Origin of the sequence: Halocatena pleomorpha (assembly GCF_003862495.1) — an archaeon.
GTDB lineage: Archaea > Halobacteriota > Halobacteria > Halobacteriales > Haloarculaceae > Halocatena > Halocatena pleomorpha.
On record NZ_RRCH01000012.1, the window covers coordinates 1 to 57,671 of the forward strand.

Below are 57,671 nucleotides of genomic sequence, written 5' to 3' on the forward strand. Positions count from 1 at the left end.
GCGTGAGTGCCCCGTTGGCCGACGTGACGAGCGATTCCATCGCCGCAAGCGTGGGCGACGTAGCGGTCGACCTTCAAGCCGCGGGCGTCGATCGCTCCTCGTCCTCGCTGTCGCTCCGGCTCAACTTCTGGGGCGGTGGCAGTTCCACACTCCAGATCGAGGAGGTCCGTCTCCAGTAGAGCGGCCGGTCTAGCCACTGCGTGATCGCAACCAACCCAACAACGAACCCATGACCCACGATAGACGAACAACTGAGACGGGATCGAATCATGACCGAGTCGTCGACACGCTGTCCCGACGCGATGTCCTGAGATCCACGGTAGCAGCCGGTGCGCTCGCTGCCGGCATCGGAACCAGTGCCGTCGGCACAGCGGGAGCCGAGGTGATCCCGACGCCGCCGCTGCACGTCGACGGCAATCTGATCAAGGATCCGGACGGCGCGACGGTCAAAATTCGCGGTATCAACATCGCTGACCCAAAGCGAATCAACGTGACGGCCGAGGCACGCGGGAAGACGGCCGAGCAGGTTGTCACAATGCTGACCGATACGAGCCGGGATTGGCACTCCCGTGCGATCCGGATTCCGGTCCAGCCTGTCGATATCGGTGAGCATTCCCCCGGTCAGGGACCGCCGCCAGTGGCGTTCACCCAGAGTCAGTTAGAGAGTTATCTCACGAATCACCTCGATCCACTGATCGAGCACTGTTTATCGCGGGGCGTGTACGCCATCATCGACTATCACCGTCACCGTGATGTTCAGTGGACCGATACGTCGCTTCACGACGAGATCGAACTGTTCTGGGAGACGGTTGCCCCAAGGTACGCTGACCAGCCCCACGTCATGTACGAGTTGTACAACGAGCCACAAGAACCCGGTATGTGGGGCGATCCTACACAAAGTTCGAACTGGGCCGACGTGTGGCGCAACTGGAAATCGACCGCCCAGCCGTGGGTTGATCTGATCCGATCGCACGCGCCGGACACCCTCGTCCTGATCGGCTCGCCAAGCTGGGCCCAGAGTCCGGAAGGGGCGCTCGTCGAACCGTTCGATGGTAGCAATCTGGCGTACACCTATCACGTCTATCCAGGTCATCAGGTGAGCCAGCCAAGTTGCCACTGTTGGGATGACGCCACGGTGAACGGGGAGGGCGTCGCCAGCGTGTACGAGGAGTATCCGCTGTTTGTCACTGAGTTCGGCTGGCAAGAGGGTGGCGGGCAGTGGATCGGCGGCACGGACACCTTCGGCACGGCGTTTCTCGATTGGCTGGAACAAAGCGACGGCATCCACTGGACGGCATGGTGTGGTGATCCAGTGTGGTTGCCTGCGACGTTCGATACGCCGTTCACTGACAGCAGCTGGGAGGACAACATCGGAAACCCCTATGAGGAGACGGTTCCGACGGAGTGCTCGAACCTCCCGTGTGAGTGGTCGCTACTCACCGGAGACGGATACATGGGTGACAACGTTAAGAACATCCTGTATGATCTCCGAAACGACAGTCCGCCGACCGTTCCCTACGACCAGCAGACACCGCCGACGCCGTCGGGACTCACTGTTGGGGGTGTGACTGAAACCACCGTCGACGTATCGTGGTCGGCCGTGACCGACGCCGGCGACGCCGGCTTGAGTCACTACAACGTGTATTTCGACGGCGAAAAACACACGGACGTTCCGGCGGGCACGACGAGCGCGACGATCTCGGGTCTCGTCTCAGACACGACGTACACGATCGGTGTGAGTGCGGTCGACCGCGCTCGTAACGAGTCATCGACAGTGACGGCGCAAGCGACGACCGACATCTTCGAGGACTCGACGGCCCCGTCGGTGCCGGGGAGCGTCTCCTCACCATCGACCACCTATCGGTCGGTCACGCTCTCTTGGGACGCGTCGACTGACGCGGGCGACGCCGAGACGGCTGGTCTGTCCCATTACAACGTTTATGTTGACGGTAGCAAAGAAACCGAAATCGCGGCCGGGACGACCGAGACCACCCTGACCGGGCTGGATTCCGACACCACTTACGAGATCGGTGTGAGTGCGGTCGACCGAGCTGGTAACGAGTCCGCACGAGCGACACTGTCGGTGACGACCGAGTTGGCCGCCGCCGGTCCGGACGACCTGCTGATCAACGATTATGACGGCTCGCCAGCGTGGCCTGACTCGAATGATCTCGGCAACTGGACCGGAGCGGGCGGCTTCGAGAGCATCGGCGTCACCGACGGCACACTGCGAGTCGACTACGACGGGAGCGGCTGGTACGGCACGCAACTCTCCCAAGATATCACCGAGTATCCGATCCTTCGGATGAAAGTCGTCGGTGACAACGGTGGGGAACACCGGGACATCCAGCTCGATTTCGGCGGTGTTCTGGGAATGTTGAACCAGCTGACCGACGACACGATCGAAACGACGCCAACGATCGTGTCGGTGGATCTCGCGGCCGCTGGTGTGGACCTCGCCTCACCGGGACAGCTCAACCTCAAGTTCTACAACGGGGGCAACAGCGCTATCGAGATTGAGGAACTGTGGCTCGAACACGACGGAAGTAGCGACTGAGGCAGAGTGACCTCCTACGCTACGCTACTGCACGTACGCGATCAACAGGACATCTGGCAAGACGGCAACTCGACACTCGATATCGAGGAGGTCAAGCTCGACTAACACACGACCATTCCAACCCACTGATCGACCTGTCCGATCGACGGACGGTGAAACGGTGGGTTCTGTGAACACGAAAAACATGACACAAGACAATCACAATACTGACACGACGGACGACCGATCGACCGACGGCACTCGGTCCTCGTGGCACCGCCTATCGGGCGTGTTCGAGGACAGTTCTCGACGAGAGTTCCTGAGAGCCGGTGCCGCTATTGGCGCTGGTGGTCTCGCACTCGGGCTTGGAAACACCGCGACGGCTGCGAAGGTTGAGGAGATATGCAACTCGGATTACGGCACGATTGACGTTGCCGACGGCTTTACACTGATGGACAACCGATGGGGGAATCAGAACGCTCACCAGTGTATCTGGTACAATGACGACGGGAGCTATGGATACGATTTTGACGCCTCGAACACGGGTGGCGGAATCAACTACCCCGAGGTGTTCATCGGGACGCGTCCGTGGGGTGCCAGCACAGGCGTTGTCGAGTTCCCCATTCAGCGCCACGACGTTGATGAGTTCGTGATGGAGGTGGATGCCGACCTCGATATCTCCGGCGGTGAGTGGGACTGGGCCGAGGAGTGGTGGCTAATGGAGCAACCCCCCACCCAACAGCCCGAGACTCACCAGTACGAAGTCATGTTGCTTCTCGACTGGGGTGGCGGCCACGACCACGGTGCGGTACAAGATCCCAGCGCGTGGACCGATCGATTCGGCAACACGATCGACCTTTGGACCACCTACGACTCCGGCGGTACGGACGCCTATTTCTACATCTTCCGGATTCAGGGTGGTCACGACGGCGGGAAGATCGATATGGCGGAGATCGTTGAATATCTCAGTAGCAACGAGGGCGTTAGAGGCGATCTGTGGCTTTCTGGCATCGAACTCGGGAACGAGTACTGGGCAGGTGCTGTCGGAGAAACCACGTACAACACGTTCAACGTCACAATCAATGGCTCAACGTACACCAGTGGGACCGGTGACGGTGGCTCCCCGCCGACCGATACGCCGACGGACACGCCGACTGATACACCGGGCGACGGATTGGTGATCAACGATTACGACGGCGATCCGTCGTGGTCGAGCAACACGAACGACCTGGGTCAGTGGTGCGGCGCTGGGTCGTTCGCCAACGGGAGCGGCACCGTCAGCAACGGGGCGCTCGTCCTGGAATACGACAACGGCGGGTGGTACCAAGAGCAGCTCAACCAGTCGGTCACCGACTACTCGACGCTGGTCTTGCGCGTGAGCGGTGCCAGCGGTGGCGAAGAGAGCGACATCACCGTCGAGATGGGTGGCGTGAGTGCTCCGTTGGCCGACGTGACGAGCGATTCCATCGCCACGAATATGAGCGACGTGGCGATCGATCTTCAAGCCGCGGGCGTCGATCGCTCCTCGTCCTCGCTGTCGCTCCGACTCAACTTCTGGGGCGGTGGCAGTTCCACACTCCAGATCGAGGAAATCGCCCTAGTGTAACTGCAACTCCAACGATAATTACTATAAATGACACAAAACGAACGAGTGCACGGCAGCGATACGACAATTCAGGGTAACGTTGTTTCCCGGCGTGACGTTTTAGGTGCGGCGGCTGCTGGTGCTGTGGCGTTCACCGCGCCCGGCGTCGTCGGCAGCGCGGCTGCAGGGATTCCGACGCCGTGGCTCCATCGAGACGGCAATCTGATCAAGGATCCCAGCGGCAACACAGTGATCCTTCGTGGGGTCAACGTTCCTGATCCAAAGCGGATGGACACCAAAGCGTTCCGTCCGGATGCAGATGAAACGATCCAGCGGGTGACGAACGACAGTGATGACTGGTACGCCCGCGTCGTCCGGCTCCCGGTGCAGCCCGTCGACATCGGTGACCACAGTCCTGGCGGGATCCCGCCGGTGCCTGGCTTTACGAAGCGCCAACTGGAGCGCTACGTCAGCGAGCATCTCCGTCCAGCGGTCGATGTCTGTGCCGAACAAGGGGTATACTGCATCGTCGATTATCACCGCCACCGTGGTCAAGACGATTCACACGCGTACACTAGTCAGGGAATCCACGACGAACTCACGATGTTCTGGGAGACGGTTGCTCCGGAGTTCGCTGCGGACTCACACGTCTTATTCGAGGTGTACAACGAACCGATCCATCCGTTCCAAGGGCACTACGACCCGAACGTCGATGTCGATCCGACCGACGACGAAGCGATCGAAACGTGGAATACGTGGAAGGACGCGGCCCAGCCGTGGGTCGACACGATCCGTGCGAACGCACCGCAGAACGTGATCCTGATCGGCTCGCCACGCTGGTCTCAGTGGACCTATCAGGCACCCAGAAACGAATTCGACGGCGACAACCTCGCGTACACGGGCCACGTGTACGCCCATCCGTCTCTCCGACCGCTCTCGACGTACTTCGGTGAACCCTCACAACACGTCCCGGTCTTCATGACCGAATTCGGATGGGGCCCCTACGGCGCGGAGTGGCTGAAGGGGACCGCCGAAGTGGAAGGCGAGGAGTTCAAAGCGTTCTTCGAGAACTACGACGTTCACTGGCAGGTCTGGTGTTTCGACAGCAAGTGGTCGCCCGCAATGCTCGATCACGACTGGTCGGTCAACAGCTACGGCACCTTCTGGCAGGACGTTCTCGCACAGCGGCGTGGTTCTGATCTCCCTGCAACCGGAGCTACTGGATTCGAATAGCGCGACAACAACCCTTCACTCCGAAACCAATGGCACGGAACGATACACCCGAACTGGAATCGAACACCGATCACCGATCCGACGGGACGACCCCTCGACGCAATACCGTCTCACCGACGCTCCGACGCCGAAGCGTCCTGCAAGCGCTGGGCACTGGCGTGGCGTTCGGATTGTTCGGCGTTGGGTCGACGAGCGGCGCACCGGCCAGCTTCGGTGATGGTGTGAATCTCCAACCCTCCTACTTCTGTGATGGTGATCAGAACTTAGGCTGGGGTCTAATGAACCAGTATCCGGACATCCAGACGGTGCGGATCGAGATCGAGCCGTTCTCGTTTAACGAGATCGCAACGACGCGAGATGATGCGAAACGCTGGATCGACGAGGCTGCCAGTCACGGATACGACGTGATCGCGAGCTACCACCACTATCCGGACAACGGGTCGGCTGACTCACAGGCGCTACAGTCTGCAGCCGATTGGTGGGTGGAACAGTACGACTACCTCACACAAGACTCGTCGATCACTATCAACATGATGAACGAGTGGGGTGACCACACCGTCACCGCTGGTCAGTACGCATCGGCGTACAACGACGCGATCAGTACGGTGCGCGATGGCACTGACTACACCGGTCCGATCGTCTGTGACGCACCCGGCTGGGGACAGGAAACCCACCGGCTCGCTGACGCCGTCTCACAGATCGACGACGACGATCTCATTCTTTCGGTGCACGTCTATCCGAGCGGGTGGAACCAGGAGGCAAACGAGGCGCTCCAGCCCGCACACCTGGATATCGTGGACGAAACTGGCTATCCCTGTATGATCGGTGAATTCGGGAACTGGGCGGCAAACCCCAGCGGGGCCGACTGGTCAGCGATCGTCGATCACGCCAAATCGCTGGGCTGGCCGGTCATCGGCTGGGCATGGAATGGCGACGGATCGGACGACCCGATGAACATGTCCTCTCCGTATTGGGGCAATGACTGTGGTGCCACTTCCTACTCGGCGTCGTCGTATTTCAACGTCGTGTACGACAAGCTCGGAAGCGGTGGCAGCGGTGATGACACGACAGCACCGAGTTCGCCGTCAAACCTGTCTGTCACGGGGACGACGAACTCCTCGGTGTCGCTCGGCTGGGATGGCGCTACCGATACTGGTGGTTCGGGGCTGAGCCAGTACGTCATCACCGTGGACGGCAGCCGTGATCACACCGTCTCGGCTGGCACGACGCGCACGACAGTATCCGGACTGTCCGCAGGAACGAGCTACGAGATCGGTGTGCGTGCGGTCGACGGCGCAGGCAACGAATCGACGGCGGCCACCGTCACAGCGACGACCGCCGAGAACGGTGACTCGGCGGAGCTACTGGCGGAGATCGCTTCAAGCACGACGACGGCGGCGGTGGACGAACGGATCACGTTCCAAGTTGAGGACACGTCGGGCAGCGGGCAGTGGATCACCGCGTTGGATTGGGCGTTCGGTGACGGCACCACCGCCACGGGATGGTGGAACGAACACGCGTACGACGCGGCTGGCACCTACACCGTTGCGTTGACCGCGACCGACAACGAAGACGATACGACCACGCACGAAGTCACCATCACTGTCTCATGATCGAGAATAGACGCAGAGAATACGACTACCGAAAAAAGACAACAATGATGGATACGAGACAATCAGCTGACGACGGCGAATTGAGCGACAATGACGGGTATCGTACCGAAATGACGCCGTTTTCTCGGCGCACGTTCCTGCAAGCTACTGGTGCTAGTATCGCGGGACTCGCCATCGGAAACGGAGTCGGAACGGGGGCTGCGGCTTCCGGCCGGCTCCATACTGAGGGCCGGTGGATTCGAGACGCCGACGGCAACGACGTACGCCTCCAAGGGATGGCTCCCGCAGATCCGGGATTTTACCGGCGGTTCCACGCCAAGACGTTCGAGGAGGTGCTCGAATGGGCGACCGACGAGAGTCGGGGGTGGTATCCGAACGTCGTCCGTCTTCCGTTCACGAAAGACTCAGTCGACCATTTCGGTTTGGAGACCTACGTGACTGAGATCATGCGCCCGGCGGTCGATCTCCTCGCAACACGGGGGGTCTACGCGCTGGTCGACTACCATCTCATTCGGCCGTACACACAGGCAGCGACCGACGAGTATAACAACGAAAACGATGAGAATCTTGATCCGATCAACGACGTGATGGAGTCGTTTTGGGACCGAGTCGCCTCCGAGTTCGCTGCTGACGAACACGTCATTTTCGAACTGTTCAACGAGCCGACGCAGCCGGCACTGTACGGCGACGATCCCGGTGCGTGGCAGACGTGGCGCGAGGCAGCCCAGCCGTGGGTTGATCTGATCCGTTCACACGCGGCGGAGACACCGATCATCATCGGCTCACCGCGGTGGACATCCGTCACTCACATGGCTCCAGAGTACCCCTTCGATGGGGAGAACCTGATCTATGCTGGCCACATTTATCCATCGAACGCGCGCCGTCGGAGTTCGACCAGTACTACGGCCAGCCAGCGAATGATGTCCCCGTCGTTATCACGGAATTCGGCTGGGATCCAGCAGGCGGCAGCGTCGACCAAGGCACTACCTCCGGTTGGGGCGAACCGTTCCGTAACTGGGTCGAAGGCTACGGGAACATGGGTTGGATCTCGTGGTGTTTCGATGATTCGTGGGCACCGACGTTCTTCGACTCCCCTGATGCGGGTGCCAACGAGCCATGGACGCTGAAGGACGACCCTGAACAGATGGGTGGCTACATCAAGACGTGGCTCGGAGGAACGGGGAGTGATGACACGACGGCCCCGACGGCTCCCTCGAACTTGTCGGTCACTGGGATGACGAACTCCTCGGTGTCGCTCGGCTGGGAGAGCGCTTCAGACGCTGGTGGCTCAGGACTGAGCCAGTACGTCATCACCGTGGACGGCAGCCGTGATCACACTGTTTTGGCGGGTACGACGAGCACGACAGTGTCGGGGCTGTCGGCTGGAACGAGCTACGAGATCGGTGTGCGTGCGGTCGACGGCGCAGGCAACGAATCGGCGGCGGCCACCGTCACAGCGACGACCGCCGAGAACGGTGGCTCGGCGGAGTTACTGGCGGAGATCGCTCCAAGCACGACGACGGCGGCGGTGGGCGAACGGATCACGTTCCAAGTTGAGGACACGTCGGGCAGCGGGCAGTGGATCACCGCGTTGGATTGGTCGTTCGGTGACGGTACTACTGCCACGGGATGGTGGAACGAACACGCGTACGACGCGGCTGGCACCTACACCGTTGCGTTGACTGCCACCGACAACGAGAGCGACACCACCACCCACGAGATTACTGTTACCGTCTCCTAAACCGGACCGCCCTGAACCCTTCGACGGTGTTCCCCCACGCCCCTGTCGAATCGTGATTGACTATATAAGTATAAAACAATAAATTATTAATCTAGATACTATTTTTAATAGTTAAATTTAAGTTTTAGAAATATAATATATAATATGGTCAGACGACGGACCATACTGAAAAGTAGCATCGCCTTCGGAACATTCGGCCTTGCGAGTGTGGTGACCGGACAGTCCGCACCAACATTCGAGGCGACGGCAGACGATCAGCTTCCTTCGACGATAACGGCTGACACGACGATTGAGGAGTTGTGTCCTCAGTACAACGATCCGTACTACGTTCCACGGGACTTCCTTGATTACCTTCCTACGCAGTATTCGTCGGATTCTGCGAAGGCCACGCAGTTCGGTTACGACGCTGAGGCAGTTCAGAATTCAGTCGGGGACGGAACGTTGACTCTCGGTGATCTCGGAACGCAAGCCCTCCCGATCGTTCAGACCCTTGCGGCGGCGGATTTTCCGGCGCACGCGACTGCCAAGCTCCTTCCTCGGTTGGCTCTCTTGCCCGACGAAACGGAGTCGTTGTCACTGCACAATCAGCCCCAGAGCGTTTGGGCGGAGACTGCTGGACCGACCGTTGCGAGCAACAGTCCATCTCAGTTCACACAAAGCCAGTGGCCGACAGATGCTCGAACGTACATCCCCGAGGAAGTTGCTGAGCGCGATCGTGTCCATGATCAACCCCAAAACGAGGAATGGGGGAGCGCCGCACCGCTTCCGGACGATGTCCTGCACAACGACGCGAACCCAGTTCTCGACGCGGCGAGCGAAAAGATCCACCCTGTGAGCGGTGAGTCGCTCGGTGGCGATGGCTTCACCGCCACCGCACCGATGACAGCCGAGATCAGAATGCACGTCCTCAACGACGGCTACTGGTACCAGTATTTGGAGTTCGAGAACGTCAGCTCAGTCCCCTACCACCTAGACGGGGCGGTTCTCTGGTGGCTCGGACCGTCGGGAATGGGTTCGAACCTGGCCGACGGCCACTACAATAATGTCCAGCGCCCAAATTCCTCGCTCGGTCACCCCCAACGCGACGTTATTGAAGTTGTTCACGGGGACCATGAGGGACTTTCGGTGTATGCGACCCGGTTGGCGTTCCACGACCAACCCTACCACATGCGCACCGCTTACCCCAATCAGCGCTGGTCACTTGAGATCGGCACGCCAGTGTATGCCACTGATGTCTCCTTCCCCACTTCGGAGGAGCGTCAACAGCTTCTTGATACGATGTTGGACTCGCTCCACGTCGAACTGGAGACGAACATGGACCGAAACGACGACCTCGTGGAGGCAGTTGATCTGAAACACCGCGTTCCGAACTAAATCCGATCGAATATCTCCGATCGGAACTCGAAGAGATCGTATCACTACAGAGCTGAGGATTCATATAATAATCGATCTTTGATAGCACGAGTATAGGTAAATATGTTTTCATATATTATTGCTGTCTAATTATGAGGGCGTCACCCGATCCAGTACAAGAATACGACTTATAGTCGATAAGTAACGGATATTATCTACTCGAAAGGACACACAACGATCAATAAACATAACTAACATTCGTTATGATATCTGTCTATCTTTCATTTCTATCAAACAAAATCTGAGTTCAGCGAGCATTTTAGTCGTTGAGATACGTTCGATATGTATGTCACATTTCTTTTCTGATCAGTCACTTTTGATTCGGTACTATCTGTACCGAGCCACGATGTCGGTCGGATTCATCACGCCGATTTTCACGTTGTTCCTGTTGCGGTCGTTGACGTACACACAGTTTGCGGTGCTATCGTCGTTGTACTCGGTGTTGGCGGTCGTCAGCGAGGTGCCGACAGGGTATGTGAGTGATCGGTTGGGTCGGCGGGCGAGTTTGCTACTCAGTGTAGCGTTCACCGTCAGTTCAGTTGCTGGATTCGTGATCACGAACGGATTCGTGCCATACGCCTGCTTGTACGCGCTGTGGGCGCTCGCGTTGACGTTCCGCTCAGGAAGTATCGACGCGTGGTTGTACGACATTCTCGGTGAGCGATCTGACGCCGATCAGTTCAGTCGTGTTCGCGGACGAGGAGATGCGATACAGAATTGGACCGCAGCGATATCGATGGTCGGCGGTGGCCTACTATACGGAATCGAGCCGACGTATCCGTTTATCGCTGCTGCCGTGTTCAACAGCGTCGGCTTCGTTGCGCTGCTTTCTCTCCCAAAAAACAGCCAGTACGCTGAGGGTGGGACCGCGGATCGGCCTGGTCCATTGGCGGCGTTCAGCGTCATTCGTGATCACCTAGTCCGCCCCTCGTTGTGGTCGCTGGTCGTGTACATCGGGTTGTTTTACGCCGTTGTCGGTGTGGCGCAAGGCTACATCCAACCGATGGTGATCGAGACTGTGGCCCCTGCTGTTACGGCGTTCGGTGTTGATCTCCCGCAGGGTCCGACGGCTGCGCGTACTGGACAGGCGGGACCGACGCTGGCGTTCGGTGTCGGGGTGTTGTCTGCCGCTCTTACCGCGGTGGCCGCTCTGGGTGGTTACTATGCAGGACGGATCGAAAATCGATTCGGGGTTCGTCGGGCTGTGGTGGGCGTGTCAATGATCACAGCCGCCATGCTCGTGGTCCCTCTCTGGGTCGGCGTGGTAGCGTTGCCGACGTTCGCAGCGATGCGAACCTCGATGCCGATCCTCAAACCCATTGCCAACGGCTACATCAATGATCACACTCAGACAGTCGGGCGGGCGACGACGCTCTCGGTAGTGTCGATGGGATACATGGCACTGCGAACTCCACTGTCGCTCGGAACCGGAGTGGTGGCTGATGCAACCACGGCGACCACTGCGGTCGCCGCACTCGGTGTTCTTTTTCTTGCAGGCGGCAGCACTGTGTGGCTGTTCGGCTCCGTCGCGCCGAAATCGAATCGATACCGTAACTGATCCGGTTCCGTAGTTCGCCTTTCTTACTGTTCGTGCTTCGATGGCTGTTCGTACAGTGCCAACAGTTTGTACGGTATCAACGGTTCGTCGTGGTGGTATCAGTCACCCCCGAATCGCGCGGTCCTTTATCCACAATCTCGATGCCCGAGACGATGGGATTTTCCTCTCCCCGGTGGAACTGGATCGTCAGCGTACCATCTTCTGAGGTCGTCTGGAAAGCGTTGACGCCGCCCACGTCGTGACCGTGTTCGAGGAACGGGTTGTATCCTCTGAGGACAGTTTCGTTCTCGATGCTCACGTCGAACGACCGCGGGCCGGCTTCGGTGTAGGCCGCTTCGTCTGACTGTTGTGGTTCTCCGTCGGTGAGGTACTCTTCCATGACGTAGATACGGACTTCATACTCGCGGTCGGGATCGACAGGGAACGTCCAGGTCATCTCCTCGGATGGGTTGAAGAGCCCGCTTCCCTGTTCGAAGCGGTTCGTTTTAAACATCTTCTGGGGCACTGACTCGGACACGTTGTCTTCGACGGTGATCGGATCGGTAGTGTTGCTGACGGTTGTCTCCGACGCCTCGTGGTTCAGATACGTCGCTGGAGAGTTCGCGCTGTCAGCGATCCAATCCGGACCGTCGGGCGCGTCGAGTCGTTGCCCACCGACGTTGACACGGTATTCGACGCGTTCGGTTGGTGTTGGCGTCGTTGTCGGTGTCGCTGTCGGCGTCGTTGTCGGTGTCGGTGTCGGTGTTGCTGTCGGGGTGGGTGTCACTGTTGTCTGTGGTGTTTCAGTGCTCGGTGTCGAGGTGCTGTTCAAGACACCACCGAGCGGAATCCCTGATCCCATGATGACGACGATCGTTCCGATCAGGAAGATTCCTCCGACGCCGAACAGTAACCACTGCTGCCAGTTGCTTGAATTCTGATTCCGGCTTCGATCTCGATTTCGATTCCGACCTCGCTTTCGGGATCGGGAAGCACGGTTTGGGGGCAAAGAGCGAGACACGAATATCGGCTCGATTTAACCAGCACGCCCAATTATATCTCACGTTTTTGTATTCCAAGCGACAGCGATCCGTCAAGTACAGTGAGTGATGGAATGGCTAGAGGGACCGCGCCATCATCAGCTCGGCAGTGAATTCCCCGTCGATCATATACTGTTCCTTACGGATGGCTTCGGTCTCGAAGCCGTGATCCTCAAGGAATCGAGCGGCTTCTTGGTTCGTTGCTGGGATCGAGTTGTACACCCGCTGGTACCCATGGCTTGTCGCCCATTCCAGACTCCGGTGAAGGAGATGTCCACCGATTCCGTGTCGACGGTACTCATCAAGGACTCCAACAGTCAGTTTCGCGGCGTGGCTGAGCTTTTCGAGTTCGGGCGCTTCGATGTGTGCCCACCCGACGACGTCGTCTGCCACGGTAGCGACAAAGAACATCCGCGTCTCCACATCGTTGTGGCGGATGAGAACGCCTTCGAAATCAACCTGTTGGGCGACGCTCTCGGCCACGAGATACGTCTTTTCACTGGTGATCGTTCGCATCACGCCGACGATTCCAGAAAGGTCCTCCTGACGCGCGGGCCGAATCGTGTATCCGACGCCATCACTGCTGTACTCTTCCGCAGCACCGGCTTCGAGTGCAACACGCAGCGTGTCGTCGTGCTCTTCGAGATACCCATCGCGCTTGAGCACCGCCAGCTCGTGATGGAACTGCTCGGGATCCATTCCGAGTGCTTCGGCCGTCTCACGAGGCGTGGCTGTTCCCTGCTGTTCGACGTACTCGTAAATTCGTCGGTGATCCGGCGTTTCGAACGCAGGTGTTTGACGGGCTTGCATGGTCGTGATGACTAATCGCTCCGTGAGTATTTATCTTTGGTGCATGGTGCCTATTATCATGATCGTGTGGAGTGATTGGTTGGTTGGTTCCGGCTGTATGCAGGTCTAAGCGTTCCCCTTTTACTCGAAACAGAAAACCGTGAACCACAAACATCAATTCGGTATGTATCTGCACTGAAACACAGGTCGGTCTTTTGCCGTGATCGTTTTCGTTACCCTGTTCTCGGTGTTCGGTGGTACCACCCACCACTCGATTCTACAACGATCGAGAGCGGCTTTGGGACCAACGGCGCACCGTCGGCTGTAGTCGTCGTCTTGCTGCTTGTAGGCGTGTTGTTCGCTCTCGGACTCCGAACCTGAACCGATCTCACTCGAACCGGTCTGGGTGGAACCGTTCGTACCGGACGATGGCGTCGAACGCCGCGTTGGATGGCCGACTGTCGCTTGCAATTTCGCGGTCGGTACGGAGGTACGACCCGATGAACTGGCGGGCGACGAGTGCTTTGCGGGCGTCGTCGTCTTCTGTGAGTTGCCACTGCGCTTGTTCGAGCAAGATCGCGGCGGTCGTCACGTCGAAGACGTAGTCAGTGAGTTCCTTGGCCCGGTGTTGGGCAGACTCGATGCTGGTGGACCCGACGCTGGCGATTGCGGTTTCGAGTTTCTCGCGTTCGGAGCGGACGACAGCGGCCAGTGCATCGAGTGCCGGGTTGGCGACCGTGTCGAGTCGCTCGTCAATCAGCGATAGCAACGGTTCGTGTGCTGCTTCGCGAGCCATCGCTCGGAGCACGTCGAGCGCCATTACGTTCGACGGTCCTTCCCAGATCGGTAGAACCTGAGCGTTACGTAACAACCGGGGATGGACAAATTCCTCGACGTAGCCATCACCACCTTTGATCTCCATGGCATACGATGCGGTGTCGACAGCCAGTCTCGCCGTGCGGTACTTCGCAATCGGGATGAGAATACGCGCAAGCCGGCGGGCCGTCTCCGCGTCGGTACGCTCTCGACGGTGGAACGCTTCGACGGCTTCGAAGGTGAACGCCAGTGCTGCCTCGTGGTCGACTGCCATTTCGAGAAGGTCCCGACGCAACAGGGGGTGTTCATCGAGTCGCTTGCCGAACGCCTCACGGTTGGCGGCGTGGACCTTTGACTCCAACACCGACCGTCCCATTCCACCGCAGGCGGAAACGGCGTTATACAGCCGCTCGACATTCAACATCTCTGACATCTGTTTGAACCCGTTTTCCGGCTCTCCGATCAGGTACGCCTCGCTGCCCTCGAACACGACTTCACCGGTCGGTACGGTTTGGGTGCCGAGTTTGTCTTTCAGACGACGGAATCGGTAGTCGGTCGGCTCTCCGTCTCGGTCGTGGGTCGAGACGAGAAAGAGCGACAGTCCGTCGGTCCCGTCCGGAGCGTCGGGTCGGCGGGCCAACACGAGTGCGGCCTCTGAATCGAGATTCGAGCAGAACCACTTTTCTCCGTACAGCTTGTACGTGCCGTCGTTCTGTTGCTCGGCGGTCACCTCGTTTGCGCCAACATCACTTCCGCCTTGCTTTTCGGTGAGAAACATCGCCCCGGTCATCAACTCCTCGTACTTCCGTGCTGTCAGTCCATCGTAAAACTCCTGTAGTGTGCCGTCATCGAACGCGTCCAGAACTAGGGCCGCACCTCCCGTCATCGCTGCCGGACAGCCAAGTCCGACACTTGACGCGTACTCCATCAGGTAGAACTGCCCGAAATGATAGGGAACGGAAACGGGTGTCTCTCGACCCGGTGGTGCCTCAAAGACATCGGCAATGATTCCGGCTTCGTACACCAACCGTTCGTTTTCGAGATGGGCTGGATGGTACTTGATCTCGTTCGTGCGTTCGCCATGCTTGTTGTGGGTTTGGAGGGTCGGCGGATTGTTGTCAGCGATGTCTGCGTTGTCGACCACGGTGTGCCCGATTGTCTCACCGAACTCGCGCAAGCGGGGTGTGCCCCAGTCGAGTTCCTCGCTCTCACACCGGCGTCGAAGTTCGAACTGGAGCGCTCGGTCGTAGGTGTAGTAGTTGCAGTGTCGTCCCTCTTCCAATGCGGCGTAATTTATGGGCGTTGTCATACGCGGTTATGATTGCACCGTGATTTTATTCTTTTGCCCTCTATACCGTGTGCTTCACTGTTACTCGATTACTGTGCATCTGTATTTGTCACTCACGACCATAGAACCACCCGACGCTGCTGAACCGTTCTTGCTCATCGCGACTCGAACGCTCTATTGGTTCAAGTCAGGATATCGGTTCGAACGGGGCGCTTGGAACCAGTTCACTGTTGCCGCGTGTGCCGTCACCGAGCGGTCGTTTTGCGGAACAACCGTAGAGACAGTGATTGGATGGAGGGTGTCACCGAGTGATGTAAGTACAATCCGCATACAGTACGTGCATGGACGACACATCGCTTAAGGAATCGTTGCGCGGACTCGGGTTTTCGGCCAAGGAAGTGGACACGTATCTCTCGATTCTGGAACTCGGCGGGGGGAAGGCGAGCACGATCGCTGAGGAGGCGGGTGTCTCTAAACGATACGTTTACAGCATCGCTGAGCGGTTGTCTGATCGAGGATTCGTGGAAGTAAACGACCACGTCGTTCCGACGACGATCCGACCACACTCCCCTGAGCACGTCATAACTGGACTGACTGACGATCTCGAAGCGATGCAACCGGCGCTCGAATCGCGGCTTTCACGATCGCCATCCAGGTCTGAGCGATTTGAGGTCATCAAATCCCGCGTAACTGTTCTCAAGCGTATTGCAGACCGGATCGATCGCGCTGAGCGGGAAATTACGCTCTCAATCCCGTACCGACTGCTTGATGAGGTTGCTGATGATCTCCGTGCAGCAGTCGACCGCGACGTATTGGTGCTCTTGCTCGTCACCGGTGTTGATCCGGACGCCAATCTCGCATTCGATGGCGTGGCGTCTGTCGTCCGAGCGTGGAAACAACCGATGCCGACGATGCTAACGGTTGATCAGGAGACGGGTCTCGTTGTGCCTGATAAGATGTTTACACAGTCTAACAGCCCTGCTCAGGCCATCGCCTTCGAACAACAACAGCTTAGTCCGGTCATCGTCGGCTCGTTTCTGGGCAACTATTTCCCCATGGCAACCCCCGTGTACACTGCCGATCCCGTCGATCTCCCAGCCACGTACCGGAACTTCCGACACGCGGTGCTTCAGACGAGACTTCATCGGTCTGCTGGCCGTTCAGTTCGCGCTCGGATCACGGGTCACACTGTTTCTGAGGAAAGCGCACAGACAGAACTCGAAGGCGTCGTCGTCGATGTCTGCCAATCGCTTCTCGACCCGCAGACGAGCTCGTTCCCGGTTGAGAATACACTGATCGTCGAATCCGACGACAAGACGTACAGTGTCGGTGGAACGGGAGCGTTTGTCGAGGATATCGAGGCAACAGTGGTTGAACTCCGTCCGGCCGATGCGGTGTGAGTCCCGGCGCACGGCTGCGAACGCTACCTCGGGTGCTTCGTCTCTACCGAATATGAACACTCAAAGTCGTCGCCTCGGTACTGAAGACTATGCCTGTTTTCGAGCGTTTGATGGCTCTTCTTGGGTTGTTGATGGTCGGAACCGGACTGCGAGTGACCGGTGTTCTCGATGACAACCGAGCCGCTCAACTCAACACCCTCACGTATTACGTCGCCCTTCCGGCGCTCATCTTTATCTCGACGTACCAGCGATCGATCTCTGCGCTCCTTTCACCAGCTCTTCTGGAGGGACTCGTTCTCGTGGTGGTCGTGACAGTGGGGCTTGCGTGGCTCATCCACCGAAACGCCGCAACCCAGTACCGGAGCGTTGCACTCGTCCAATCGTATCACTCCAACCTCGGTTATCTCGGATTACCGCTCGTAGCAGCGACGTTCGAGCCCCGAGTGACGGCGATTGCGAGCGTGATTCTTGGCGTTGTCTCGTTGATCCAAGTGCCGTTGACGGTTCTCATTCTTACCACGATGAGTGGTACCGACACCCGGTTTCTCAACGAACTGCAACGACTCATCACAAACCCGGTGTTAGTCTCGCTGCTCGTTGGCCTCGCTGTCGGCTCCACCGGGCTTGCAGTTCCGTCTGTGGTCGCTTCCGGACTCGACGCCATCGGTACACTCGCATTACCGTTGGCGTTGCTCTGTGTCGGTTCTTCTCTCAAGGTCGACCTCTCAGCGGTCGATCTGAGTGCGACCGGCTGGGTCGTTGCACTCAAAAATGGCTGTATGCCAGCACTCGCTTGGGGAGTTTTCTCCCTTCTCACCGTCAATCCTGCGACGTTTACTGCGAGTGTGGTCATGTTCGGCACACCGACCGCTGTGTCGACGTTCGTGTACGCGAACGAACTCGGTGGTGACGAACAGTTTGCGTCATTGAACGTTTTTATAACCACACTTATCTCTACTGGAACCCTGTTCGTTCTTATCCGCTTGGTTAGTTAATTGCATTTTATTGTGTATGGAGATACGAAAACAAATGTTCGATTGTGTAAATAGTTGGACAATATATACTTAATACGGTGGAAGAAGTCGAGTCTGGAGATAGTTATTGGTCAATTTTATTATGAGCATAGCCTTCTAATGCTTGGCAGATAATAATATATACTGGCAGGTATTCTATCAGAATAATTTGATTAGGTATACCTAAGTGTGTTGGTGACGGATAGCACTAGTAAAATAGATTACCTGTCGTCTATATCGAATCCGCAATACAAACCATAATACACAAAATACATAATTCAATAAATATGTAGTGGTAACAGTTGTTATCGGGTTAGATCATTGATCTCAGCAGGAATGGTTACAACTGTACGTTTGTAATCGACGCGTCTCTTCGTACGATCTTCGAATACGCCCCGCGTACAGAGTTGTTCGGCCTTACCGAAGCAAAGTATGCCGAACGAAGATTATTGGAGGCTCATATTGATTTCTATTTCTTGGGCCGCTCGGAGGAGTAATTCGGGGAGCTCTGTCCGAAAGTATTCTCCTTTGATCCGGTTTGCTGGACCGGTGATCGACAGGGCGCCGAACAGTCTTCCGCTTTCCTCACCACAGAGGGCACTCCGATGCCGCGCATTCCTTCGATCCGTTCGCTGTCATTGAGCGCATACCCCTGCTCGTGTACCGTCGCCAACTCCTTGTGGAGAACGTCACGATCGGTGATCGTGTTCACCGTTCGCTCCGGGAGTCCGTGCGTATCGATGATATGATCGACTCGTTCGTCTGGCATGGCGGCCAACATCGCTTTTTCTGGTTCCGGTACAGTGCATCGGGAGTTCCGAGGTAGAGATCGGTCGTGACGAGCGCCAATTCTTAGGTTTGTTTTGCTACTGTATCCACCGTCTGTTTCGCCGTTCGATACAGGTGTCGCCGGTCACGAGCGTGACCGCCGAAGCGCAGCCACTGCAACCCAACGTGGTACGTGTCCCCCTGTTTCACCCCGTAACCGTTGTGTTGTAACGCCGCAAGATGATTGTAGATAGTACTTTTTGTCAGGTCGAGACGTGTATCGAGCTCCGACACTCGTGCCCCATTTGACTGCTCAACTGCTTCAACAATCGCTAATGCGTGTTCAACCGTCTGGATCGGGTTCGTTGGATTGTTTTCTATACCCTTTGTATTACTATCCATACTACAAATCTCGTTTGATGTAGCCGCATTCCCTGTATCGGTTGTCTTCCGAATCCGCCCATTGAATGGCCCTGGTTAGGTAACCGCTCCAGTCTCCCGCAACCGTTCGATCGCCGCCGCGTCGTAGTTCGCCGCTCGGAGCAGTTCCTCTGTGTGTTCTCCATGGTCAGGAATAGATTCGTCGCTAGCGGGAAGATCACACACGGCAGGGAACCCGATCCGCGGCGGGGCGTCGCCGTCTTGGATGAGTCCGCGAGCGCGGCACTGCGTCGATTCGACCGCCTCGCTAGGGGTATAAACACCGTCGACAGTCGCGTCCACGTCGTCGAACGCTTTGACCCACTCCTCACGGGTCCGTTCACAGAAGACGGCCTCCAACTCCTCACGAAGGACCTGTCGCTCGGCTGGACCTGATATCATGTGCTTGTCACACAAGTCTTTTCGGTCGATCGCTCTACAGAACGCTCCCCAGAACTGTGGTTCGAGTGCTGCGAGTGTGACGTACTTCCCATCGGCGGTTTCATAGATGTCGTACCACGGAAGCTCACCGGTGAGCGGTGTTTCGCTGGGACGAGGTGATTCCTCGGAAAATACGCCAGCCGTGAGCGACTGGGCAAACGAGAGCACAACGTCGGTCATCCCTACATCGATGTATTCGCCTGTGCCGTCGCTGAGTTCGCGCGAGCAGAGCGCGCCGACGATGGCGAACGCCGCGAACAAGCCACCACCCATGTCTGCTACCTGATAGCCCGGAACGACCGGCGTGGAATTCTCGTCTCCCCGCGTCATATCGAGTAGCCCTGCCCGTCCGACGTAGTTGAGATCGTGTCCTGCTTGCTCGGCAAGCGGTCCTGTTTGTCCGTAGCCCGAGAGTGAACAGTAGACGATCGAAGGATTTTGTTCGTAGACGGTCTCGTATTCAATCCCGAGCCGCTCGGTTACACCAGGACGGAAGCTTTCGATCACCACGTCAGCGTCATTAAGCAACCGATAAAACGCTTCACGACCCCCATCAGTTTTGAGATCGAGTCCGACACTTTTCTTTCCGCGGTTAACCGCATCGAACAGTGATCCGACACCACGAGTGGTCATCGGCGGCATGGATCGGGCGTAGTCTCCGCTGTCCGTGTCTTCGATTTTGATGACGTCTGCACCCGCGTCACAGAGCAGTTGGGTAGCGTACGGTCCCGGAAGAAGTCGCGTGAGATCAAGCACACGAATGCTATCGAGTTGCACACTATCAAGTCAGCTGTCACCACCGTAAAACTACGTGATATCTCTGAGAAACAGGCTCTTGCAGGTGCTATAAAGACTGCATCAAACTTTATATCTCTTGTAAACATACAAAATAAACAAAAATTCTCGTAATATTTTTCAGAGTAAGTCCCTAAACAAAAATCGATGATTCGTGGGTCTACTCGTCGAGGATTTCTCGTGACCGTGGGTGCAGGGACAGCGTCTTTGGCCGGTTGTTTTACGCAGCAGGGAGATAACGATCGAGACGGTTCGGAACCGACCAGAACTAGCGACCGGCGCAAAACCGATCAAAACGGTGTGCCAGTCGAGAAAGGGGCTGTCGAGTCCGTCGTTCCCCCGGAGAATGGAGCTGTGGTTTTCGTGTACGACGATGGGCCGATGACGGACTACACAGAGGCGTTCCCTGCGCATCAATCATACGACGCACCAGCCACGGTTGGGATTGTCAGCGAGTGGGTCGGTCGCACAAACTTCATGGAGCGGGAGTGGATGGATGTTGATCATCTCACGAAACTCGTGGACGCCGGCTGGGAAATTGCGTCTCATACGGCCGAGCACACGACTGTGGGGACGTACGAACTGGTCGAAGACGTTGCTCCAACTGACGAACGCGTCTATCCGACGGCCGTTCGACACGGATTTTGGACCCCAAAAGACGTAGAGATCACTACTGGAGACCGAACGGTGCGCACGAGTGCTGTCGGTAGGGGGAGCGACGATATTGGTCGATACGTCGAACTCGGAGATCCCGTCGGTGCCTCGTTTGCCGCCGAGGAAGCGGTCATACGGTATCCACCGAGTGTGATGGAACACGCACTCGCTAGGTCGAAACGGGATCTAGAGGGATTCGGGTTCGATGTCAAGACGTTCCTTGCGCCGTACGACGATTTCGACGCGTGGTCGCAGCGCTTCGTCGATGATTTTTACATTGGGGTTGCCAACGGCGATCACGGGAACCGAATCAATGATCCTGATGCGTTTTCCCCTTACCAGACTCGGAGAGCGTATTTCGTTGAATTTACCGAACCGAAGTTCGTCAAACGCGATCTCGACGCGATCGCCAACCGTGGCGCACTGGGTGTTTTTGGTGCGCACACGCATAAGGATTCTGTCACAAAGGATCGAATCCGAACGACCCTCGAATGGGTCGAAAAACGAAATATCGAGGTGATGACACTCCGTGACGCGATCGAAATCTACGCCTGAGCAGTGACAACACTCCTTCTCTATTTCGACGGTTTCGTCACCGACCTTACGGGTGACGACCCCACACCGAGTTGACTGTTCAGCCGTTTTCATGATTCAACGAGTCGATTGACGCGTTTATGCCCTCATTGATTATCTGTGGGTGGCCCGAAACGGAACTGTATGCCCACCTTTTCGAACCGAACTGTTTTTGGGATACTCTCCGTACTGATCTCGTATCTGCTGCTCGATGCCGTTTTGGGTGGTGTATTACCAGGGAGTCCCCTGCTACGGTCTCTTTTCGGGTTTGTTCTCCTCACAGTAGCACCGGGATATTTGTTCGTCATGTTGCTGGGGATCCGGGGTCGACCACCGGGCCGAATCCTTCTCTACTCGGTCGGCCTCAGTCTGTTCGTCGTGGTTGTCCTTTCAGCCTTACTCAACAGTCTGTTATCACTGTTCTCGTTCGCTCGCCCGCTCTCTTCAGTGAGTCTGACAGTCGCCGTGTTGGTGCTCGTACTCAGTATGGCTGCGGTGTGCTACGTCGCTGGTTCGACTCTTCGATCACCGTTGCGGTCGTTGTCACTGTCACATTGTGATCAAATCGCTGTCGTGGTCGTGAGCCTTCTGCCGATGGTTTCGATCCTTCTTACCGTGTTCTCTACGATTCCACGGTTCGATCAGTTGCAGCTTGTATTGTTATGTCTCCTCTCGACCGTACCACTGGTGCTTCAGCAGTGGGACAGATCGCCTGCTCTCTCCCCGTACGCGATCTGGGCGGTTTCAGCGGCTGTGCTGTTCCAGATGACGCTCGTTTCAGGCCACCTCTGGGGCTTCGATATCCACTTCGAGTATGCTACAGCTGCGAACATCCTCCACGATGGCTACTGGGATCCGGGAGCGAGCAACCCGAGCAACTCGTTGGCGACGGTCACACTGCTGGCGGCCGTCTACTCGATGGTGACCGGCTTGGATCTCGTCTGGGTGTACAAGTTCGTCTATCCAGTACTCGTTTCGCTCCTCCCGCTTGGCGTCTGGTACGTCGTACGGAGCACCTTTGAGGATCGATCGATCGCTACGCTTGCCCCGTTCGCCCTCGTGTTCTACTACGGATTTTTCAAAGACATGCCTGATAAACAACTGGTCGCTGGACTGTTCGCCGTCTTCCTACTCATCGTGTTTCTCGATACGGAACTATCCCCCACCCAGCGGTGGACTGTCGGTCTCGCGTTCGCCGTCGCGCTCACGCTCTCCCACTACGGTGTCAGTCTGTTGTTCACCGCGTTTCTCGGGAGTGCCCTTCTGGCTCGCTACGCAGTGCAAATGCTGCCGACGGCTGATGTCGACGCTCGCCTTACTCGCCCCGCGCTCGTTGGATTTCTCGGCGTATTCTGGGTCGTGTGGTATCTGTTTACCGCTTCCGGCGTGAACTTCTACCGCGTCGTTGGGGTCGGCTACGAACTCCTCTCGACGCTTCCGTTCCCGATGGCAGAACGGAGTGGGGCGGCTTATGCGACTGCGGGGTTCACGTCGGTGTACTGGATTATTTATAAATTCCTGCACATCGTTCTGGCCGGGCTCATCGGGATCGGAATGTTTGACGCCTTGTCTGCTGTCGTTACCGATCGTGACGGCCCTTCTTCCGTCGAGTACTCCCTGTTTTCGGCAGGCGTACTCGCTTTCCTCGGCGCGTCGGTGGTTTTCACATTCGGAATGGGCTTCGACAGAACGTTCCAAATCGCCCTGTTCGTGGTGGCTCCGTTTGCGATCACCGGCGCGCGAACCGTCATCTCGGTCGTCTCACGAGGTGCTGTTCATCTGCCACTAACTGGTCTCCGCGCGCACATTGCTGCCGTTCCAGTCGACAGTCTCTTTGCAGTGTTTCTTGCCGTGTTGTTCCTGTTCAGTTCGGGCACCGTTTTCGCGGTTGCGGGCGAGCAGCTCCCACCGTACAACATCAACGTTGACGAGGACGCTGGCTGGCCAGTGTACTCTCAAAGCGAAGTCGACGCCACGCGATGGTTGGCGACACACACCGATACCAACGATACGATCGCGGTTTACAACGAGTGGGACCAGATCAAAAGCCGAGACGGTTTGCTTGTGAGTGAAGTCGTTCCCGCGGACAAACTAGAACCGATCTGGCTGAACCGTACGACGCTGAATCGGAGCGGATACGTTTACGTGAGTCACAAACCCATGTTGCAGTTGGGCAGCGATACGGAGTATATCGACGCCCGTAATACACCGTTCTATCGGGATACGCTCTCGACTGCTGAGACGGTGTACACCGACCGGAACGTGACGATCTACTACGTTGAAGCGTGAGCGTGCTGTTCGATGTGCTCAGGCAGCATTGAGATTTCCCTCGCTAGTCCACCCGTTGGAGAGGTCGAGTTTCGAATCGGTCAGCACCCCGGTGAATACGTTGTTCGTGAACGCACAGTCGATAAACGAACCGTTCTCTGCGTGTGCGACGATCCCATTGCTTGCGTTTCCACCGCTTTGAATCGTGTTCCCGCGAACTTGCAGCGCGGTAATGTCGTTCGACTCGGCAACACACCGGATCGCTGATCGATAGTTTCCTCGGAAGTCGTTGTTTTTGATCTGATTGCCGACACTGGTAGCTCCCTCGGCCGCTCGCACGATGACGTGATCCCGGTCAGAGTGCTCCATGTAGCTGTCACAGCCGCTGACGGTCGAATAACTGCAACGATCGAGTTCGATCGACGCGCCTTGTGCGGCAGCGTTGCGATAGAGTTTGGCGTTTGTGATTCGCCACGCGTTCCCTCGGGCGACGATCGCAGGCCCGCTGTTGTTCCCAAACCAGTTGGTGTCTACGCGCACGACACCGACGGCCGGATGTGACTCCTTGTTGGCACCGCCCCGGAGTCCCGTCCCCCTGTTCGTGATGAACCGACACCCGGCGAAGTAGTTGTCATCGGTGCTCGCTGTGGAGCCAGCCAGCCAAAAACCAGTTTCAGGGGCGGAGTGAAATCCACAGTTGATGAATCGACTGTTCCAGAACGCTCCATACACGACGTTGCCGGCGCTGTTGTTCCCCTTGTTGCCGTCGAAGGTGATGTTTCGGAGTGTACACTGCATCACGTTGTTCCGGGGCGGATCGGGTGTCGTTATCAGATCGGCGTTCGCGTCGTCTTTGAGTTTGATCGTGGTTGCGTTACAGCCCGAACCGTGGAGTGTGACACCGTGGGCGAGTGTGAGTTCGCTTCCGACGTACGTTCCGGGTGCGAGACGCACGACGACGTTCCCTCCTGTTCGATCGATCACGTCCTGAATCCCTTCGACGCCGTCCTCCGGTGTGAGATAATACTCTCCCGGTCGCTTCGATTCGGATTCGATGTTCAACGTGATCCACCGGTCGCCGTCCGAGAGCGTCCGCCGAGTCGTATCGGTCTGTTTCCCGTCGGTTACCTCCCAGATCGTGCCTTTAGCCTCGTTCGCTGGGGGACGGTCCCGCTTCGGTCCAACGTAGTACTGTCGTGTGATTTGATAAACTCGATCGATATCCATTGGTGATACAGGCGTAGTGTGGTGTCGATCGGTGGCGAGTTGACTCGTTACCGAGCCGGCGACGACGGCGCTTCCTGCGCTTACGATCGCTAAGAACGTCCGTCGTCGAATCGACACCGACTCCCGGGCCATTCACGAACTGTTTTTTCCGGAACGGATTGACTATTGTGTCGTTGAGTATTCGAAACAATTGGCTAGTGAGTCATTGAGTACGACTGAACTACTGGCACTCGTCAGTAGGCGATTATCTCGTATGCTTTCTGTACGATGTCCATCAATTTCCCCGATTTGATGAGGTAATGTGGAACCGGTTCCGCGTCGTACTTGCTTTTGTAGTGAGCGAGCGGTTCGAGATTCGCGTTGCCAAGGTCGTACCGATCGATCGACCCCAGTTCCGGGTCGGTGAGTATGTCCTCAATGATTCGCCAGTGCAACAGTTCGTTGGCGTTCCCGTTTCGTTCGGTGCGTGTTCCGCCCTGAAAGAAATATCCTTTATCGTTTGAGTACACAACCGTGATACCACTGAGGAACGCTCCGGCGGCCGTTTCTGCGACGTAGACGCGAATGCGATCCCCGAGCGTCTCTACGAGATCACGGGTGTACTCCCACGACACGGGATAGTTGTCTCCCTGTTCATTCCGACGAGTTCTATGAGCGTCGTAAACGGCGCGTGCGTCCTCGATACCGCCTTGTGAAACGGTGATCCCCGCCTCCTCAGCGTTGTGGACTCCACGCCGGGCTTCCCGACTGAACGACTGTAGAACCCGCTTTGGGGTCGTCGATCGTAAAGCGAGTTGGTAGGTAAAGCGTGACTCGACATCGAAACCGGCCCAGAGATAGGGTCGTGGGTCGGTGTACGTAGTGCTACAGGACACCCCGAACAGCGTACACGGGTCGTGGGCTGCCACGGTTTCGAGTATCGCCTGCGTGAACTCTTTGTTTACTATCTCTCGTTTGCGTTGTTTCGGACTCGTCGGCATCAGTATCGGTCCCATCTGTGGAATGCCGAATCCGGGTGGTGGAGAGATGATTGCCGTCGCGAACAACTCTGTTCGAACGACAGCAGGCAACAATCCGACCAACTGTTGGCCCTTGTATCCGCCGTACAGACACACATCTTTCGCGTGCCTATCGAGGACTCGAAGTGTTTCGGGGGTGTGAGACCACTCGAAACCGGTGGCAGGAAGCGCCTTCCCCCAGTCGGAGAACGTGAGTGTTTCGATGTGCATGCTATGTAGTACCTGTACGAATGTCGAGAACTACTGTTGGTCGCCAATATTTTAAACGGAACTGATGGTTTAGCTCCGTTCGACGCGATGAACCATATAACACTCCAATAAATAACTCTATCGATTCAATAAACTTGCTGTTAACTATGTTCATTCATTTTAGTAACTGTTCAGTCTTACCCTTCGAATGTTGTTCTATCGTACTCGCATCTCCTCTAACAGTGAATAACCACGTGTTACTTGATATTTGATAATATAATAGGCGATTTCATTGATCTAATTAGATGATATTTACTACTCGCGGTAACTAGTTCACAGCCATGAGGAACGATGACAGAAGGAACGGATAATACAGCGTGCGGTACTTCTTCTGATAAGCGGACAGGAGTGATCGAAACCACTATCGAGGATGGCGTCGCTGGACCACCAGGCAATATCACTACAAACAGGAACGCGGGTCACGAACACATCCCGAGGCAGCAGTTCGAATTAGAGATTTCGGAGTCGATCTGTTCCGTTCTCGTAGCAATTCCTGCGTACAATGAAGCAGCGACCATCGGTGACGTCGTCCAGACTGCTAGTGAGTACGCTGATTATGTGCTCGTTATCGACGACGGAAGTGAGGACGATACGGCCGTTCGGGCGACAGCAGTTGGTGGTGCTGTCATCAAACACCGGCAGAACCGAGGCTACGGAGCCGCCCTGAAGACGGCGTTTGAGGTCGCCTCCCGGTACAACGCTCACCACCTCGTTGTCCTCGACGGCGATGGACAGCACGACGCCGCGGACGTTCCTCGGTTGGTGGCCGCCCAAGAGCGTACCGGCGCACACCTCGTCATCGGTAGCCGGTTCATCGAGGGGGCCACGTCGAACGCCCCGTTGTACCGCTGGATCGGTCTCAAAACAATCAACGGACTGACCAACTTGAGTCTTGGTGTCGTACGAGCTGCCTCACGGGTGAGTGACACGCAGAGTGGGTTTCGCGCGTACGACCAGACAGCGATTGAGACGCTCGCTGCAGACAGAAGCATTGGGAACTGGATGGACGCAAGCACGGATATCCTCTATCACGCCCATCATCACAGCTACTCCATTGAAGAGGTCCCTATCACAGTGACGTACGATGTGGCGAACGCGAGCACCCGAGCACCTTTGTCTCATGGCGTCGTCCTCATGCGGAACATCCTGAAAACGATTGAGCGCGAGCGCCCCCTGACAGCGTTGGCTGTGCCGGGCTTTGGACTCACGTTCGGCGGAATGGGCGTCGGATATATGTCTCTAGATAATTATATACAATCAGGGACGTTTCCAGTTGGTCTCGCGCTTACCGCTGCCGTTCTCATGCTCATCGGAACATTCGCTTGTTTCACCGCGATTGTGCTCCACGCGCTCAGTACTTACTTTGCGAACACGGGTATGGGGGACAGACGGATTCGATGAGCGTATCGAACGTCCTCTCGTTCGATCTTGAGCATTGGTATTCAGCCACCCTGCTCCGTGATTCTGTGTGTGATAAAGACACACACATCGAAGAATCGGTAGACATCGTCCTTGATATCCTCGCTGACTATGATGTGACAGCGACGTTCTTCGTTGTCGGTGATGTCGCACGCCGATATCCGGAACTCGTTGCCAGCATTGCCGATGCCGGCCACGAGATCGGATCACACGGTGATACGCACCGACCACTGTTTGATCTCTCCCCGAAACAGTTCGCCGCGGAACTTGATCGCAGCACTCAGGCAATCCGCGATGCGGTTGGGTCGACACCGGTGGGTTTCCGTGCCCCGAATTTCTCCGTAACACCCCAGACACAGTGGGCGATCGAGGTGCTCGAAGCGGCCGGATATCGCTACGATTCGAGCGTGTTCCCGGTTCGAACGCCGATGTACGGCGTCTCCGGTGCACCTATCCGACCGTACACTCTCGATCCGAATGCTCCCTTCGAAGAACGCGAAGGGGGTGGACAACTCACAGAGTTGCCACTTGCGGTGTTCCACCCCCGACTCAAACTGCCGGTGGCTGGCGGATTTTACGCTCGTCTGCTTCCTACGTGGCTGTTGAAACGAGGAGTACGCACCCTCAATGCGCACGGACTTCCAGCGACGATGTACTTTCATCCCTGGGAGTTCAATCCTGCTGTGAGAACGACAGCGGTCTCTGCCCACGAGCGCCTTATCAGCTTCCACGGTATTGACGGGCTGCAAACGAAACTTGCCACGTTGCTCGATGCGTTCGCGTTTACGACGGCCGACGCCGTTGTCCAACGTGCTGACGGTGATGAACGATGACTGAGACGAGTACCCTCACAGTGCGATCGGTTTGTCCCGATCGCACCCCCGAGTGGCAAACCTTCGTTGAGACCCATCCTGATGCAACGGTGTTTCACACCGCAGAATGGTTACACGCTATTGAAACGGTGTTCGGATACGAACCCCGCCACGTACTTCTCACTGACGGCGGAACGGTTCGTGCGCTCGTGCCAGGCTTCGTCGTGTTCGAGGGCTTCGGTTGGAGTGTGCTCAATCCCTTCTGTGAATACGGCTTTCCGCTGATCGGGGAGGGCACAATGGACGCGGCAGTGCTCTCTGCGCTTCAACGCACCGACGACACACGCGTTGTCAAAGACGTTAGCTGGAGCGGTGTCAGCGGGTACACCACGACTGACTTCGGTGGCGTTCCGACCGGCTCGTCGATCCGTCTGTCGATCGACCGATCATTCACGGTGCTCTGGGAGACGGTTTTCGACAAGGATGTTCGCCGCTGTGTCCGGACCGCACGCGATCACGGTGTCAGCGTGACCGACGGCACTGTTGATGAGTTCTACCCGCTCTATCTCGAAACGATGCGTCGGCTGGGCAGCCCACAGTTTCCAGAGCGGTTTTTCGCGTCGCTCGCAGACGCCTTCAGAGAGTCGGTTGCTATCTTACTCGCTCGACACGACGGCGAACCGATTGCAGGCGTGTTCTTGTTTGAGTGGGGTGATGCGACGATCATCTGGACGCCTGCCTCGAAGCGAACCCACTGGGACTACCGGCCGAACCATCTGCTCTACCTCGAAGCGATCGAACGGGCCTGTCAGGCTAATCGGTCGGTCGTTGACTTTGGACGGTCACGTCGTGGCTCTAGCGTTCACGGGTTCAAAGCCCAGTTCGGTGGCGTCGGCTATCCGCTCATGAGCTTCGTCACGCCGCCACACCGGGCTGGTCGCGCTTCGCTCGACGGCTACGGCCGACTGTCCGCGGTCACTCCGTATCTCGCACCGGTTATTACTAACCCTTCTGTAGGAACACGATTAAAACGATTTATCCATGAATAATACGATACTCATTGGACTCGCTTCGGTTCTCGCTCTCGCTGGGACGACTGCCTACTGGTGGCGACGAGAGCGACTGGTCAAAGAGAGTTTGACTGCCAGCCGTGACTGGGAGACGAACACGAACGCCACGACTGCTGTTGCACACGAGGAACTGCGAGCGGCAACGAAAGCAGCCAAACGTCTCGATGCGCGCGTCACGGATCTTCCAGAGCGGGTTATCGCGCTCGATGAGGAACGCCGAGGGCTGCGCCGCGAACTCGATGCTGTTCGGGAGCGGTGGGCTGACTCGTGGTTGTCACACGTCGATATGACAGCGGACGGCGACCCACCTGTTCGAGTGGTCGTGTTCGATTCTTGGGAAATCGATGACGTACGGGCGTTCGCAAAACGCGCCATGAACGAGGATGCGATCACCGTGGTTGTCGGTGGCGACAATTCGTTCGCTGTCGCTGTCGGTGACTCGTTGAGCGACGAGTGTAGCGCGACCGAGATCGCCGGCAGTATCACCGAGTGCGCTGGCGGAGGTGCTGGTGGCACTGATCGATTGGCTATCGGCGGCGGAGCGACTGGTGCGCTCGATACCGCCTGTCGAAACGTCAAACACTCCCGCATACAGTCTGCTACGGTTTACCCCAACCCCGAAAACGATGCGTGACCGGCGAGCGGATTCGACTGACAGTGCAGCTCGGTCCGGGAATTCTTGTTCCCATGCTGTGAAACACCGTCTTCTGAACACCGCGTCTCGGCTCACTGACCGATACAACGCGCTGTCGCCTCTCAACGAACTCTATTGGGCGGTCGACACCGCGTACTGTTTGACCCGGGTCGCACTCTGTGGTGGTCTGATGACCGTTCGGATCGGTGAGGAACCGATCCGGTTTGGGGTTTCTACGAGGTCAGAGTATCGCAGAACCACGGATCTGGGCGGTGAACGGCCCGTGATCGAGGCCCTGTTGGCGGAGCTACGCGGCTCCGAGACGGTTTGGGATATCGGTGCTTGTATCGGAACGTACACGTGTCCTGTTGCAAGTACTCTCACCACTGGGAGCGTCGTCGGATTCGAACCCGAGTCCACGAATCGTTCCCGACTCCGGCGGAATCTCGAACGGAACACACTCACTACCGACTGGACCGTCTCTTCGATCGCGCTCTCAGACCACGATGGTGCGTGCACGCTCTCCTCGGAGTTCGTGGCAGCTGGAGCGGGCCATCACTATCTCTCCTCAGTACCGAACGGCTCGACTGTCGAAACGAAACGAGGTGATTCGCTGATCAAGGATGAAGGATACACGCCGCCTGATGTGATTAAAATTGACGTTCAGGGGGCGGAACTGTGCGTTTTACGAGGATTACGAGGAGTGCTCACAGAAGTTAGATCTCTCTACCTCGAAGTTCATCCGAGCAAGTGCCGCCGATACGGGACGACTGCCGAGGAAATCGAAGCGTTCCTTACCAAGGCCGGATTTTCGATCACTGTTCTCGGCCCACCTACGAACCGACGATCTGGTGTTTATTTTGTTCGCGCCCAACGATGATGGATCTCCACCCTCCATTTCTATCCATGTACCATTATACTATCATAAAGTTTATGTTATTAATATAATTCATCTGGGAAACTATTATATCACGACAACATCTCTACGTAGTATGAATGGGAAAGCTGAGAGCGATCGATCAGTCCTTCTTCCGGTCAACGATTCTGGGAGCAGCGTTTCGTGTGTCCGGTCGCTCAGCAAGCACGGCGTTCATACGGTGGTCGTTTCGGAGCATCCGGATAGACCAGTGTTTGCGTCGCGGTACTGTGATGAGGTGCTCACTGTTCCCTCGCCCTACGACGATCTGATCGCGTACAAGGACGCCCTGTTGTCGGCCGCAGAGCGCCCGGACGTGTACACGATCATTCCTCATCGAGAGATGGACAGCTACGTTCTTGGGAAGTACCGAGCCGAATTCGAAGAGCACGTCGTTCCGTTGTGGCCCTCTTTCGAGAACATCCGGACCGTCCACGATGGGCTTCGAATGGTTGAGGCTGCCCGAGAAGCGGAGATCCCGATTCCCGAAACGTGGTCGTTCGAGGACGTGGTGGACTGGGACCGCGAACTGATCGTTAAACCCCGGTATTCGATTCTGACGAGCGACTACGTGAATTCACTGTCTCCGAATGATTGTGAAGGAAAAATGGAGCCGATATACGTTCCGCCCGGCACTGAACCGGATTTGAAGACGATTCAAGCAGCGATGCACACAAGTGATTGCCACGCGCCGGATCACATCCCAATCGTTCAGGAACTCATTCGAGACACACGCACTGAATACGGCTTTCGTGGACTCTGTACGGACGGCACGTCGGTGTTGACCTGCCAAAAGCGTCAAATAAGGGGAACGTCGTACGCTGGCGGTGCAAGCGCGTTTCGAAAGACCATGCACGATCCCCGTTTAGAAGAACTCGGACGGACGTTGCTTGAACACCTCGGATGGAACGGTCTCGCTTCGGTGCAGTTCCTTCGGGACCCCGACTCTGGTGAGTATAGATTCACTGAGATCAATCCCCGTGTGTGGGCGTCGATCGAAATGGATGTGCTCGCGGGTGCTGACTTTCCGTACGCTCACTGGTTAGTGGCGACGGACAACGCGGATCGCATTGAGTCGGATTACGAATTGGACACCGGCAACCATCTTCTCATCGGTGAACTCCAGTATCTCTGGAGCGTTCTCCGGGACGAGTATCCGCTCATCGAACCGCCGCGATTCCGCCGTGCGTTGTGGGCGGTGGTTTCCTCGTGCTACGATCAACCGCATTTCGATTTCGTCCATCTCGACGATCCCGGTCCTTTCGTTCGCGGCGTCCTTAATCAGTTGTCGATCGGCGGTCGTCCAACAGGAGAAACCGCCGGAGAGTGATCGCTTGGTCCTGCTATCACCGATACCGCGCGGCTTACGCTTTTATTCTCAGCAGGCTTCGGAACACGTCTGCCGTCGCAATCCGGACCCGTTCGACCAATAGGAGCACCGACACGGCGTAAATCGCTGCTCCGAGGCTGATAAATACGATCGTTTCGAACGGAAGAAGCGTTGATGAGACGGGAACGAGAAACCACAGACAGGCCCCCATTATCAGGGCAGAGAGTACCTCTAAAAGGATCTCCTCTATCGGCACGGAAAACGTGAGTATCGAGCGAATGTAGCGGTACGACAACCCCGTTTTGAGAATCATCGCCCCGGTTGTCGCGAGCGCGGCACCGACCCATCCGATGGTCGTCACGGCCACGACGTTCAACACGAGGTTGACGAGAATGAACACGACGTTCGTCCGGAACATCAGATCTGGTCGGTCAAGCGCGTTGATCACGTTTCCGAAAACCACTTCGTAGCTGTGAAACAGTCGTGAGAGGATCAAAACGGCAACGACTGTCGCCCCGACCCGATACTCCTCACCGAAGATGGCAAGGAGAGGTTCAGCAAAGATCATTCCTCCGACCACCCCCGGAATCGCAAGGATCCCGGTGTAGACAAGCGAGCGTTCGAGTAGGTCCGTTATCCGTTCGGTCTCGTCGTGGATCGAAAGCTCACTGATATTGGCGAACAACGTCGAGCTGATCGCTGAAGCGAGCAGAAAGAGCACACCGGTTATCTGCCAGCTGAGTTCGTACACTCCAATGAATGAGGATACGACGAACAATCCGAGAACGAGGGTGTCCGTCCAAATCCATGACTGGGTTGTCACTGCTCCTATCCAGCTGTATTTCGCAAACTCGAACAGGCTCCGAAAATGCTGCACTGTGGGCCGTTTCAATCGGAGTTCGAGCAACAACAGCCCAACCACGCTGGCGACCGTCTGTCCGATGACATACCCCAAGAGAACACCGAACAGTCCGTAACCAAACGAGACGAAGAGAATCCACGACATCAACTGTCCGATGGCGTACACTGATTGGAGCAATCCTGCCTGAGCGACCTTCTTTTCACCGACCAATCCGGCTTCGATCGTCTTCCGAACGAGGAAGGTGAACGATCCGGCGAAGAGGAACGGCACCACCAACCCGCTTCCGATGTAGGTGGCGATCTGCTGGTGGTAGATTGTGACACTGATGCCAACGGGGACAAATAAACCAAGGCGAACCACTAGCGTAGCAGTGAAAAATTCGTCCCGCTCAGTCCCTTCGCTGATCCGCTTCTGGGCAGCCTCGGAGATTCCGACGTTGGTCAGCAGATCGAGTACTCGAATGACAGCGATGAATAACGAATAGATTCCGAGCACTACCGGGCTTGTGGCCACCGCGAGATAGAAGATACCCAGAAAGACCGCTACTGACAGGCCGATCCTCGTCACAAACGTTCCGAGCGACGACCGCAGTACGTTCGTATAATTCATTGTCGTTTGAGTACGGCTCCCAGACTGAGCGATGTCGTACGACACAGTGATACCGACATTCCTGCTCTCAGCTCACTGTGTGATACGCTTAGTTGTGGAAAACCATTGTTTTGTACTCATACTGTCGTACTGCACACGGATCGATCATAAATATAACCTCGTTAGGACGTTCCGGCGGGATGTTCTGTCATGATCGTCCGGACTTGAGTTCGTTTAACGACGAGTTATACGACGGAATCGGCTGTTTCAAACTGTTTACAGAGGCGATGTGATCCGTTACTGTGTGTGATGTTCTTCGATTACGTGCTTATACACCTCGATATGGCGGTCGGCAATGTTCTCCCACGACAGTCGTTCGGCCTGTTGTGCGCTGTTGTGAGCCATCTCTGTCCGTCGCTCTTCGTTTTCGAGAAGTTCGGTGATGGCGTTTGCGAGTGCTGCCGGATCCGCAGGGGGAACGACCAACCCGGAATCTGATTCACCAACCTGCGTGGGAAAATCACCGATTGACGTGGTTACGACTGGTTTTCCGAAGGCGTAGGCTGTCGAGAGTGCACCGCTGTGACCCTTCGTGCCTTCTGTATGCGCTTCTCGATACGGTAACACGACAACCGCAGCCCGTGAAAAAAATTCACCCACAGTTTCGTTCGGGACAAAGTAGTTGTGAACCTCAAAACAGTCCCTTTCGTTCTCGATGATCCGTTTTGTTTCCGATGCGAGCCGACCATCCCCAGCGATGAGGAGCGTCACGTCGGGAATCTCTCGTTTTACCATCCTGACCGCTTCGGCCAGCACGTCGAGACCTTTTGCTGGAAAAATGTTCCCGAAAAAGAGTATCGTTGTCGGGTTTTCAGGATGTTGCTGATAGTCATGCTCTGTAAAGAACTCATAGACGCCGTGTGGGATAACTTCGATGTCAAGTCGACTAAGCCGGCGGGCGAACGTCGTCCGTTGCTGGTCGCTGTGAACGATGATCTGATCGAGATCAGCGTCCGGAATTGCTGTGTTGAGGAGTTCTTCTGCTGCTCCCAAGGGATTCGACACCGAGGTTACCGGGGGCGGGACTTCGTGGTAAGTTACCACCGTCGGATAGGCTGCGTCTAATCGGTAGAGCTTCGTGAAGAACTTCACCTGTGGGAAGAAATCTGTGGGATCGTGAATGATGTCTGGATCATACTCCCGAATCTGTTTTAGATTTCGGTAGGACGCTAACCCTCGCAGGTTGTTTGTAACTTCAAAGTCGAGTGAATACATATCAGGAATAGATATGTTCATACTTCTAAATATATTGACTGTTTCGACATCCTCCGAAAAGATGTCATCTGCTGTCGTCTCTGCTGGCTTAAACACCGTGACCTCGGCGTGACGGGCAACAGCGTTAGCGAGTTCTGCAGCGTAGTGTGGAAGTCCACCCTTGTTTTGAGAAAGCACGTACGCGATCTTCATGGCTCAAACGAACTCTCCAAGCGGCTTATATACTGTAGTTAGTTGGTATTTATTTGGTACAAACAGTGAATTGTTCGTCCCATTTGACAGAGCTAACCACTCGTTGAGACCCGTACTACGAGTGCATATCTATGTGTATTGCCGCTATAGCAGTGCCAATGAGAGGCAGATTCATTGGGTGCGTAAATCACTAGCATACAGATGTATAAAATGATTGGGTACTATAAGTTATTACAAACTGTCCATTCCGTCCTCTTCGTCTTTCCAGGGCTAAAACCCAAGGCAGTAAAGCGAAATGTACTGATAGTGTTGTTCTACCTTCTGGTGCTCGGTATCGGTGTCTCATTATACATCCACAGCGCGCACTTTTGGTCGATACTCTCCGTCGAAAGCTGGTTGTGGTAACGAGTAGCGTTAGTCGTTATCTCGGGGACGGAGCACGTCGAGATAGATCGACTCGTGACTCACTCGTTGGTACAGTGCAGAGAGACCGAGCAACGCAAAGAACAGTATCGCCCATTCTGTTGCTGAGAGCGCGGCAAACACTGGAAATCTCACGTTCGAAAGCGTGATTACTATCAATGCTACTACTCCCACAGTTAGATAGTACGTTGCCCAAGTAACGTCATCAGCTGAAACCACTTCCATGTAAAGAGTAACTTGTTGGAACCTCTCGGCTTGTGCGACAATCTTCCGGTCAACGTGGTACTCGACAATTCCAAGCTCATCCAGCTTTGGCAAGTGGGTTTGGTGTAAGGAGTTATAGACGCTTTCTCTGATGTTCCGGGGCGGTGGTGTCTCGCCTGTTTCGACAGCTGCCACCTTTTCGGACAACTCCCGCAACGATATCGGTTTCCGTGTTTGTTGAAGTTGTTCTAGCACCCATGTCCGTCGTCTATTCCGGAGTACATCGTGGATTTCATACTTCGTGAGTTGGGGTGTCCCCTGAACGCTAGCCATCGATGCTTGTTCGTTGATTTTCATCGGCAACGTGGTGGTTAATATTGTTTTCCGTTGTGCGCTCCTCAATCCGTTCATTCATACCGTCTGTCTCATACTAAAACGAGGGCGCCGATAGCGTCGTCTTCGTGCAGTTCGTGAACGTGTTTGTGCATATTCACTTCCACAAACGAACGATACACGTTCCATCATCGGCGTGGGTGATCTCGTGATATACACAGTGTGTCGATGACATTGGCTACTTTCCATTATATGAGTATTTGATTGTATATCTATGTAATAAGCTTTCTGCCCACTGTTAAGAATACTTATGATTATGGAAAACAACGTCGGCAAGCTAATTCTCAATATCACAAAATATAAAATAAATAATACACACAAAAATATTATCTATAATATAACAAATTAAAAACATTATATTTTAATATATTTATTTCGGGGGTTGACGATAGCCACGCTGTTTTTCTGACTGATTTCGACCCGAACCGACCACGGCAGTAGGTACGCAAGTACTACGCATGGTCTCACGGGTTCTTCGCTCGTCGTTCGGGACCGCGATTATATTTGGGGAAGTAATTCATCGTAATCTGCAGGTGGAACAGGTCCTTCGAGCAGCGGGTCGGATGTGTTTCTCATCCAACGCACCAACCGTCCTCGAAGTTGGTCGCGGACGTGTTCGTACTGCGGATCGTTGACCAAGTTGGTTTGCTCGTACGGATCTTCCTCAAGATCATACAGTTCTTCGTAGGGTCGTCGCCCGGATCGCAGTTGTTCGTGGACCTCACGGCCAGCCTTGCTTTTTAAGATATCGTCCGTGAAGTAGATCAATGGTAGGTGCCAGAAGTTTCTAATGTATTTGTATTGATTGGTCCGGATTGCCCGCATTGGATTGTACGTATCGTGCCAAGTCATTTCGGCAAACAAGTTATCGCGGGGGTAGTACACCTCTTCGGTTAACAGGGGCAGGAAACTCTGTCCCTCGATCGTTTCTGGAACGTCCTCACCGAGTAGATTGAGCAAGGTGGGAAGCACGTCAACGTTACTCACGAGTTCATCACACCGTTGTCCGCTGTCGATTACGTCCGGATACCGCATGACGAGAGCAGCCTCAATACCGGTATCATAACATGTCCCTTTCGCCCGGGGGAAAGCGATCCCGTGTTCGGTCGTGAATATGACGAGCGTTTCATCAGCGAGTTGCGCCGCTTCGAGTGCGATGGTGATCGTGCCTACTGCGTCGTCGATCGCCCGAATCATTCCGTGCATCGCGGCGATATCCTCTCTGATACCTTGTTTGTCGGGAAGATACGCTAGTGGTTCGACTTCGCTGGGATCGGCAGCCTCATACTCCGCGTCCACGAATCCGTACAGTCCGTTGTTCTGTCTGCGGTGGGTTTCGAAAAACCCGATCGAGGCGAAAAACGGTTCCTCGAACGTGTCCTTCTCGAAGAAGACATCAATCGTGTCAGCGATATCCCGCGCCCGGTTGATTTCGTGGATCGCAGGTGAGACGGCTGGTGAGAGGCTTCCGCCGGAATGGATGTGTTTGTATCCGAGTCGATCGAGATTGTCGGTGACGTGCTGTAACCCAAACAAGTGTGTACTGTATCCGCTCTGATTTAGGTACTCTGGCAGTGTCTGCTCGTTGGGATGCAGATCCCAGTCTTCGTGAGCCAACCCCATCAGACCATTAACGTGTGGGTATCGGCCAGTCATCAAACTCCCACGGCTCGGTGAACACTGCGGGGCCGTCGCGTAGTGGTTTTCGAAGAGGACACCCTCGTTGGCGAGTGCATCGATGTTCGGCGTGTCGACATCCTGCCCGTAACAGCCGAGATACTGGCCGAGGTCGTGACAATGGATCAAAAGGATGTTCGGTGTATTGTTCGCCATTATTCCGTGTATGAGCTATGCATGATTAATGGTTATGCTGGCTTGTTCCAGCACACGGCATCTCCGGCGGACGGTACAGATACGGTGCAGAAACCCTTCTATCTTTTTCAACCACTCCGTAGTACACAGTGGGCTGGTGCCACCAGCTTTCGATTACAAGCGTATGCTTGTAACGGTCGTGTGTACGGGTTGGGACTGTCGACAGCAGCATTGACGCAGTTATAGATAGCCCAAATTGTCTAGCTGGCTTCTCACGTCTTCGGCTGTACGAGCTTGCGTGCCGTCGGTTCCCGCGTATTCCGATCTGAGTGCGGGTTCGTCGACGGTTGGATTGCTCGTCGTGACAGCTTCGATCACGGAACGGATGTCATAGACGGACGCCGCGCCGTCAAGGAGGTGTTTCTCGGTAGTGCCAAAAAACGCGGCGTGTGTGTGCTCTCCTTCTTGCAGACCGTGATCAGAGACACACATCAGCCGATCGCTTTCCTGCAGGGAGTGTTTGATTTCCTCCGTCCACTTTGCGGCCATTCGGTAGGCGCGTTCTTGCCACCCTGAATCAGTTTCGGCTGCGACGGGCGCAACATGACCGATCGTATCAAGAAATCCCAACCAGACGAAGATGAGATCGTATTCGCGCTGGATGGCTGAATGGACGACGCCGAGCTTTCCTAACGCTTCGGTAGCGAGGCGCTCTTCGAGTTGAGAGAGCGATGCTGTTGGAACGGGTTGAGTGTTCCCATTGCCGGTATCTTTGATGTTGAGGAATTTTTTGAGGTGAGCGCCTCGATCGAAAACGATTCCGAGTTCGTCGTCGGCTGGCACTCGGTAGTTCGGGATCGCAACGGGGCGAGCTGTTCGCCCGTCGAACACCGTCGAGATGCCCTGTGAATCGTAGTAGTCCGCGGATTTGAAATCGAACTGCATACCTTGGTTCTGGAGCCGTCGCCCGAACTTGGCCCGGATGCGTCGGGGAACGATCCCCTTGGCCGTTCGACTGACCGCCGCAACGGCCGGGTTCTTCCAGTCGACACCGTTTTTCGATTCGACGTGAATCCCGTGTTCCTCCGGTGGTACTCCTGTAATGATCGACGGCCACACCTCGTAGGTGTGGGGTTCACCGAGATGCGGATTGTCGAATGTTTCGAGCTGCGAGCAATACGGCCCGAACGTTTCTGTGAGCCCGAACGTTTCGACTAATTCGTAGTCTAGAGCATCCCATCCTAGCACAATCGTCATTCCATCCATATCAAGATTTGACGTATGTCTTCTATTACTCTTTGGCTTGCAGTGGCAGCTACGTTCAGCGCTATAGGCCCTGTGTCGGGCGAAAATCGGGTTCTAGTGCCCTGATCTCGGATTCGCTGTTAGTCGTTGAGTGCCGACGGCACTCCGTCTGTTCTCCTGACTCACGCGATAGTCCTGTTTCGTCGGCTACTCGAATCAGACCTGAAAAGAGCTGTATCGCGGTTATCCTTTCTGAAACTGAGGTATTAGCCGACGAATCCTTTTGTCGGTCAACGCCGTACCCTCTGTTGTGATGAACGCCCAGGCCGAGGACTCGACAAAGGATAGTATCGGTGGTAGCCTGAACTGGTTGCTCGGCGGTGCTGTCGGGGGCGTCGTCGGAGCGTTGATTTTCGGTGGACTGCTGTGGATGATTGATCCGGAAATCGTGATCGAGACCATTCCAGCCATATATGGATTATCGCCCGCCGGCCCTCTCGGATGGGTATTTCATTTGACACACGGTCTCGTTCTCGGTATCGTCTTCGGCTTTCTCGTTTCTCGATCCGTGATCTTTACTACCCTGACTGCTGATGTGGAGACAGATATCATTGCAACGACGGGTCCTCGGCTACGATTCATCGCCGCCGGAATCGTCTACGGGCTTGCTGTTTGGACCGTGCTGCCGGTGACTGCCTTGTCGATTTGGATAGCGGTCGGTGGCGTGAACGATCCTGCGTTTCCGGCGACCGCCATCGAAAGCCTTCTCGGACACGTGCTGTACGGACTCCTTCTCGGGGCACTCTTCTCGATCCTTGTCGACATAACTCCGGAAGCCGAGGAATCTGACGCCCCGTTCAGGGAAGCCTCTGATCCACCACGGAAGTAACAGTCGGGTCTGCCGTGACGATTGGTATCAGTTATACATGGTTTCGGTCTTTTCTCTGCGGACTGTTTCGACGGAGACGACCGATGGGCGGTTATGTGACGACGACGAGCACCGGTATGTCTACTGTCTGCAAAACGTGGTCCGTAACGCTTCCGAGCGTCTGGCTGGCCAGGTTCGATTTCCCTTCTGAGGCGATAACGAGCAGATCAATTCCGCTTTCGGTAATGTACTCACTGATAGCTGTATGCGACGTTCCTCGTACCACAGACGATTCTACCGTGATAGCTGGGTCGTCGATGTGTCGTGCGAGTCGCTCGACTGCTGTTTGACCATCTGCTTCGAGTCGTTCGATGAATTCGGTAGTCACCCCGCCGGCGTCAAAGACACCTGCTTGTGCCTGCACGTCGGCAACGTTGAGTAGATGCAGTGTCCCGTCCACGTGTTGCGTAATGCTGACACCGTACGGGAGTGCGCGTTCAGCGTTTTCACTTCCGTCCGTCGTGAGAAGGATATCGTCGTAAGCATCTGTGGCGGCGACTTCCGCTGCGACGGTCGCCACTGGTGTATTGGTCCGGCGCAACACGCGATCAGTGATGGTCCCGAGCAGGTGCTCCCCGAATCCGCTTCGATCACGACGGCCCATCACGACGAGATCTATATCGTTCTCGTCTATATGCTCAGCAATGGACGTGGGCGATTGTCCTTCGACGAGATGGGTGTCGCAGTCGACATCCCCATTGCAAGCGATTTTCGATATTTCATCGAGTATTTCGCGCCCTCGCTCCTTCTTCTCTTCTACCTGTGACCTGTTTCGTATCCGGGAACCGCTTTCGAAGACGTGGAGTATATCGATACGTGCGTCGTAGTACTCTGCGATCTTCCGTCCGAACGCGGCGGCGCGCTTCGCACTTTCACTTTCGCCTGCTGGTATGAGTATCGTATCGAACATGACCTTTCCTCACTAGTTGTTATTTGTCCCCCACAGAAAAGATATTTTCGGATCTGAATATAATTCATCAATGGGGTGGGAACCGATTACAATGGTCTCCGATTCCTTCGCCAAAATCTCCTTGACTGTGCTATAGCTATTTCGATACACCCGTTGTGACCGTGGAGGTGGGTTGAGGTGACTCGTCTTAGTAGTCTTATCCTATATCTCTTTTCCACACAAATACTAGATATTGGTGAGGTGATATATAAATTTTAATAATGTTGTATATGATCGAGAGGTTCCACTCCTGTCAGACTGTGTTGGTTGTTCGCATTCAGTATGGGCCGTTGTGCGGTCTATCCATCTAATGAGTACTTACCGGTGCTCGCCGTTTCTCTGGTCGACACTCAGCGATGCCGTCTTGTGTAGCAGATTTAATCAGTTCATTCGGTGGGCTGGATCGCCTCATGGTCACTCCGAAGGATACGATCGGAATCATGATCGTTCCTGTAATATAATAATGATATTTATTATTGTAATATCGTCCTGTTCTGTTGTATAGGACAACATATAATGTTCAGGGAATCCACTGTTGTGGGTGGCTAGAGGGTGTGTCTGCCCGTGTTGTCAACTGGGAATTCGCTCCGCTGTACGTCGGATACGTCGCTGTCGTTCCTTCCAGGCTATCGATCTCCTCGTCAGACTCCCGATCGTGAGAAAATCCATATCAGGGCCTGCTGGCTGCTTCTACGAATCAGCGCCGACGCGTTCCGCGTGGGACGTTATGAGTCCTCCGTCTGTTCTGCCGGGCGGATCACGACCGACGCGATTCGAGCTCCTTCCACCTCAGCGACCGAAAGCACGTAGTCATCGACAGTGATCCGGTCTCCGACATCGGGTGCTCGGCCCAACTGGTCCAAAACAAGACCACCGATAGTTCCGAACTCGTCGGTCTCGAAGTCAGTGTCCAGTCGTTCGTTGACTGCAGAGACGGTTACGGCTCCATCGACGACGTAGGCGTCTTCACGACGGTCGATCGATGGTTCGTCGGTGTCAAACTCATCGCGGATGTCGCCGACGACCTGCTCAATGATGTCTTCGATGGTCACGAGTCCTTCAAAGACACCCCACTCGTCGATCACTACAGCCATCTGTCCTCGTTCGCGCTGGAACTGAGCCAAGATGTCAGAAATTGGTGTAGTTTCTGGCACGACTGGTATGTCACGAACGATGTCTCTGGCTGTCGTGTCGGGGCTTCTGTCGTCGGATTCGGTCGCTCGCAACACGTCCTTAACGTCGATGAAACCGATCACCTGATTCGGGTCCTCGGCGTCAAGGACGGGATACCGGGTGTGGTCTGCCTCCAAAATCAGCGAGCGGACCTCTGCCAGCGATCGATCACTCTCGATCGTCACGACATCTGGTCGGGGAACCATCACGGCTCGGGCGGTCGTGTCGTCGAGCATGAATACCCGTTCGATCATCTCCACCTCGGTCGTATCGATCTGTCCCTCACGACCGGCCCGGCTCAGCACGGTCCTGATCTCCTCTTCGGTGAGTGTCTCCTCACTTTCCGAAGCTGGTGGGATTCCGATCAGTCGTGTGAAACGATTCGCTGTTCCATTGAAGAGTATAATCCCAGGAACGAACAGGTAATAAAAGAGCTTCATCGCGGGTGAGACGACCAAAGCGATCCGCTCGGGCTGAGCGATAGAGATCGTTTTGGGTGCGAGCTCACCGAAGACGACGTGAAGGAACGTGATGACGCTGAATCCGACGGCGAAGGCGACGAGATGAAGTACGCTTTCAGGAAGGACTGGTGTCAACACCGGTTCGAGAAGGGCTGCAACAGCCGGTTCACCGAGCCAGCCGAGACCGAGTGAGGCGATGGTGATCCCGAGTTGCGTCACCGCCAGGTAGTCATCGAGGTTGTCCACTGCTTCTTGGAGCGTTGCCGATCCGGTTCGACCCTCGTCGACGAGTTGCTTAACCGCCGATGAACGCACGCGCACGTATGCAAATTCCGCGGCGACGAAGAAGCCGTTCATGAACACCAGTATGAGTGCTCCGACGAGTCGCGTGACAGAGACAATGATATCTACCATCGTTTCTCGTGAGTTTCCTGTGTAATCATGAATTCTGTCAACGTGAGAGTTGTCTCGACTGTCCCTGTCGAACTCAGTGTGTGCATACCTCTCAGTAGCTACTGCAGGGTAAATAGTTCCGTGGAACTGCGACTGTGATCCTCCGCGTCAGTGGACTGCCGCCGGCTACGATCCATTGCCACTAGATCGTTCGGCGCGTGCTTTTGTTTCAATTACTAATTCACTTGGTGTAATGTGTCTGACCATTTTCGATACAGTTTTACGGACGTTTCTTGATACTCGTCTTACGATGATTGAGAGTATTCGGTCTATCGCCCGAACCTACTTTCGGCCCGAAATGAACCCTGCGCACGATTGGTTTCATGTACAGAGAGTCGAGAGGAATGCTGATGAACTCCTACGCGACTATCCTCACGTGGATGCAACGCGTATCCGGCTTTCGGTGCTGCTTCATGATATCGGCCGAGCGAAAGAGGACCGAGGCGACATCGAGGACCATGCTGAATGGGGAGCGACCGAAAGCGCACGAATTCTCGACGAACACGGTGCCAGCGAGGAGACGATCGATGCTGTCACTCACTGTATTCGCGCACACCGCTATTCCACCCACATCGCTCCCAAGACCACTGAAGCGAAGATCGTTAGCGACGCGGACAACCTCGATGCGCTCGGAGCGATCGGGATTGCACGCTGCTTCACTTACGGAGGCGAACGAGGCTTGTCGATACACAACCCATCGTTGCCGCCCGAAGAGGACGCCTCGACTGCTGGAACGACGCAGTTCAACCACCTTTATAATAAAATCCTCGACCTTCCGAACCGGATGTACACCGACGCCGGAAAAGAACTCGCTGAAGAACGAAGCGAATTCGTAAGGAGATTCACACAACGATTCAAAAAAGAGACAACGGGACGGTCGACTGAATCACATTAAGACTGTTATCCGGGTTGCAGTCTCTGACGATTAAGGTTCAGTATAGCGGTATTCAATTCATTTTATCCAGCCACGATCGAAAACCTGTGGTGAACGCGACAAAGGGGTGATTGGCACGAGATTACATCATTACTATTGTAATTGGCATCCCGAATCCATCTCGCATCATCCCTTTTGGCACTATCCAATCTTAACCGCGTTCCGTCGAAATAAACCGCGCTTTGCCGTCGTCGAAGCGGAGTGTCACGGTCCCTTCTGTGCGGACAGCTCCGGGTGACTCTTCTGCGAGCGCCGTTGAGACCCGAAACGAGGAGAGCTGGTCGGTCGTTCGTATCCAGGCGACGCGGATCGTTCGTGGATCGTACGGACCGACAGTAGAGACCGCACCACGCAGTGCGTGCTCCTCGTCGGGAAGCACGACCGGAAGGCGGGCTTTCGAGAGGGAGCTACTCGTGAGCGCGTTCGTGTACATCTGATCGAAATCGAGTTGTTCTACCACGTTCCGGGTTGTAACGTCGGCAAGGCCGATCCCTTGTCCGTTGCCGTGTGTCGATTCGGTCAGTCCGAGGACGACGATCCGATCGATGTCGGGCGTCGCCGGGTCTTCCGTGTTGAGTACCTGATAGCGACCGATGACGTTCGTATCCATCCCGGCACCGCTGATATCTTTCCCGATCTTCTCGACGACGAGTACGTCGAGATCGTCATACGGCAACGTCGGCATCTGTTTGGCGGCACGTTCTAACAGGGCTGTTTCTCCATCGGGAAGCGCCGTCGCTCGAAGCGACTCGACCGCCGCGGTTCGGTCATTGAAGTTCTCGACGATAGCGATACCTCCCAGGAATGGAGTCCGTTCCCGAACGACTGAAAACGCCTGTTCGAGTGCCTTGACGTATCCCTCGGCCAGTGCTTGGTTGTGGATTGCTTGCGCTCCAGACTGTTTTCCTAATCCGACTGTCGACATCTTGACAAGACCGCTTTCGAACCGACCGGTAAAGTTCGTGTGGGGTTTCACCCGATTAACGACGATGATTCCGTCGGCCGACAGGGCTGCTGTTGCGAAGTGGACGGCGTCACCCGTTGGCGTCTCACCGATCACTGTCGTCTCCATGCTGGCGTCGATTCGACAGCCCACTTGATCGGCCGTCAGACCGAGCTCTGCGAGCGTTCGGCGCTGTCCCTCGGCTGTGGCTCCGCCGTGGCTTCCCATTGCTGGTACGACGATCGGTGTATAACCGGCTTCTTGTAGCGTCTTGACGATTCTCGACGTGATCGGTACGATGTCGTGGACGCCACGGCTTCCGAGTCCGACGGCGATCGATCCACCGTGTGGCACACGATCCAACGGGAGATCATAGATCGCGTTTTCGGCTACCGTCGCTGGGTTCTCAAGCACCGGTGTCGGTGGCTCGTAGCGAACGTCGACGAACTCAGGAAACTCGGGATCGGGAAGCACACCGGTGAACACGTCGGCTGTGGGAAATTCCATGCTGTGTGTCTATTTCTGGTACACGTTCGGATATCTTATAAGGGTGGTGCTCCAATGAAACGACTCGAATTATTGATGGTATCTCTCTCGTCTTCGGTCGCTACGCCTCACAGGTTGCCTGTTGAGAAACTCTTTCAATAATCACACGACATGCTGTGGTATGGATCTACAGATCGACGGAAACGTTGCGTTGGTGACGGCGTCTTCAAGTGGACTCGGAAAGGCGTCAGCGACGGCACTCGCGCGTGAAGGGGCGAACGTCGTCATCAACGGGCGGGACGAAGAACAGTTACGGCAGGCAAAAGCGGAAATCGAAGCGGTTGCGGACGGTGACGTTCGTTCGATCGCAGGGGACATCACCAACAGCGACGACATCACCACGCTCGTCGAGGAAACGGTCGAGGAATTCGGACGACTCGATCATCTCATAACGAGTGCCGGCGGCCCTCCGTCGGGAGCGTTCCTCGAAACGGACGACGAAGATTGGCACGAAGCGTACGAACTCCTCGTGATGAGCGTCGTTCGACTCGCGCGCGAGTCCCATCCGTATCTCCGTGATGATGGTGGTGGAACCATCGTGACCATCACTTCACGAAGCGTCAAAGAAGCCCTTGACAGTCTCGTGTTGTCGAATTCGGTTCGAATGGGTGTTATCGGCCTTGAGAAAACGCTTGCCACGGAATTCGCTCCGGAAGTCCGTGCAAACGCCGTATTGCCCGGCTCCCACGAAACCGCCCGTATCGAGGAACTCGTCAACCAAGCGGTCGAACGCGGTGAGTACGATTCCTACGAGGCTGGAATGGACGATTGGGCAAACAATCCTCTGGACCGTATCGGGGATCCGATGGAACTCGGCAACGCGGTCGCGTTTCTCTCCTCACCGGTGTCGGGATACATCAATGGAACAGCGATTCCGATCGACGGCGGTTCCACTGGAGCGAACCTGTAACGGATATTTTGGCGTTCCAGGGGTAACCACGAGTCAACGGCTATAGGTTACTAATATTATCATTCTAGTCATGTGGTAGGATATGAGTAATGGAATACATATTATACTTTCTTACGCCGTTTTTAGATACAAACTGATCGCTCTGTTTTTTCCGTGTAAAGCATCTGTTTCGGGCATTGGTCAGTGGCTACCAGTGAATTTCAGTCCGATGACGCCCGTGATGATGAGTCCGATGAAGAGAAACCGCGTCACGTTTCGGGGCTCGTCGAAGAGAACAACACCAGCAATAGCAGTTCCGACTGCACCGATCCCCGTCCAAACGGCGTAAGCCGTTCCGATCGGAAGAACTTTGACTGCTTGTGCGAGCAATCCCATACTGATAACCATTGCACCGACGGTCAGTACGCTAGGGATGGGTCGGGTGAACCCCTTCGTGTATTCGAGACCGACCGCCCATCCGATTTCGAAGAGGGCAGCTGTGAGAAGATATGTCCACGACATCGCAGGTACTTCTACCGAGAGAGGGATATAGATTGTCGATTCACTTGTTGTCTACCTGATGGCTCGTTCTGGCGATCTGAAGAATTTTCGTTGCTACTGAAATTCGAACATTTTGCTGGCGATTGCTTTTTGATCGGAGCGACCAGCGTCTCGATCGCGTTTCGGAATTTGTCCGTTTAGTGCCGATGGGACTGTGTACACGAACAGTGACCGACTGTGCTGCTTCAAATCGGTTGATCGGCACTTTTGATGAATCACACCAGTCAACATCTCTATATTATTAGCAATTGGTACGGAGACTTCACTCTAAAACGAATGCAAATGATCTCTATACGTCATGAACAATCAAGTCAGACAGTACTCTGTGTAGATACGACTATGTATTGATCCTGAGCGTCGCTCAACTGCTCCATTCGATCTGAACGGCACGAGATTAATCGTCTCCTAGAAAATGGACTAGCAGTTATGTCTACTATCTACTACCGGTAAGCTTAGGAAAACAACTCATGTTTCGGCAGTTTAATATTTCTATATGTGTATTATATAAATACCATGGGAGATGTGCCCCGCGGTCCGGTTTCTTCGAGCCGTGAAACGGCTCAGAATCGGGATTTATTCGCTGTCGAACTCATGGGACTCAAACGCCGTGGATGTTGTGTCCTCGTGACCGGATCCGTTAGCGAACGGGTGCGTGCCGCCCAATCTCGCCGGCTCTTCGGCGAGAGCGACACGTCTCGGCAGCGAATACTGATATTTACGGAACAAGCCTCCAGTCCCACAGCCCAGTATCTGCCTGACGGCATCCCGTCGACGCATCCCTCCGTGCGCATACTCGATTACACGGACCTCGTTGCTGATATGGCGGGAGATATCAGCTCTTCACAACAATCACTGGCGGACGTTGATCCGGACACACCAGAATCAATGACAGGTCTCTGTGTACTCCTGTGTGATCCGGTCTGTGACGCCGTTCCGAGCGATTCCCTTCCCCCTGGCGAACTTCGCCTCGGGATCACTACGCTTGGCACGCTCGTCGAGACTGACGGTCTCTCAGCAACCCGAGCGTTCGTTCGCTCGATCCGCTCCGATATCTTAGCTGCCAATGGGATGGGTCACTTCCATTTCCCAGACGATCCCGATCCGGAACTACTCGCCGCATTGGATCCCGTGATCGACATTCACATCGAACTCCGGCAATCCGATGATGTTCCGGAACATCGCTGGCATCTGCTCGGAACGGAGCATTCGACCGGCTGGCTCCGACTGTGACAGCGGCTCCGGCTTCGAGACTTGTGACGCTAGCTCCCAAGCGTGGTTTCGATCAGTCGCTCTGAGTGACGGTAGCGTCCTCATCAAGGCGATCGTCAGCGCCACCGCTGTCTGCAGTCCGATCGTGACTGCTGTGTCCACTGCCTTGCCGACGGACGCGACGGCGCGCCGTGACGGCCGCTGACCGAGCGAGAGCCGGGTAATCTAGCGTTTCGCTACCGATGACGGTGAAGCCACCGAAGATGATGAGGAAGCCGGCGACGGCGACCCCCGAGAGCCCTTCACCGAGCAGCGCCCAGCCGCCGATTGACGCAACGACCGGAACGACGTAGAAGACGAGATTCGCGTGGATCGCACCAGTCGTATCGATGAGGTCGAAGTACGTAACGTACGCGACACCACCGGCGAAGACGCCGAGGTACGCGACTGCAGCCACAGCTGACGGTGTCCACGTGACACTTGCTGTTGACTCACCAGCAGCGATGCTCAGTAGATGGGCGAACACAGCGGCAAGCGGAAGCCCCCACGCCGTCCGAACCGTTGGCGAGAGTTCGCCGCCCGCCCACCGGATGAGGACGCTTCCGAGCGCACCGGCCGTCGCGGCAGCGAGCAACACCGCTTTGCCAACGACGCTCCCACCCAACAGGTTCGCTGGGTCAGGGCTGACGACGAGTGCGACGCCTGCTAACCCGAGCATCATTCCGACGGCACCCCTGTGTGTGAGACGTTCGTCCGAGACCAACACTGCTGCGAAGACTGGTGTCAAAATCGGGTTCAAACTGGCGATAATCGAGGCGACACCGCTGGTGACGTGCTGCTGGCCGACGAAGATCAAGGCGTTCGTCGCTCCGATCGTGACTATTCCGGTCGCAACAATAGCGACGATGTCATCACGCGTTTGTGGCTGCAACGCTGTGGACGGGAACCGCCAGATGGCGTACCCACCAAGCACGAGCGCCGCGATGTCAAACCGCAACGCCAGTAGTAACAGTGGTGGCAGATAGGCGAGACCGGCTTTGGCACTAACAAACGTGCCGCCAAAGAACACACCTGTGATCAAGAAGAAAAGAACTGTCCGTCGATCCATTCAGCAACCGACCCCCGGTGTTTCCGTCCAGTTCGATCGAACGAGGACGGTACACCAAAAGTCAAATCTTCTATACATTCTGTGTTGTTCTACGGACGGGAGAGGTATAGCTCCATTCAGAAAACGTTGCACTCTGGGGTGACTACCGCGTACCGAGCGGTGTCTGCAGATGCTGAAAGAATTTCACAGGACGAAAACGGTTTTCGGATGGCCGTCCGATGGTCGACATGAATGGAGTACTTGAGGAAGTCGAGTTTCTCGCTCGATCCGAACATCGGGTCGCAGTGCTCCGGTTGCTCGCTGACGAGAGCCACACGAGAGGAAATCTCGTGGACGCGACTGGTGCGTCCCAAGCCACGCTCAGTCGGATTCTCCGTGACTTCGAGGATCGATCGTGGATTCAGCGAGGAGACGGAACGTACAGCGCGACAGCGACCGGCTGCCTCATCGCGTACGGATTCACCGATTTGCTCAACGTTCTCACAACGGAACGAGAACTACGGGACGTGGTTGAGCATCTCCCAACTGAGGAACTGCGGTTCGATCTCCGTCATCTGACGGACGCGACGGTGACACTCCCGACGGGAACGCGTCCGGACGCACCCGTCGGACGGCTGTTGGAACTGGAACGGAACGCTGATCGGGTCCGGGCGTTCTCTCATGCGTTTAACGAACGAAGTCTCTCGCTGGTCACCCAGCGCGTTCATGACGAGGAACTGGTGTTCGAGGGCGTCTTCTCCTGTGATGCGATCGACGCGCTGGCTACCGATCCCGGCCTTCGGGACCGACTGGTGAATCTGCTTGACGCTGACGGCGCGACTGTCCGCGTTCATGAGCAAACGGTTCCACTCGCTGTAACGGTCGCTGGTAGGACGGTTCACCTGCTTGTCCGTGACGCGAATGGCGTGCTCCGGGCGTCGATTGACACAGACGATTCGGCTGTTCGATCGTGGGCCATCGACGCCTTCGATGGGTACTGGGACCGTGGCAGGGATCTCAACCGGATCGACCTGTTTGAGTGAGTGCCGCCGAGTGAAGACGGCTCCTGCTCTCTGGAGTTGCATCCTTTGTCTCGCTCTGAAGCCGTTTTGTTCCAGTTTCGCCAGCCCTGTCAGATATATCCAGCACTTTTTATTATTCTATCATTACTTCGTCTTGCCGCGTGCTGTTGGCTCACCATGGCGTACGCGCCGGTTTCGGTCCGCCATCGGTGGCGGTGCCGACAGACGTGGCGACTCAGTTGGGGTGACGATCAGGCCAGATCGCTGTTCTGAAATCGCAGATACGCGAGTCCGAGCGGAACGACGAGCCAGAACCCAACGATCACCCAGCCAAACCAGGGATCGAGATAGAAGGGAATCGGCTCTCTCACGAACCCGATCTCCATGAACGCTCTTCGTGGATTGAGACGCTGGAAGAGTGTCGTCCAGTTCGGTGCCGGTGTGCGCGTGATTCTCGAACCTGTGGCGGGAATTGGGTGAACGAATTGGACGATCAACCCGGTCACGAAATCCCACAGAAACGAAAACAGGATCGTCAGTCCGAGCGCGCCAATCGACGCTGTCATCGAGGTACGCATTGCCGTTGAGAACGCGATGGCGATCGCCACGAACAGGATTCCGAACAGCGTGATCTCGCCAGCCGCGAGGAGGAATTCCGTCAGTGAGAAGAGATCGGTGAACAGGATCGTCTGAATCCCGATAAGGATGAATCCGACGGCCACCGTCACGACGACGATCGCTGACCGGCCGAGGAACTTGCCGAGCATGATATCCAGCCGTGAATGGGGCAACGTGAGCAACAGCGTGAGACTCCCCGATTCACGCTCTGCGACGATCGCGTTGTACCCAACCATCACGCCGAGCACCGGCACGACGACCCCGAGCATCCCGACAATACCGTCGAACAGCGTGGTGAACGTCGGGTCCTCGCCTAACCGCGAACGATGATAGTGAAACACCAGCGTCGTGAACCCGACGAAAAACGCCACCAGCAACTGGAGTGTGCGTGCCCGGATCGCGTCCTCGAACTCCTTTTTCGCTATGACGAGCGTGCTCATCTCCGTTCGACCTCGATAGTGTCCGTCATTTCTGTGTTCATTGTTTTCCTTCGAGCCACTGCTGTCCAGCGAATCCGAACAGCCCGATCGAGCCGACGAGTGATCCCAGTCGCAACGCCACCGCCTGCTGTGGCGGTCGTGGTTCGATGCGCCTGAGGACCACGAGATGGTAGTGATCGTCCTTTTTGACCTGAATGTAGGTCATGACCGACTGGATTCGTTGTGTCTCGTTGGGGTGCTCGTTCGCAGTGGTACTCGTCTCGGGATCGTTCGGGATGAACGACGCCCATGGTTCCGGTGGACTGTCGATCGGGAGGACTTCGGCTGCCTGGGTTCGTTCACTCTGAGGGAGATCATCGAACCACCGCTGTGCCTCGGGTGAGAGAGTCCGGTACTGTACCGTTTCGGTCGCTATCGTGTGGGACTGTGGGCTGCCGTTGGGATCCCGAAGCACTTCGACTGCCGGGTCCTGAGCGGGAACCGGCGAAACGAGCGGGAAGGCAAACAGCACCAATGCACCGACTAGCACGCCACCGAGGAGATGCCGGCGATTCATGCCAGATCACCCCGTTCGAATCGCAGGTATGCCAGCCCGAGCGGGACGACGAGCCATACGCCCAGAATCACCACCGCGAACCATGGTTCGAGATAGAACACATCTAGCTCGACGCTGTATGGGGTGACGTCCTCGAACGCGTGGCGCGGATTCAGGCGTTTGATGAGATAGTACCAGTCGGGCAGCTCTGAAACCGGCCCGACAGGACTGTTCTCCGGTGTCCGTTCTACGACCGATTCGACCAGCACGAGCACCGAGTCCCAGAGGAACACGAACAGCAACGTGAGACCGATCGCTCCCCACATCGCCATCATCGAGGTGCGCATCGCTGTCGAGAACGCGATGGCGATCGCCACGAACGTTATCCCGATGATCGCCGTCTTTACGGCAGCCATCACATACACTGACAGCGAAAACAGCTCCGAACTGGCGGCGAACTGGATCCCGACGAGAGCGAAGCCGAGCAGAACAGAGACGACCACCACGGCCGATCGGCCGAGGAACTTCCCGAGAACGACGTCTCGGCGCGTGTGTGGTAACGTGAGCAACAACTGGAGGCTGCCTGATTCGCGCTCTGCGACGATCGCCTTATAGCCCAGCATTGTCCCCAACACCGGAACGAGGATGGTCATCTGTGTCCCGATCCACGAGATAACGCTCTCGGCAGTCCGAAGCTCCGCCATCTGGGCCGCCTGTGCGACGTACAGTTGATAGTACACCAACATCGCCAGTACCGCCGCAAACAGCGTCGTCATTACTATCAGTGCGCGCGATCGGATCGCGTCTTCGAATTCCTTTCTGGCGATTACGAACGTGCTCACCGACGGTCACCCGACGTTCCATCGATCATGCTGTGTTGAATATGTCACTCTGTGGTGATTGAAATGGATATTATATGATGGTTTCGGTTTAGGTTGGCATTGATGGGCATTCAGTATGCCGTTCCGGACAAATTACATTGTACATTTATTATTTATGGGAATAAGTCATGATCGGCATTACTCTCGGTGACGATCCACACGTTACTTATCGATTGGATACCATCCCCGGCTATGCAACGGTTGCTATTCGATTGCTCCGTGCTGTCGAGGTGGGTTTGAGATGTGGCCGTGGTCGCACGCGGCAGTGGGCTATCTCTGTTACTCGCTGGGCACGCGTTTCGTCGGTCGTCGCCCGACAGCGGGACCGACGGCTGCCGTGTTGTTCGGTGGGCTGCTCCCGGATCTGGTTGATAAGCCGCTCTCATGGGTGTTCGAGCTGGTTCCGCAGGGCTATGCTGTCGTCCATTCGGTGCTGGTCGCCATACCCTTGGGTATCGGTGCGTTCGTCGTGGCTCGCCAACGCGACCGTCGGCTACTGGGGATCGCGTTCATCGTCGGCTACTGGTCGCATCTGCTGGGTGACGTGGTGTTCGGCTGGTTGCGGTCGAGTCCACACGTCTTCGGACGCGTGCTCTGGCCGGTCGTGACGCTGCCGCCGTACGACCGCCCCGTGATCGTCCGCCTCAGTGAGTACGTCTCCGTGTTCACTGGCTTCCAAACGACCGACGACGCGATGCTCGTAATCCTCGGCGCTGCTGTGGTGTACGTAACGATCGGCGTCTGGTTCGTCGACGGCCGGCCCGGGTTGGCACCAATCAGGCGAGCGCTGGAACGGTCGTACGACGAGCCATCCGAGTAGAAGGAGTAACTCTCAGGCGGTCTGCGGAGCCTCGCTGGTGTACTCGACAAACAGCTCTTCGAGTGACTGCTCTTCGGTGCTGAAATCCTCGACGCTGGCGTGTTCCTGAATCGTCGACAGTACGTCTCCTTTCGCGTCGTCGGTCGCTTTAACTGTGATTTGTGTGCCATCGATAGCGACTGATTCGACGCCGCCGATGTCGCTGACCGTCGCTTCAAGCCCCGCTGGCACGTCCGAGAGTTGGAACACGAGTGTCGTTTGTGTGCCGAGTTGGTCCCGAAGCCCGCCGATCGTGTCTTGGGCGACCAGCTCTCCCTCCCGCATGATGCCGACTCGATCGCAGACCGCCTCGACCTGTTCGAGGATGTGGCTCGAAAAGAAGACGGTCGCACCGCGCTCGTTCTCCGCACGGATGATTTCGCGCATCTCTTGGGCGCCGTTCGGATCGAGTCCAGTTGTCGGTTCGTCAAGGATCAGTAGCTCCGGTGAGCCGACTAGCGCTATCCCCAATGCGAGTCGCTGTGTCATGCCCTTCGAGTAGCCCCCTGCGGGGCGATCGCCCGCGTCATCGAGTCCGACGCGGGAGAGCAACTCATCCGGATCGTCAGCTGCGCCTTTCGAGTCGATAGCGAACTGGATGTGCTTTCGCCCACTCAGCCGATTGTAGATGTCGTATCCCTCCGGAACGACACCGATGCGCTCGCGGATCGCCGTGGGCTCTTCATGGATATCGTATCCAAGCACGCTCGCATCGCCAGCCGTGGGTGTGATCAGATCTAACAGGACGTTGATTGTCGTGGATTTGCCCGCGCCGTTCGGTCCAAGAAAACCATAGATCTCTCCTGACTCGACTGTCAGATCCAACTCGTCTACGGCTGTGACTTCACCGTACTGTTTGGTCACGCCCCGAAGTTCGATGGCTGCCATGGTCGGCAATCTAGCGCCCCGTGTATAGTTCATTCGAGTTCAATTACCACTGATTGGAGGGATATGGTGTGAGAAATGTGGTATCGGAGTGGCTGCGTAGACGAGACTGCACGTTGATCACTCTGACCGATAATGTCTCACTGCTACTGTTACTGTTAGTCCGACAATTTACTGTGTGCCTGTGGTGACTCTCCTGCTGTGTTTCTTTTTTGTCTCTCCCATGACTTCTAAATATTATTGAATGAAATTAATTTTGTTGTGATTTGCGTAATACACTGCGGCGCTCGTCACGATCTGGTATCACTAAAGCGTTATCCATCGTTGAACTCCGACAGTGACATTTCGACACCGATCATCTTCAGGTAGGTTTCGTCATCGGCCATTTCCGCTAGTCCCTCGCAGAGGGCTTGCAGTTCGTCCTCGTTCCAGCGTTCGAGATAATCACCTACCGATTTGCCCTGTTCGAAGCGGTATCGGAGGAAGTGTGCCTTGTCGAGGTTTGTGAGATTGCCATCGCTTTCTTCGACCGTATCTTGGACGTACGCCTGACGTTTTTCGTCGTCCCACTGACAGAGGACGAAATCGTTGCCGTCCGTACGAAACAGTTGCATCTCCTTCATCTGCTTTTCCGACGCGTCCGAGCGCTTGAGGTGTTTGTTCAGGGCGTCGTACGTCGGCTCCTGCTCTTGGAGTAGATCACGGTAGACATCCTGCTCACCACGGTCATTATCCTGAATGATACCGTATATTTCGTCCACCACCTTGCTCGCTGACATTATGTTACCAGCTCGGTAAACCTCTCCGTGGTGCTTGGAGTACTCCTGAAAGCACTTCCCCATCTCGATGACCCCAATGTCACCGCTGGCGAGCTCTCGGTTCTCTTCAAGCGTTGTGCGAGTTTCCCTTGCAGTTCTAACGATTCGTCGGCGGAGCGAGTCCCACGAAATCGGCTGTCGATTTTCAGTTGGACGAGCGACGATGACGATATCGAATGCAACTGCCTCACCGCTGATGAATTTGTTTAGATCAGAGTTAATCGGGTACGTAGCAGTAATTTCAAAATTGTTGTCACACAACGACTCAAGAAGCTCCCCCCAAGATTCCGCGCTACTGTGATGATATGTAAATGAGAGAACGCCATCATCTTTCAAAGCGGTGTTTATCACATCCAACACTTCCCCCATCTCATGTTCGAAATCTTCGGCTGTCTTATTGTAATACGGATTGGTCACTATGGACTCAGCGCGAGGAGTCTCCTCAGGGCTGAAACCAGAATACCTATCTTCAAGAATAATTTTTTGCCATACATAAAAATAATCTGATAATTCTGAATATATTATATTATCATAGTACGGCGGATCAGTAATGACTGCATCATATTCGTTTTCGCTATGTATGTTCCTCATGTCCTTTTGCTGAATTTTTGTGTTTTTACCAATTGGTTGTGAAAAATCAGGAGTTTCTTTCATTCCATTAGGTGTGATACGACGCTCCGTTGGATGTTTTGCATATTCTACTCCCTTTATTATCATATCCCACATCTTTGTAAAATTTCCTGTGCCGTATTTTGCACCCCAAACGTTGTTCTCAACTGGCCGCTGTGGAGGTCCAAAATTATTCCCTTTGAATATATTTGCTACCAAATTCTTCTCTGGATTGTAGAACGACATCATATTAGTGTAACGTAGTGATTCAGATACAGCTAGAAGCAAGTACTCTTGGGCATTACCGTTATCAATTTCAGATATTGACTTCATAAGAGATGATAAACATAACAATTGACGGTAATTAAACATATCTATCCATTTTTCGTAACCGTGTTCAAAAACGTCAGGTCCATCGATCTCAGATGAAACGGTTTTCGCTCCCTTCGATATGGCTTGGCTAGGAACAAACTCATTGAGATCTTGTCTATTGTTCCATTCCTCTTTTGCTTTTTTAAATAAATTTTTATCTTGTTGTTTAGCTTTTTTGTACCCCTTGCACTCGCTTTTTCGTTTGCCCTGTTGTTCACAGTGATCGCAGCAGTATTCTATTGCGTAGAGTCGAGTATCGTAGGATCCGCTTTCACGCACGCCTTCAGTAACGGAGATCTTCTGTCCGCATTCAGGACAGTTGTAGTATCCGCCTTGTGTGACGTTGCCGTCTTTAGGATTAAAATTATATTTACATACTGTGCACGAACTTTCTTTTTGCCATTCGTCAACGAGTACAATCGAACCACAATCTGGACAAAGGACATTGTATTTATCATCGTTCTCATAGCGCCCAGCAGCAATACGATAATCCGTGAAGAGTGGAACCGTATGACCGCAGGCCACACAGTCGAGTTCCTTCACCCAGAGGCTATACATCACGTCAGCGTTGTGTTCTCCGTTCGGACAGGAAGTCTGATAGTATTGAAGAATTTCCTCGGCAACATCCTCCTTGACTTGTGTGAAGGCGTCTTCCAGTTCTTCAATGTCTGTCTGACCAGCGTCGAGTTCTTTTTTTGTGACGAACCACGCCACCGGGTTCAGATCCACGCCGACCGAGTCAATATCGAACCGTGACGCCTCGACGAGCGACGTACCGCCGCCCATGAACGGGTCCAGAATCTTCTTGTCCTTGATCCGAATGTCCTTTGGATAAAAGTCCCACAGTAGCTCAGGATCGTCCATGTCGACTTTACCGATTGCCTCGACGAGGTCGTTCTCATTTAG

47 protein-coding genes (1 of these 47 running past the window's edge) are annotated in these 57,671 nt (G+C 55.5%); 24 read left to right on the forward strand and 23 right to left on the reverse strand.

Features of this window, described 5'->3' with window-relative positions; genetic code table 11:
• Nucleotides 1-229: 229 nt before the first annotated feature.
• The 8 genes from EIK79_RS05950 (at nt 230) to EIK79_RS05980 (ending at nt 11,679) form a co-directional block, all read left to right on the forward strand.
• Nucleotides 230-2,557 (forward strand): cellulase family glycosylhydrolase, encoded by a 2,328-nt coding sequence (locus tag EIK79_RS05950; protein WP_124954215.1) that lies wholly within the window; start codon nt 230-232, stop codon nt 2,555-2,557.
• Between the two features lie 184 nt (nt 2,558-2,741).
• Nucleotides 2,742-4,142: a hypothetical protein gene (locus EIK79_RS19220; protein ID WP_124954216.1), complete on the forward strand. Its 1,401-nt coding sequence runs from the start codon at nt 2,742-2,744 to the stop codon at nt 4,140-4,142.
• A 27-nt stretch (nt 4,143-4,169) separates the two neighbouring features.
• Nucleotides 4,170-5,354, forward strand: coding sequence for a glycoside hydrolase family 5 protein (locus tag EIK79_RS05960; protein ID WP_124954217.1), 1,185 nt, complete (start codon nt 4,170-4,172; stop codon nt 5,352-5,354).
• Between the two features lie 29 nt (nt 5,355-5,383).
• Entirely contained in the window at nt 5,384-6,967 is a 1,584-nt protein-coding gene (locus EIK79_RS05965; protein WP_124954218.1) for a fibronectin type III domain-containing protein, read from the forward strand.
• Between the two features lie 47 nt (nt 6,968-7,014).
• Nucleotides 7,015-8,094 (forward strand): glycoside hydrolase family 5 protein, encoded by a 1,080-nt coding sequence (locus tag EIK79_RS05970; RefSeq protein ID WP_221621697.1) that lies wholly within the window; start codon nt 7,015-7,017, stop codon nt 8,092-8,094.
• Nucleotides 8,004-8,708, forward strand: a complete 705-nt coding sequence (locus EIK79_RS18710; protein WP_233737970.1) for a PKD domain-containing protein — start codon at nt 8,004-8,006, stop codon at nt 8,706-8,708. Before EIK79_RS05970 ends, EIK79_RS18710 begins: the two co-directional genes overlap by 91 nt.
• Before the next feature lie 144 nt (nt 8,709-8,852).
• Nucleotides 8,853-10,082 carry a hypothetical protein gene (locus tag EIK79_RS05975; protein ID WP_124954219.1) on the forward strand — a complete coding sequence of 410 codons (1,230 nt, stop codon included), beginning with the start codon at nt 8,853-8,855 and terminating at the stop codon, nt 10,080-10,082.
• A 325-nt stretch (nt 10,083-10,407) separates the two neighbouring features.
• On the forward strand, nt 10,408-11,679 hold the full coding sequence (locus EIK79_RS05980; protein ID WP_124954220.1) for an MFS transporter: 1,272 nt from the start codon (nt 10,408-10,410) through the stop codon (nt 11,677-11,679).
• Between the two features lie 76 nt (nt 11,680-11,755).
• Here EIK79_RS05980 and EIK79_RS05985 read toward each other — a convergent pair whose 3' ends face one another.
• The 3 genes from EIK79_RS05985 to EIK79_RS06000 all read right to left on the reverse strand — a co-directional run bounded on the left by EIK79_RS05985 (nt 11,756) and on the right by EIK79_RS06000 (nt 15,612).
• The gene (locus EIK79_RS05985; RefSeq protein ID WP_185715529.1) at nt 11,756-12,520 is read right to left on the reverse strand and encodes a malectin domain-containing carbohydrate-binding protein; all 765 of its coding nucleotides are present in this window, start codon (nt 12,518-12,520) and stop codon (nt 11,756-11,758) included.
• A gap of 256 nt (nt 12,521-12,776) precedes the next feature.
• Nucleotides 12,777-13,508 (reverse strand): GNAT family N-acetyltransferase, encoded by a 732-nt coding sequence (locus tag EIK79_RS05995; protein WP_124954223.1) that lies wholly within the window; start codon nt 13,506-13,508, stop codon nt 12,777-12,779.
• 367 nt (nt 13,509-13,875) lie between these two features.
• Nucleotides 13,876-15,612, reverse strand: a complete 1,737-nt coding sequence (locus EIK79_RS06000) for an acyl-CoA dehydrogenase family protein (RefSeq protein ID WP_124954224.1) — start codon at nt 15,610-15,612, stop codon at nt 13,876-13,878.
• 320 nt (nt 15,613-15,932) lie between these two features.
• Between EIK79_RS06000 and EIK79_RS06005 the strand changes: the two genes are divergently transcribed.
• Entirely contained in the window at nt 15,933-16,991 is a 1,059-nt protein-coding gene (locus EIK79_RS06005) for a TrmB family transcriptional regulator (protein ID WP_124954225.1), read from the forward strand.
• An 89-nt stretch (nt 16,992-17,080) separates the two neighbouring features.
• On the forward strand, nt 17,081-17,986 hold the full coding sequence (locus EIK79_RS06010; RefSeq protein ID WP_124954226.1) for an AEC family transporter: 906 nt from the start codon (nt 17,081-17,083) through the stop codon (nt 17,984-17,986).
• 487 nt (nt 17,987-18,473) lie between these two features.
• Here the strand turns inward: EIK79_RS06010 and EIK79_RS06015 are convergent, their stop codons facing one another.
• From EIK79_RS06015 to EIK79_RS06025, 3 genes are all read right to left on the reverse strand, one after another.
• The gene (locus tag EIK79_RS06015; RefSeq protein WP_124954227.1) at nt 18,474-18,785 is read right to left on the reverse strand and encodes an IclR family transcriptional regulator domain-containing protein; all 312 of its coding nucleotides are present in this window, start codon (nt 18,783-18,785) and stop codon (nt 18,474-18,476) included.
• Between the two features lie 71 nt (nt 18,786-18,856).
• Nucleotides 18,857-19,174 carry a helix-turn-helix domain-containing protein gene (locus EIK79_RS06020; RefSeq protein ID WP_124954228.1) on the reverse strand — a complete coding sequence of 106 codons (318 nt, stop codon included), beginning with the start codon at nt 19,172-19,174 and terminating at the stop codon, nt 18,857-18,859.
• Between the two features lie 75 nt (nt 19,175-19,249).
• Nucleotides 19,250-20,410: a CaiB/BaiF CoA transferase family protein gene (locus EIK79_RS06025; protein WP_124954229.1), complete on the reverse strand. Its 1,161-nt coding sequence runs from the start codon at nt 20,408-20,410 to the stop codon at nt 19,250-19,252.
• Between the two features lie 165 nt (nt 20,411-20,575).
• Here EIK79_RS06025 and EIK79_RS06030 point away from each other — a divergent pair, with 165 nt between their 5' ends.
• Nucleotides 20,576-21,637 carry a polysaccharide deacetylase family protein gene (locus EIK79_RS06030; protein ID WP_124954230.1) on the forward strand — a complete coding sequence of 354 codons (1,062 nt, stop codon included), beginning with the start codon at nt 20,576-20,578 and terminating at the stop codon, nt 21,635-21,637.
• 162 nt (nt 21,638-21,799) lie between these two features.
• Nucleotides 21,800-23,944: a DUF2206 domain-containing protein gene (locus tag EIK79_RS06035; RefSeq protein ID WP_124954231.1), complete on the forward strand. Its 2,145-nt coding sequence runs from the start codon at nt 21,800-21,802 to the stop codon at nt 23,942-23,944.
• A gap of 18 nt (nt 23,945-23,962) precedes the next feature.
• Here the strand turns inward: EIK79_RS06035 and EIK79_RS06040 are convergent, their stop codons facing one another.
• Both EIK79_RS06040 and EIK79_RS06045 read right to left on the reverse strand, forming a co-directional pair.
• Nucleotides 23,963-25,282, reverse strand: a complete 1,320-nt coding sequence (locus EIK79_RS06040; RefSeq protein WP_124954232.1) for a right-handed parallel beta-helix repeat-containing protein — start codon at nt 25,280-25,282, stop codon at nt 23,963-23,965.
• 101 nt (nt 25,283-25,383) lie between these two features.
• Nucleotides 25,384-26,379 (reverse strand): GNAT family N-acetyltransferase, encoded by a 996-nt coding sequence (locus EIK79_RS06045; RefSeq protein WP_124954233.1) that lies wholly within the window; start codon nt 26,377-26,379, stop codon nt 25,384-25,386.
• A gap of 330 nt (nt 26,380-26,709) precedes the next feature.
• On the opposite strand from EIK79_RS06045, the gene EIK79_RS06050 reads away from it, so the two are divergent.
• The 6 genes from EIK79_RS06050 (at nt 26,710) to EIK79_RS06075 (ending at nt 32,599) form a co-directional block, all read left to right on the forward strand.
• Nucleotides 26,710-27,819: a glycosyltransferase family 2 protein gene (locus EIK79_RS06050; protein ID WP_124954234.1), complete on the forward strand. Its 1,110-nt coding sequence runs from the start codon at nt 26,710-26,712 to the stop codon at nt 27,817-27,819.
• Entirely contained in the window at nt 27,816-28,670 is an 855-nt protein-coding gene (locus tag EIK79_RS06055) for a polysaccharide deacetylase family protein (RefSeq protein WP_124954235.1), read from the forward strand. The genes EIK79_RS06050 and EIK79_RS06055 overlap by 4 nt, the downstream gene beginning before the upstream one ends.
• Nucleotides 28,667-29,698, forward strand: coding sequence for a lipid II:glycine glycyltransferase FemX (locus tag EIK79_RS06060; protein ID WP_124954236.1), 1,032 nt, complete (start codon nt 28,667-28,669; stop codon nt 29,696-29,698). Before EIK79_RS06055 ends, EIK79_RS06060 begins: the two co-directional genes overlap by 4 nt.
• Nucleotides 29,691-30,353, forward strand: a complete 663-nt coding sequence (locus EIK79_RS06065) for a DHHA1 domain-containing protein (RefSeq protein WP_124954237.1) — start codon at nt 29,691-29,693, stop codon at nt 30,351-30,353. Before EIK79_RS06060 ends, EIK79_RS06065 begins: the two co-directional genes overlap by 8 nt.
• A 58-nt stretch (nt 30,354-30,411) precedes the next feature.
• Nucleotides 30,412-31,233, forward strand: a complete 822-nt coding sequence (locus EIK79_RS06070) for an FkbM family methyltransferase (protein WP_233737972.1) — start codon at nt 30,412-30,414, stop codon at nt 31,231-31,233.
• Between the two features lie 112 nt (nt 31,234-31,345).
• Entirely contained in the window at nt 31,346-32,599 is a 1,254-nt protein-coding gene (locus EIK79_RS06075; RefSeq protein WP_124954239.1) for a carboxylate--amine ligase, read from the forward strand.
• A gap of 34 nt (nt 32,600-32,633) precedes the next feature.
• On the opposite strand, the gene EIK79_RS06080 is transcribed toward EIK79_RS06075, so the two are convergent.
• The 5 genes from EIK79_RS06080 to EIK79_RS06100 all read right to left on the reverse strand — a co-directional run bounded on the left by EIK79_RS06080 (nt 32,634) and on the right by EIK79_RS06100 (nt 39,614).
• Nucleotides 32,634-34,070, reverse strand: coding sequence for an MATE family efflux transporter (locus EIK79_RS06080; RefSeq protein WP_124954240.1), 1,437 nt, complete (start codon nt 34,068-34,070; stop codon nt 32,634-32,636).
• Nucleotides 34,071-34,346: 276 nt separating this feature from the next.
• Nucleotides 34,347-35,516 (reverse strand): glycosyltransferase family 4 protein, encoded by a 1,170-nt coding sequence (locus EIK79_RS06085; protein ID WP_124954241.1) that lies wholly within the window; start codon nt 35,514-35,516, stop codon nt 34,347-34,349.
• 414 nt (nt 35,517-35,930) lie between these two features.
• Nucleotides 35,931-36,500, reverse strand: a complete 570-nt coding sequence (locus EIK79_RS06090; protein WP_233737973.1) for a DUF7344 domain-containing protein — start codon at nt 36,498-36,500, stop codon at nt 35,931-35,933.
• A 534-nt stretch (nt 36,501-37,034) separates the two neighbouring features.
• The gene (locus tag EIK79_RS06095; RefSeq protein WP_124954242.1) at nt 37,035-38,369 is read right to left on the reverse strand and encodes a sulfatase family protein; all 1,335 of its coding nucleotides are present in this window, start codon (nt 38,367-38,369) and stop codon (nt 37,035-37,037) included.
• Nucleotides 38,370-38,588: 219 nt separating this feature from the next.
• Nucleotides 38,589-39,614 (reverse strand): alkaline phosphatase family protein, encoded by a 1,026-nt coding sequence (locus EIK79_RS06100; protein WP_124954243.1) that lies wholly within the window; start codon nt 39,612-39,614, stop codon nt 38,589-38,591.
• Between the two features lie 292 nt (nt 39,615-39,906).
• On the opposite strand from EIK79_RS06100, the gene EIK79_RS06105 reads away from it, so the two are divergent.
• The gene (locus EIK79_RS06105) at nt 39,907-40,482 is read left to right on the forward strand and encodes a hypothetical protein (RefSeq protein WP_124954244.1); all 576 of its coding nucleotides are present in this window, start codon (nt 39,907-39,909) and stop codon (nt 40,480-40,482) included.
• A 91-nt stretch (nt 40,483-40,573) separates the two neighbouring features.
• On the opposite strand, the gene EIK79_RS06110 is transcribed toward EIK79_RS06105, so the two are convergent.
• Together EIK79_RS06110 and EIK79_RS06115 are read right to left on the reverse strand one after the other, a co-directional pair.
• Nucleotides 40,574-41,431 carry a universal stress protein gene (locus EIK79_RS06110; protein WP_124954245.1) on the reverse strand — a complete coding sequence of 286 codons (858 nt, stop codon included), beginning with the start codon at nt 41,429-41,431 and terminating at the stop codon, nt 40,574-40,576.
• A 764-nt stretch (nt 41,432-42,195) separates the two neighbouring features.
• Entirely contained in the window at nt 42,196-43,518 is a 1,323-nt protein-coding gene (locus EIK79_RS06115) for a hemolysin family protein (protein WP_124954246.1), read from the reverse strand.
• A 289-nt stretch (nt 43,519-43,807) separates the two neighbouring features.
• Here EIK79_RS06115 and EIK79_RS06120 point away from each other — a divergent pair, with 289 nt between their 5' ends.
• A complete protein-coding gene (locus EIK79_RS06120) occupies nt 43,808-44,452 on the forward strand; it encodes an HD domain-containing protein (RefSeq protein ID WP_124954247.1) in 645 nt (214 codons plus the stop codon).
• A gap of 190 nt (nt 44,453-44,642) precedes the next feature.
• Here EIK79_RS06120 and EIK79_RS06125 read toward each other — a convergent pair whose 3' ends face one another.
• Complete coding sequence (locus tag EIK79_RS06125; protein WP_124954248.1) at nt 44,643-45,941, reverse strand: lactate racemase domain-containing protein; 1,299 nt, start codon at nt 45,939-45,941, stop codon at nt 44,643-44,645.
• A 160-nt stretch (nt 45,942-46,101) separates the two neighbouring features.
• Between EIK79_RS06125 and EIK79_RS06130 the strand changes: the two genes are divergently transcribed.
• Entirely contained in the window at nt 46,102-46,890 is a 789-nt protein-coding gene (locus EIK79_RS06130; protein ID WP_124954249.1) for an SDR family oxidoreductase, read from the forward strand.
• A gap of 180 nt (nt 46,891-47,070) precedes the next feature.
• Here EIK79_RS06130 and sugE read toward each other — a convergent pair whose 3' ends face one another.
• A complete protein-coding gene (sugE, locus tag EIK79_RS06135) occupies nt 47,071-47,391 on the reverse strand; it encodes a quaternary ammonium compound efflux SMR transporter SugE (RefSeq protein WP_124954250.1) in 321 nt (106 codons plus the stop codon).
• A 552-nt stretch (nt 47,392-47,943) separates the two neighbouring features.
• On the opposite strand from sugE, the gene EIK79_RS06140 reads away from it, so the two are divergent.
• The gene (locus EIK79_RS06140) at nt 47,944-48,660 is read left to right on the forward strand and encodes a DUF7504 family protein (protein ID WP_124954251.1); all 717 of its coding nucleotides are present in this window, start codon (nt 47,944-47,946) and stop codon (nt 48,658-48,660) included.
• A gap of 52 nt (nt 48,661-48,712) precedes the next feature.
• Here the strand turns inward: EIK79_RS06140 and EIK79_RS06145 are convergent, their stop codons facing one another.
• Nucleotides 48,713-49,747 (reverse strand): DMT family transporter, encoded by a 1,035-nt coding sequence (locus EIK79_RS06145; RefSeq protein WP_124954252.1) that lies wholly within the window; start codon nt 49,745-49,747, stop codon nt 48,713-48,715.
• A 227-nt stretch (nt 49,748-49,974) separates the two neighbouring features.
• Here EIK79_RS06145 and EIK79_RS06150 point away from each other — a divergent pair, with 227 nt between their 5' ends.
• Complete coding sequence (locus tag EIK79_RS06150) at nt 49,975-50,769, forward strand: helix-turn-helix transcriptional regulator (RefSeq protein ID WP_124954253.1); 795 nt, start codon at nt 49,975-49,977, stop codon at nt 50,767-50,769.
• A gap of 230 nt (nt 50,770-50,999) precedes the next feature.
• Here EIK79_RS06150 and EIK79_RS06155 read toward each other — a convergent pair whose 3' ends face one another.
• Genes EIK79_RS06155 through EIK79_RS06165 form a run of 3 tightly spaced genes read right to left on the reverse strand, consistent with a single transcriptional unit; the run spans nt 51,000 to nt 53,183 of the window.
• Nucleotides 51,000-51,806, reverse strand: coding sequence for an ABC transporter permease subunit (locus EIK79_RS06155; protein ID WP_124954254.1), 807 nt, complete (start codon nt 51,804-51,806; stop codon nt 51,000-51,002).
• 37 nt (nt 51,807-51,843) lie between these two features.
• Nucleotides 51,844-52,362 (reverse strand): hypothetical protein, encoded by a 519-nt coding sequence (locus tag EIK79_RS06160; protein ID WP_124954255.1) that lies wholly within the window; start codon nt 52,360-52,362, stop codon nt 51,844-51,846.
• Nucleotides 52,359-53,183 carry an ABC transporter permease subunit gene (locus tag EIK79_RS06165; RefSeq protein ID WP_124954256.1) on the reverse strand — a complete coding sequence of 275 codons (825 nt, stop codon included), beginning with the start codon at nt 53,181-53,183 and terminating at the stop codon, nt 52,359-52,361. Before EIK79_RS06165 ends, EIK79_RS06160 begins: the two co-directional genes overlap by 4 nt.
• A gap of 280 nt (nt 53,184-53,463) precedes the next feature.
• On the opposite strand from EIK79_RS06165, the gene EIK79_RS06170 reads away from it, so the two are divergent.
• On the forward strand, nt 53,464-54,042 hold the full coding sequence (locus EIK79_RS06170) for a metal-dependent hydrolase (RefSeq protein ID WP_124954257.1): 579 nt from the start codon (nt 53,464-53,466) through the stop codon (nt 54,040-54,042).
• Between the two features lie 12 nt (nt 54,043-54,054).
• Here EIK79_RS06170 and EIK79_RS06175 read toward each other — a convergent pair whose 3' ends face one another.
• Nucleotides 54,055-54,969, reverse strand: coding sequence for an ABC transporter ATP-binding protein (locus tag EIK79_RS06175; RefSeq protein WP_124954258.1), 915 nt, complete (start codon nt 54,967-54,969; stop codon nt 54,055-54,057).
• A gap of 311 nt (nt 54,970-55,280) precedes the next feature.
• Nucleotides 55,281-57,671, reverse strand: partial view of a DUF1156 domain-containing protein gene (locus tag EIK79_RS06180; protein WP_124954259.1) — the 3' portion only. Its footprint extends 276 nt past the window's final position; the window shows 2,391 of its 2,667 coding nt (coding positions 277-2,667); its start codon lies beyond the right edge, outside the window; the stop codon is at nt 55,281-55,283.

What these genes read in the sequence shown, in the direction of transcription:
- EIK79_RS05995 (WP_124954223.1), bottom strand. Translation starts at nt 13,508, where the DNA reads ATGCAAGCCCGTCAAACACCTGCGTTCGAAACGCCGGATCACCGACGA.
- EIK79_RS06045 (WP_124954233.1), bottom strand. Translation starts at nt 26,379, where the DNA reads ATGCACATCGAAACACTCACGTTCTCCGACTGGGGGAAGGCGCTTCCT.
- EIK79_RS06120 (WP_124954247.1), top strand. Translation starts at nt 43,808, where the DNA reads ATGATTGAGAGTATTCGGTCTATCGCCCGAACCTACTTTCGGCCCGAA.
- EIK79_RS19220 (WP_124954216.1), top strand. Translation starts at nt 2,742, where the DNA reads ATGACACAAGACAATCACAATACTGACACGACGGACGACCGATCGACC.
- EIK79_RS06110 (WP_124954245.1), bottom strand. Translation starts at nt 41,431, where the DNA reads ATGTTCGATACGATACTCATACCAGCAGGCGAAAGTGAAAGTGCGAAG.
- EIK79_RS06030 (WP_124954230.1), top strand. Translation starts at nt 20,576, where the DNA reads ATGATTCGTGGGTCTACTCGTCGAGGATTTCTCGTGACCGTGGGTGCA.
- EIK79_RS06035 (WP_124954231.1), top strand. Translation starts at nt 21,800, where the DNA reads ATGCCCACCTTTTCGAACCGAACTGTTTTTGGGATACTCTCCGTACTG.
- EIK79_RS06150 (WP_124954253.1), top strand. Translation starts at nt 49,975, where the DNA reads ATGAATGGAGTACTTGAGGAAGTCGAGTTTCTCGCTCGATCCGAACAT.
- EIK79_RS06130 (WP_124954249.1), top strand. Translation starts at nt 46,102, where the DNA reads ATGGATCTACAGATCGACGGAAACGTTGCGTTGGTGACGGCGTCTTCA.
- EIK79_RS06050 (WP_124954234.1), top strand. Translation starts at nt 26,710, where the DNA reads ATGACAGAAGGAACGGATAATACAGCGTGCGGTACTTCTTCTGATAAG.
- EIK79_RS06105 (WP_124954244.1), top strand. Translation starts at nt 39,907, where the DNA reads ATGAACGCCCAGGCCGAGGACTCGACAAAGGATAGTATCGGTGGTAGC.
- EIK79_RS06155 (WP_124954254.1), bottom strand. Translation starts at nt 51,806, where the DNA reads ATGAGCACGCTCGTCATAGCGAAAAAGGAGTTCGAGGACGCGATCCGG.
- EIK79_RS06095 (WP_124954242.1), bottom strand. Translation starts at nt 38,369, where the DNA reads ATGGCGAACAATACACCGAACATCCTTTTGATCCATTGTCACGACCTC.
- EIK79_RS06080 (WP_124954240.1), bottom strand. Translation starts at nt 34,070, where the DNA reads ATGAATTATACGAACGTACTGCGGTCGTCGCTCGGAACGTTTGTGACG.
- EIK79_RS05970 (WP_221621697.1), top strand. Translation starts at nt 7,015, where the DNA reads ATGGATACGAGACAATCAGCTGACGACGGCGAATTGAGCGACAATGAC.
- EIK79_RS05960 (WP_124954217.1), top strand. Translation starts at nt 4,170, where the DNA reads ATGACACAAAACGAACGAGTGCACGGCAGCGATACGACAATTCAGGGT.
- EIK79_RS06100 (WP_124954243.1), bottom strand. Translation starts at nt 39,614, where the DNA reads ATGGATGGAATGACGATTGTGCTAGGATGGGATGCTCTAGACTACGAA.
- EIK79_RS06000 (WP_124954224.1), bottom strand. Translation starts at nt 15,612, where the DNA reads ATGACAACGCCCATAAATTACGCCGCATTGGAAGAGGGACGACACTGC.
- EIK79_RS05980 (WP_124954220.1), top strand. Translation starts at nt 10,408, where the DNA reads ATGTCACATTTCTTTTCTGATCAGTCACTTTTGATTCGGTACTATCTG.
- EIK79_RS06160 (WP_124954255.1), bottom strand. Translation starts at nt 52,362, where the DNA reads ATGAATCGCCGGCATCTCCTCGGTGGCGTGCTAGTCGGTGCATTGGTG.
- sugE (WP_124954250.1), bottom strand. Translation starts at nt 47,391, where the DNA reads ATGTCGTGGACATATCTTCTCACAGCTGCCCTCTTCGAAATCGGATGG.
- EIK79_RS18710 (WP_233737970.1), top strand. Translation starts at nt 8,004, where the DNA reads ATGGGTTGGATCTCGTGGTGTTTCGATGATTCGTGGGCACCGACGTTC.
- EIK79_RS05965 (WP_124954218.1), top strand. Translation starts at nt 5,384, where the DNA reads ATGGCACGGAACGATACACCCGAACTGGAATCGAACACCGATCACCGA.
- EIK79_RS06055 (WP_124954235.1), top strand. Translation starts at nt 27,816, where the DNA reads ATGAGCGTATCGAACGTCCTCTCGTTCGATCTTGAGCATTGGTATTCA.
- EIK79_RS06040 (WP_124954232.1), bottom strand. Translation starts at nt 25,282, where the DNA reads ATGGCCCGGGAGTCGGTGTCGATTCGACGACGGACGTTCTTAGCGATC.
- EIK79_RS06075 (WP_124954239.1), top strand. Translation starts at nt 31,346, where the DNA reads ATGAATGGGAAAGCTGAGAGCGATCGATCAGTCCTTCTTCCGGTCAAC.
- EIK79_RS05985 (WP_185715529.1), bottom strand. Translation starts at nt 12,520, where the DNA reads ATGGGATCAGGGATTCCGCTCGGTGGTGTCTTGAACAGCACCTCGACA.
- EIK79_RS06005 (WP_124954225.1), top strand. Translation starts at nt 15,933, where the DNA reads ATGGACGACACATCGCTTAAGGAATCGTTGCGCGGACTCGGGTTTTCG.
- EIK79_RS06170 (WP_124954257.1), top strand. Translation starts at nt 53,464, where the DNA reads ATGTGGCCGTGGTCGCACGCGGCAGTGGGCTATCTCTGTTACTCGCTG.
- EIK79_RS06175 (WP_124954258.1), bottom strand. Translation starts at nt 54,969, where the DNA reads ATGGCAGCCATCGAACTTCGGGGCGTGACCAAACAGTACGGTGAAGTC.
- EIK79_RS06065 (WP_124954237.1), top strand. Translation starts at nt 29,691, where the DNA reads ATGAATAATACGATACTCATTGGACTCGCTTCGGTTCTCGCTCTCGCT.
- EIK79_RS06125 (WP_124954248.1), bottom strand. Translation starts at nt 45,941, where the DNA reads ATGGAATTTCCCACAGCCGACGTGTTCACCGGTGTGCTTCCCGATCCC.
- EIK79_RS06015 (WP_124954227.1), bottom strand. Translation starts at nt 18,785, where the DNA reads ATGTTGGCCGCCATGCCAGACGAACGAGTCGATCATATCATCGATACG.
- EIK79_RS05975 (WP_124954219.1), top strand. Translation starts at nt 8,853, where the DNA reads ATGGTCAGACGACGGACCATACTGAAAAGTAGCATCGCCTTCGGAACA.
- EIK79_RS06090 (WP_233737973.1), bottom strand. Translation starts at nt 36,500, where the DNA reads ATGAAAATCAACGAACAAGCATCGATGGCTAGCGTTCAGGGGACACCC.
- EIK79_RS06085 (WP_124954241.1), bottom strand. Translation starts at nt 35,516, where the DNA reads ATGAAGATCGCGTACGTGCTTTCTCAAAACAAGGGTGGACTTCCACAC.
- EIK79_RS06140 (WP_124954251.1), top strand. Translation starts at nt 47,944, where the DNA reads ATGGGAGATGTGCCCCGCGGTCCGGTTTCTTCGAGCCGTGAAACGGCT.
- EIK79_RS06020 (WP_124954228.1), bottom strand. Translation starts at nt 19,174, where the DNA reads ATGGATAGTAATACAAAGGGTATAGAAAACAATCCAACGAACCCGATC.
- EIK79_RS06115 (WP_124954246.1), bottom strand. Translation starts at nt 43,518, where the DNA reads ATGGTAGATATCATTGTCTCTGTCACGCGACTCGTCGGAGCACTCATA.
- EIK79_RS06060 (WP_124954236.1), top strand. Translation starts at nt 28,667, where the DNA reads ATGACTGAGACGAGTACCCTCACAGTGCGATCGGTTTGTCCCGATCGC.
- EIK79_RS05950 (WP_124954215.1), top strand. Translation starts at nt 230, where the DNA reads ATGACCCACGATAGACGAACAACTGAGACGGGATCGAATCATGACCGA.
- EIK79_RS06145 (WP_124954252.1), bottom strand. Translation starts at nt 49,747, where the DNA reads ATGGATCGACGGACAGTTCTTTTCTTCTTGATCACAGGTGTGTTCTTT.
- EIK79_RS06010 (WP_124954226.1), top strand. Translation starts at nt 17,081, where the DNA reads ATGCCTGTTTTCGAGCGTTTGATGGCTCTTCTTGGGTTGTTGATGGTC.